The organism is Pontibacter sp. FD36 (genome assembly GCF_015686655.1).
Classification (GTDB): Bacteria; Bacteroidota; Bacteroidia; order Cytophagales; family Hymenobacteraceae; genus Pontibacter.
Genome location: NZ_JADPMP010000017.1, coordinates 1 through 57,671 on the forward strand (window position 1 = coordinate 1; position 57,671 = coordinate 57,671).

A 57,671-nucleotide genomic window follows, 5' to 3' on the forward strand; every position below is an offset into this window, starting at 1 on the left:
CTTATTGCGCTCGAAGAAGTTGGGTTCGTGTTTACTGGTACCACGCTGATGGTAGAACCGTGTACGTTTGACCAGAAGTCACGTGTGATCTTGCCAGTACCACCAGTACCAGTTGTAGTTCCAGTTGATGGTGAAGTTGATGCAGATGGAGTCTGCTCAGCAGGTGCAGTTGCTACCGGCGCATCTTGTGTTGGCTGCGACGGAGAAGTAGCCGGAGCTGATCCGTTAGGGCCAAGTGCGATACCATTGCGGCTCAGCTTTGACAACCAGGCGCTGTATTCATTCTGCTCGTGCTGCTTTGTGATGTTACCACCAACGTATGGGTTGTTCTCGTTTTTAACCAGACCATCAGGGAAGTAGTTCTTATCGAAAAGGTTGCCCTGGCTCATAACGCCGGTAACATTGTTACGCATTACGGCATTGAAGGTAGCACCCTTCTTGTAGTAGTCGTAGCCATATAGGCCTACGTTGTGTGTGTTCATGCGGGTGCCATCGTCAAACAAACCAGAGTTTACTCCACGGTTGTTGTATACCTCGATGTTGTTACCACCAGCAATGGCGTAGTTATAGTTACCAACGTTTACCGTCTGGTTATCAAATACCTTCACGTGAGCTGTGGCTACTGAAGCCGGATCGCCCATGCCATCCTGGTACCAGGAGTCAGCAATGATACCACCACCTGAGAATTTAGTTTCTGAAGCAGGGATTGGGTAAGCACCCTTGATGAAGTTGTTGTGGATGCGGATAGGTGAAGCAGAAGTACCACGAGCGTTAGACAAGTTGATGTTGTCTTCTACAAGCGACTTGTTTGGCTCGTTGATTATCTCGTTCCAGGCAATCTCAGCGTGTGGCAGGTTACCGCGGTAGTTAAACTGCGCAAACTGCGAGTGCTCAGCACCTCCGTGAACGCGACCGTCGATGTTCTTGGCTTTGTTGTAGCGGATTTTTACAGTTTCGTTTGTAGAACCATTGCCCTCGTAACGTGTACCCACATAGATACCAGCTGTACCTTCCAGGTAGCAGTTCTCTACTACAATGTTCTTAAAGTTGTTAACTGTTAAGAAGCGGCGTGGCTTCTTGTAATCACGCCAAGGGGTAGGAGTTAAGCCGTAACCTTTGGTGTGTCTGACAGTAATATTAGCGGCATGGCCCCAGCTTTTGATCAGGTAACCAGCACCTCTGATGTTAGAATTGACAATGACAACAGGTTCAGAAGTACGCACGTCTACAGCAGCTACCTCAGAGTCTTTTGACTCCCAGTTACCTGTGTAAGTACCTCCTTTTGTGATTACTAATGGCCCGCTGTAAGTCTGGGCGTTTACGAAGCCTGTCGAGAGTAGAAAGGCTACGAGTGTGAGCATGAAAGCAGACAGAGTTGTCCCCGTCCACTTAGTCACCTTAGTGGAAATTGTATTCATCTTTTTGGCTAAAAGTTGAAAAATTAAAAAATGTACTCCTTATAAGGCCCCAAGTAAACTACCGTTTTCTATAAATGTAGCAGGTAATCTGCCTGGTGCTTTTTATGAAAATATTGAGCTAGGCTAATCCTTGTCCTTATCTTCATATATAAGTTGTTGCAAATATAAGTATGAATTTTTTAGAAAAACCAGTCTTTTATGATAAATTCTTACTTAAATCATAGACACTTTGTATATTTCAATTTATAAAAGATGTAAAATGTGCGTTTTAAGCCTGTTTTGAAGGTTCTGTTGCTGAGAGCATGATTGAAAAAAGTTACAAAAATTTTAAAAGTCCAAACTTTTTAATATGATTTTATATGTAAATCATATAATTATAATTATAATTATTAATCTAAAATATAAGATACAAGATCGGTTTTGGACCACAAATTCAGTGAAAATGTGTAATATATAAAATATAATATATTTAATAATGCTGGTTTTGCTGTTATGTTTTTTATAGATGTTATAACTTTGGATTGGTAGCCTGAGGATAAAAATCGGAGTCGTAAATCAGAGGAGGCAGTGCAAACGTCAGGTGGGGGACTTATCGCTAAGCCAGGTTAGTAAGTCGGTTACTGAAAACTAACGGACTTATCCGATTCTGAGGTAGGCGTTGTTATACGAGGACCAAGGAAGATATCATTCCTCTCTAGCTTAGATTTCCAGAGCTGATACTCTGCGCGCTCGCTTTCTTTTGTTATTTCACCTTCAATGAAGGTATTGTTACGCTCTTGGACTGTCCCATCCGGAAAATAATGGTTGTCGTTTTTACCGTCCTGCCCCATGATTCCGATCACATTGTCGCGGAAGGTGTTGTTGAAGGTCGAGTTCTTTTTATAAAAGTCGTACCCATAGAGCCCTTGGGTCCACATCCTGAATTTTTCGCCATTCTCGAAGCGGGCGGCGTTAACGGCACGGTTGCCATAGATCTCTATGTTATTGCCGCCGGCGATAGCGTAGTTATAGTTGCCGAGGTTTACCGTCTGGTTGTCGTGTATTTTTACATAGGCGGTAGCTACCTCCTTGGGATCGCCCATGCTATCTTCGTACCAGGAGTCAGCAATGATGCCACCACCTGAGTAGTCTTTGCTGTCAGCTGGGTAGGGATAAGCTCCCTGGATGTAGTTGTTATGGATGCGGATAGGTGAAGCCGGCGTGCCTCGTGAATTCGAAAGATTGATGTTGTCTTCCACAAGCGACTTGTTTGGCTCGTTGATTACTTCGTTCCAGGCGATCTCGGCATACTGTATTGAGTTGCGGAAATTGAATTGTACAAATTGTGACCGGTACCAGCCGTCATAAATACGTCCATCAATGTTCCTGGCTTTGTTATAGCGGATCTTGATGGTATTGTTTGGACTGCTGTCACCCTTGTAGGTGTCACCTATGTAGATGCCGGCTGTATTCTCCATGTAGCAGTTCTCTACCACCACATGTTTGAAGTCATTGACGATCAGAAAACGCCGTGGCTTCTCATATATAATCCATGGGGTAGGGGTGAGCCCATAGCCTTTGGTATGTCTAACAGTAATATTGGCCGCGTGCCCCCAGCTTTTAATCAGGTAGCCGGCCCCTCTTATACTTGAATTCTCAATGATGACTGGCTCGGATGTCCTGATTTCTACAGCAGCCACCTCAGAATTTCTTGATTCCCAATTGCCGGAGTAGGTGCCTCCTTTACTAATCACGATCGGGTTTTCATAGCCAACCGTTGTGGCTTTAGCGCTCCTTTTGGCTCCGGGAAGGTGCCCCTGGGTGTAATAATAAGTAAAAAGCATTGCCACTACCAACAGGGGAATAGCAATGCTCAGTATTTTAATGTATGGCGAATCTAGCTTCAAATCAATTGTTTAGTAAACCATGTGGTGCTACTTTAAAAAATAACCAAAGAGTCTGCGCGTGTAGCCGTTCGCCAGGTGAAATGGGATGTAAGGCGTAGGGCAGTTCTTGAGTGTGAACCTGGTAAAGTCACGCAGGTTGCCGCCACCCTTCAAGTCAAACAAGTGCTTGTAGTAATTTTTAAAGCTCTTTTCGCTTCTGATCTGTCGCTCCCCGCTTTCTTCCGGATACGTGAGCAGCCTTGCATCATAATTCACATACAGCTCAAATCCGGCTCTTCTGGCAGTATGGGTATAGTCGTAATCGGCTATATAATGCGGGAAGCGGTCTTGGTCGAAGAGCCCTATCTTCTCAAATACTGCCCGAGGTATAAGCAGGCCTCTACCTGGCAGGTGCGTTACAGGGTGCAGGCCTTTCTGCTCTTCCGCTGATAGCGTTGGGAGTACTTCGTCGATGGTGTTCAGCAGCCAGTTAAGCCGTTCCCCTCCAAAAATGGGCTGTTTTGTATTGGCGTCCAGTTCGAGTGCCCCCAGCAGCGCAGTAGGTTTCTGCTCGTGCCAGTAATACATCTTTTCCAGCAGACGATCATCCGTAATCACATCATTGTTCATGGTCATGATGAGTTGAGCATCTTGCTTCAGCGCATGCCGGATGCCCATGTTCACGCCAGCCGTCCAGAACAGGTTGCCACTGCCTTTGAGTACTTCCACTTCCGGAAACTCTTCCCGAAGCATATCTTCAGTACCGTCTGTTGAGCCATCGTCTACAATTATGACTTTAAAACGCTGGTCGGTTTGTTTTTTTAAAGACTGAAGACAGTCCCTGGTGTATTCTTTTCTGTTAAAAACAGGTATAACAATGCTTATCATATTATTCAGGTATAAAGCTTAGGTATGGGTACGGCTGCTGTTGCCAAATTTGCAACGAAACCATGCAGACAGTACCGTCTACGAAAATATCAGCTTATGGAATAGTATTTTTTTTACAAATTAAAGCTCAGCAGGCTCTTTAGCTTGGAGCTTACCTTGCCCTTGATCAAGTGGTTAAAGTTCTTGGTGTCTGACTCGATATCACGCACAACAAAACGAGGGTGGCGCAGCGGGAATGAGATTTCATTCTCTTTGATCTGTGCCTTGTTATCATGCGTGTTAAACGTGTGCGTGGCATCTTCACCGAATCCGATGTTGCGGACCAGGTTGACTTCTGGCACAATACAGAGTCCTGAGTTACTGTACACGGTAAACTCCCACTGATAATCCCAGATGTCTCCGTTCGGAATGCTGGCAAATGCCTCCTCGAGTTTGCTCAGGCGGTATGTCTCTTCAAACTTATTCAGGAAAAGCCCTTTCAGATAGCCTTTTTCTTTGAGCTCCGGGTAGGCTTTCAGGTTAAAATCGAATAGCTGCCAGGCTCTGCGCCAGGTAGCCCAGCCCCAGGCATTCACCTTGTTCGAGAAGTAATAGGAGTAGTCATTGTCCTTGCGCCAGCCATTCAGGTAGTTGTTGCCGCTGATATGCATGATGCGCGTATCATGCTTGTACTTTTCGAGAAGCTCCTGGCAGAACCAGAAAAAACTTTTAGAAGGCACACAATCATCTTCGAGAATTATGCCCGATTCTTCATGCTCGAAGAACCAGCTTATTGCCGTAGCCGGAGCTACACCACACTTCAGGTTTTTCTCCTGAAACAGCGTTTTTACTTCGCAGTCCCAGTCTACCTGTTCTACAATGCGTCGGGTTTCGGCGCACTTCTCTATATCTGTTTCCACATCAGGTCTCGGGCCGTCAGCGGCTACATACAGTCGCGAGGGCTTTACCTGTCGGATACGGTCGAATACTTGTTGTGTGGTATGAGCTCTATTGAATATGATTAGCAACACAGGGGTGTGCAAAGGGGTATTGGGAATAGAATTACTCATAATATTAAGGTATAACAATATGTTTGGAATTGTATACTGAAATCGCTGTCAGAAGTTGTTACGCTCAGGCAGCGGTTAACTTGCGGTACTGTCCAATTGCTTTTGCCTTCCAGCGGGAGCCGAAGTCGCGCAGGTAGGTCGTTCGCTCAACGCCATCTTCTTCCATGTACACAATCGTCCAGCCAAGTATGGCATAGTAGAATACGGGCAGCACGTAAGAGAAACCATACACGAAACCTGTACTGATAAAAGCTACCAGGATGATCTGGTGCACGGTCATCGCTTTGGAACGCAAGCCTTTTGCAATGGCGTAGATGGGCATGATCGAGTAGATTGCCAATCCTACAAAACCTGTGTAGAAAAGCACATCGACATAAAAGCTATGGAAGTGATGTCCCTGGCCATCGTCAAACACGGGTTCGTTGGTGTCGTCACGCCAGAACTGGATGGGCAGCTCAAAACCCTCGAAGCGCATACCTATCAGCCAGTTATCCTGGATAAAGGGCAGGTATGACATCCATTGTATATAACGCCAGCCACCTGTGCCCTGCGAGTCGAAATTTTCGATGTCAGAGAAGCTCTCCTCTATTTTGGTAATGATCTCGGGGTTGGTGGAGAATAAAAAGGCGCTGCTCGCTATACCTGCTATGAGCATCACAATGCCGATGGGCATGAACTTGGCGACGAAGTTGATGGAAAGACCTGACTTGAATCGGATAAGCAGGTAGTAAACAATCAGAATGATAGCTGTCGAGATCCAGACGGTACGGTGCTGGAAGAACACGATAGACACCAGGATAAAGAAAGCCATGAATAAGCTGAAAAGCTTGCCCTCGAAAATGTACTTGCTTAGGAAATACATAAAGGGAATCACTAGCATGTAAACCGAGGAGGCGTATACCCCGCGCTCATGCGAGGTAAAGGCGCCGAGGCTCAGTTTATCGGGGTGCACTACAATCACACTGAGCCAGAAACCACCCAGGATGAACCAAACCAGGTGTGAGAACTTGAGGTAAAAATTGCCTTTGTAGAAGGTATAGACAAAGAAAATAAAGTAAAACAGGAATAGCTTCTGGAACACGTGCGGGTATACCATGGGCGTGCCATAGAAGTAATACGACTCAAACACCATCGCGAACACATACAGCGTGGTAAGTCCAAAGGCTACCCGCATTACAGGCGACATGCGCATGAAGTACACGGCGCTGTAGCCAAACGATAAGGCCGCCATACCTTTCATCAGCATGTTCAGCATGTTTCCCTGCGCCTCCAGGTTGTTCGGAAAGGCCAGCTCCGTGAACATGTTGTCCATGAGCAGGATCAGGGCGATGGGTATAATAAAGAGAAAGCTGTAGTTAATTTTCATTGTAGCGGGCAATCCAACATCTACTGCAGCTATTTGGCAGTGTGTATGGTGTTACGGTGTAAAGCGTCTTCAGGTTCGTACTGTGAGTTGTCAGGCTGAATGGGTCTGCCCACTATGTCGCTGTAGTAAGCCAGGTGCTTGTCTATGATCACGTCCTCAGAAAAACTGGCACGGGCAAAGTCACGGCCTTTCTCGGTCATTTCCGCAGCCAGTTGCTCATCTTCCAGCAGCCGCAGTAGCGCAGCAGCTATGTCGTCGGGCGACTCCACATTGCAGAGCAAGCCAGCCTTGCCGTGGTCAAGCAGATCAGGTATAAAACCACTTTTACTGCCGCCTACTACAGGCGTGCCCCCCACCATGGCCTCCAGAGGCACCATGCCAAACGACTCCTCACGGGCGGGGTGAAGCAGCACACGCGCATGCACTATTTGCTGATATACCTTGTCGAAAGGCAGCGGGCCTAAAAAGCGCACGCCTTCCGTCAGACCATTGGCTTGGGCATACTGCTGCGCAAGGCCACCTTCCTCCATGTCTACTCCTATTAAATGATAGGCCAGTTCGGGATGTCTGGCCCGTACCTGAGCAAAGGCATGGAGGGCATTCTGCACATTTTTGCGGTGTGTAAAACCCTGCACAGCCGTGGTGATGTAGTTACCCTTGATCAACGGCTTAGGTATACTCTCCTCCAGTTCGCTTGTGTAGAAATTGTCGATGATACGCGTCTTTTTCTGTGTGCGCCTTGCCAATTGGTTATAGGTATAGGATGAGTTGGCAATAAGATGCTTCGCCTTTGAGACTACAATGGAGTTGATTAACCAGCGCACCACCCGGAACATATCCGGTATGTTAAGCAGAATCTGGAAAGCAACGTCGTGAAAACTGACGGCAGTTGGCTTCCCTGTTTTTAAGGCTGCCCAGGCATATTCATAGCTCCAGAATGCACTGATAAAATCTGCCGGATGAGCTACCATCATCTTACGAAGATCCTCAACCTCAAAAAGAAAGAGGCGACGGCCAGGCTGTGGTTTCTGGCGGCTAATGCAAACCTTGAGGTTGCCGCTCTCCAGCACCATTGGCTCCGCAATCTCGGTTGAGTTGGTATAGGCAATTACTTTGAAGCCTCTTTTCAGCAATGCATTGATGAAATGCGAGGTTAGAGGAAACGCATTGGTCTGAGGTAAGTTTTTATCTTTAAGATCCCAGTTAAGTATTTGTAAATTAACGGGTCCGGCTACTCCTATAGTCATTTGGTTTTATCCTAAGGTTATTTAGTATGCATTAGGTCAGACAAGGCTGGCTAACCGTCGACACATCTTTCATTTATACCTTGTTTATACATGCTCAGTTTCTTTTACCAAACTCTTTCTATATCGCATCAGCATTCTTCCATAGTAGGAGGTTGGATTGTCCTGTACGCCCAGCTTGGAAAAGATCATATGCAGCTGCTCCTTGAGTGCACTGTGCGGGAAGAGCAGTATCATTGCAAGAAATACAAAGGCACCCGTGATCATCTGTGCTAGCAGGATCACCAGGTGCGGCAGTTCCATGCCACGCAGCAAGGTGCTCACCAGGTATACAACTACAGCCACGACAGCACCATTCAGTAAGCCTGGCAGGTATACCCGCAGCTGCTTCCAGTATGAGAGGTACAGTATTTTCTTCATCAGGGTCTGGTACATACCGATCCGGATGAGCTCACTGATCAGCAGCGCAAAGCCGAAGCCTACCAGGCCATAGTCTTTCAGTAGAAAGAATAAGCCACTGATCACAATGATCAGGGTTATCGTGATCACAATCTTCCAGTTAAGCACAGCCTTGGCATCGCACACGATGCCGGCAAACATGGTGATGAAGCTAAGCGGAATAGCCAGACTCAGCACCTGCAGCACAGGGATAGCTTCGATCCACTGGTCGCCCAGCACCACGTACACGATCTCGGGTGCCGCAATCATTATACCCAGGCAAACTGGTATGATCAGGGTCGCCAGCAGGGTGGTGCTGGAGAGGTAAACCTTGGCCAGTTTGTCGGTTTCGGATTGCAGCTTGCTGAACGAAGGAAAGACAACACGCGATACGGTGCGTGTCAGGTTGTACATGGGCAGGTTGACGAGCATAAAGGCCCGGTTGTAGATACCCAGTCGGTAGGCACCAAATACACGGCCTATCAGAAGTGTGGCCAGTTCAGTGTAGATAAACTCAAAAAAACTGATGACAGACATTTTGCTGCCGTAGGCGAGCAGGGCTCTGTAAGCTTCCCACCGCACGACCGGCAGTACATTGTGACGTGCCATGGCGTACGCTCCCAGTGCCACCAGTGCCTGCTGTACCAGCGAGGCATACACAAGGCTCCATACCCCAAAATCCAGCCAGGCCAGCAGGATACCCACTCCCAGGTATGACACCACATAAGAACCCGTTTCTACAATGCTTAGTGCTTTGAACCGCATGTTGCGCTGCAGCAAGCTGGTCGCTGTGGCCGACACACCCCCGACAACAAATGCCAGCGCCATGACACGCACAATAGGCACCACTTCCGGCATGTCGAAGATCAGGGTGGCATAAGGCGCCAGCGCCCAGGCCAGCACTGTAAATACAGCACCTAGCAGGGCGGAGGAGGTGAACGCTGCCCGGATATTCTCAGAGGTTAGTTTTTCTTTCTGGATGATGGCCTGGTTTAGGCCCAGATTGGCAAAATAGTAGCCGAAGCGCAGAATAACAGCTGAAAGGGCGACCAGACCAAAGGCTTCAGGAGCGAGTAAGCGAGCCATAGCCGAGGTATAGCCAATCTGCATCACGGCATTGGCAATGGTGCCAGCCGAGCTCCACTTCAAACCACTAACCGCCTTCGAAGCTAAATTTTTACTCATGTATAGATTCAGGTAATCGTGTCCTTCTCAAAAAAGGTGCTGCAGGAATCTGCATCCCACAGCACCTTTAAGATCAAGCGCACATGTATGTATTGCTTAGGCGCTATACGTAATAGTAGCTGCCTTTTTTCTTGTATCCGTACTCGTAGGTGTTGTTGTAGTCCAGGTCATTGATCACCATGTAGATGTTCTTCAGCTTTCGGGCTGCGTACAGCTCGTTCACCTGTGTGAGCATGTCCTTGCTGGTGTACTTGTGCTTCACTACATACAGGTTTACGTCCATGTGCTTCATCAGGATAAAGTACTCGGCCACAAATCCGATTGGCGGTGTATCGATCACCACATATTCGTACTGTTCCTTCAGCTTGGCGATCAGCTCGGCCATACGCTTGTGCTCCAGCAGCTTGATGGCATTGTCAGGTATAGGACCGCAGGAAATAATATCCAGGTTCTCGATATCGGTTTTCTGAATCACTTCCTCCAGTGGCAGTCCCTGGCTCAGGTATGAGGACAGACCAGCTGCGTTATGCGTGTTGAAGTACTTGCCAAAAGTAGGCTTGCGCATATCCGACTCGATCAGGATGGTGCGTTTGCCTGCCATGGCCATCTCACTGCTCAGGTTGACAGAGGTAAAAGTCTTGCCCTCGCCTGACACCGATGAAGTCACGCCTACAATTTTGAAGTCGGTTTCGGACATCAGGTACTGCAGGTTGATACGGATGGACCTGAATGACTCGGCAATGGCAGAGCGCGGATTGTTTTTCACGGCTAGCTTGTCAGCTTTGGTGCCATGCGCGATCACGCCCAGGAACGGAATGTTGGTCACATTGTTCAGGTCATTCTTACCCTGTATAGTATTGTCTACATTGTCGAGCAGCACGATAAGGGCGGCAGGGATAATCAGGCCCAGTATGAAAGCCAGCATAAAGATCATCTTCGGCTTCACGTTCACCGGCCCGGCTCCCCACATTGCAGCCTTGTCGACTACTTTTTTGTCAGTGGTATTCGTAGCCAATGCAATAGCCGCTTCGGCGCGTTTTTCGAGCAGGAAGTCGTACTTCTTGTTCACAAAGTCAGCCTGGCTCTGCAGTTCCATCAGGCGTCGCTCGTTTTCCGGCACCTTTGCAATGCTGGACTCCAACTGATTGATGCGCTTGTCTACGTTCGCAATGGAGATGTCTGTTGAGCGCACCAGGTTGCGGATGTTCGCAATGATGGCATTGCGTGTGCTTTTGATCTCACTTTCGATCACCCGGATGCGTGGGTTTTCGGCAGTGGCACTCACACTGTAGGAGGCCTTCTGCTGGTTCAGTCGCGATAGCTCGTTGAACAGGTTGGCCAGGTTAGGGTTCTGTATACCTGCCACAGCCGGCGACACAGCCTGCGTAAAGCTTTCGTCGTCTTCTATCTGGTCAAGCACAGTCACGTAGTACTGCTTCTCGGTCGTCAGCTTGGACCTTTCCATCTCCAGCTGCGCCATTTTTTCATAGCTGATGTTCGACTGCATGTCGATGTTGGCAATGCGGTTGGTAGAGCGGAAAGTAGAAAGAGCCTGCTTGCTCTGACGCAGCGAGTCTGTCAGGGTCGCAATCTGGCTATCAATGAATTCCAGTGTTTTCTGGCCATTCATGTTTTTCTCGTCCAGGTCACGCTTCACGTAAGTTTCCATCAGCGTGTTGAGGAAAAGCAACTCCTTCTGTGGAATAGCACCCTTGGTGCTCAGTTCCAGTACACGTGCCTCACGCTCAATTGGCTTGACATGCAATGTGCTGGCATACTGGGCCACCTGGCTTTCCATGCTATTGAGCACGAAATAGTGCTTCTTGGCGTCAATCTTGTCCTCAGGATTGGCTCGCTCAATTGTAAAGCTCAGGTACTTGTCTTTATAGGGCTTGCCAAACTCCAGCACTTTGGTATAATCCACCTCAGTAATGATCTGCTCAACGGTATGCTTTCTGAAATCATACAGAGGAGGAGTTTCAGCCTTTACAGTCAGTTCGTACTCTTTGTCGTTCAGCACACGCACCTCCAGCGGAATATCCACTAATTGGAGTGAACTGGTGTCAAGGCGTACCACAAATGGAGCGTTTTCGTACTGCTCCTCTTTGATAAGGTCTATCCCCGTGTTGAGCCAGTGGTCAGGCACTTTATAGTACGACACCGAGAAATCAAGCTGCTTAAGGGTACTGCGAATCATGTCGGCTGAGGTCAGAATGCCGACTTCATCTTCCACTTTGATCCCTTTATTCTGTACATCCAGTAGATTCAGCAGCTCCTGCGCTTTTTTAGAACCGGTATGCTGATCTCCCAGCAGGAGTGTTGATTTAAAAGCATAAATGCGGGTAGAGCTTTTAACATAGACATAAGCCCCTGCCAGCGCTACCAGTACAAAAGCCAGAAACAGATACCATCTGGTTCGGAACTTGAAAAGCCAGCTTCGCAGATCTATTTCGTGCTCTTTATTTTTTCGTTTCATGGAGGATTCTTACTTAAAATAATTCAGGATAACTGCCGCCGTAGAAATAACCCCCAATGCAATGGTGACCACGTTAAGCGACACCAGGTTGTCGCGTTTAACCTGCGCCACGGACGGCTCTACATACAGCACATCATTGGGCTGCATAAAGTAGTATCTAGATTGTACGATATTCGGGTCTTTAAGGTCGATAAGTACTACTTCAGATCCACCAGGGGTCTGGCGCACCAGCTTCACGTTCTCGCGGGCAGCACCGCGTGTCAGGTCACCCGCCATGCCGAGCGCGTCGAAGAGGGTCGCCCGCTCGTTGTACACAAAGTACTGGCCCGGACGGTTTACCTCACCCAGCACACTTACTCTGAAGTTGATCAGCTTCACTACTACAGTCGCATTGGTGATGTAGCGGTCTACGTTGCGCTGAATCAGTTCCTGGGTTTGCTGCAGGGTAAGTCCTGACACCTTCACTTTGCCCACATTAGGAAGATTCACGTTGCCCTCGTCGTCCACGGAGTAGCCACTCAGGAACATGGTACCCGGATCAGCAAAACCGAAGGCGCTTGAGGGGGGCACGATGTTGTATATATTGGATATTTCAGGTTCTAAACTCTGCACCTTAATAGAAAGCACATCGGCAGGCTGCAGCTGGTAAGGCTTATAGCTGGTTTGCATAGAGGTTGCCGCTGTTTCTTTCAGGTTCTCATTTTGCATGTATACGAGCTCCTTTTTGCTCAGGCACGAAGAGGCGCTTATCAGTAGGAGTAGAAAGTATACGACTCGTCTCATTTGTTTTGGTTAGGGTGTTGTATATGGTGAAGATTGTATAGAGGCTGTTCATTTACAGCACTCTAGGGCTACATACTGTTTAAGGATGGCAGCATGCATACCCAAAAAATTGTATCAGCCATATATACTATAGGAGCCGCAAAAAGATTCTGATTTTAGAAAATATTATGTGGTTTTAATGTATTGATTACTTGTTTTTTATTTTAAGTAGCTGATATTTAATATTTTGTGTAATGTAAAAAGTTTGTAAATTAAAATTTGAGAAAAGCGGTAGTGAAATTAGGGCGTTAAATTAATATAACTATATTATAAGTAAAGTGCAATTAATGTATGGAAAGGGGTGAATTAGAGAGATTAAATGAACAGGGAGGTGAGGTAGTAGGTAACCGGTGTTACTTGTAGATAGGGGGAGTGCAAAACAAAACCACCTTTCCTATACACAAGGTACAGAAAAGGTGGTTTCGATACATATATAAAGGGTATACAGTATACTTAGCTATTCAATCCATTTAGTACGGCGATGTCTGGCGCGGGGCTCAGGTATCTGGCGATGTTTCAGTTTGTCAGACGTTTTGCGTATCAGCTGCTGCGAAAATCCTTCAGCATGCTCAATTATTCCACCTTTCAGCTTCCAGCCTTGCGGAAATAATACGGCAACCTCTGTTGCCAGTGTTTCGAGGTTAGGGGCTACTACTATATTGTATTCCATCTTGTGAGTAAATAAACAAACTATAGAACTAATATAGCGGATTATAACATAGGTTGTATGCGGGTGGCTACGGAAATTTAGTGAATGGGGTTACATTCAAAATAAAATTTAGCTGATTATTAAAATGATTCAAAATAAACATAGTGTTTCGACTCTTTTTGCTGGATTAGTTCTATTTAGCTCCTCCTGTGACGAAGCGTATCCTGAAAGCGGTGAGTTCATCCTCACTTGATTCGAGCGAAAACTGAAAGCCGTGGCTTAATAAAATCTCCCGGATCATGGTCAGGCCGATGCCCTGCCCGGTTTCTTTTGTGCTGAAGAAAGGCGTGAACAACATGGGGCGGACATGCTCCGGTATACCTTCGCCATCGTCTGTGATGGTCAGGCAAAGCGGTTCCTGCTGCAGCTCTACCCAAATTTTTCCTTCTGACTTCACGGCTTCCATGGCGTTTTTGAGGATGTTGAGTAGAGCCTGTTCTATTTGCTGCTCGTCCATTGGTATGCAGAGGGGGGCAGCGGGAAGCTGTAGAAACAGAGTAATCTGGCGTTGTTCCAGCTGTGGGAGCATCAGTCGTTCAAGCCGCTTCAGCAGTGCCTGTACCTGCACCGGCTTTTTGGAAGGGGCGGGCAGGCGAACCACATCGGCAAAATTAGCCATAAACCTGCTCAGGTTGGCATTACGGTCGATCGCTACCTGCAGGGCATAGGTAAAATCTTCGCGATGCTCCTCATCGATCTGTGGGGTATAATACTGCACAGAATCCAGGATCGAGTTGATGGCCCCAGTCGAGTTGTTCACCTCGTGCGACATCATCCGAATCACTTTTTCATACGCCTGCCGCTCATTTTTGATGATGGCCTCTGTGAGTTCCTCCATCATGATAAAGGCGCGCTGAAAACCTCGGTCGATGAAGTGGGCCCGGTGTGCTCTGAACGTCCGAATGCCATTGAGGCGGAAGGTATAGGGTTGTCCGGCTTGTACCTGCTTCAGCTCACGTGACCAGGTATTGGGCAGTTCTTCCAGTGGGCTGCCCTGCAATGTGTGGCCAGAGAGACTCAGGTAACGCTCGGCGGCGGGGTTGATGCTTTCGATGCGGTCATCAAAGTCGAGGAGGATGATGCCGGCAGGAGAGGCTCGGATAATCTTTTCGAGCAGAAAGCTTTTTTCAGCCTGCGCCACCCGTTCCTGCCGTAGCTGCTCGATCATGCGGTTGTACACGTCTACCAATTCATCCAACTCCGGCTGTCCTACCCGCACAAACTTTGTAGAGAAGTCCTTGTCGCGGATGGACTCTATACCTGCCCGGATCAGGTTGAGCGGTTTAAAGAAGGCAAAGTACAGGTTCACCGTTATTACAACAGAGATCAACACCAGCACCTCCATGCCTATAAACAGCAGCTTATTCTCCTGCAGTAGGAAGTAAGCCATAGAAGCTAGCAGGCCATGTACTGCAACTGCAAAAAGGATGAACTTAGTCCTGAGATTCATAGGGGATGCCAAACTTTTCGAGGCGACGGTATAGTGCGGCCCTGCTAAGACCCAGCGCACGGGCTACTTTGCTAACGTTATTGCGGTAGTAGGCCATGGACTTACGGATCATGGAGGCTTCCATCTCGTCCAGCGTCATGGTACCCACGGCGGGCAGGGTTTTATCGCCAGCCTTTACAGGCCCCTGTTGCGACTGCGCCTGGAAGTCCTCGGCACGCAATGTATCGTCTTCGGCCACCAGCACGGTGCGCTCCACCAGGTTCTTCAGCTCGCGTATGTTGCCAGGGAAGGTGAGCTCCTTCAGCCACTGCAGGGCTCGGGGGCTAACCTCCAGCTCAGGCCGATGGTAAGTCTGCTTCATGTTCTCCACAAAGAACTGCACAAGTAGCGGAATGTCATCCGGTCGCTCACGCAAGGCAGGTATACGCACCTTGATCAGGTTGATGCGGTAGAAGAGGTCTTCGCGGAATTTGCCTTCCTCCACCATCTGCTCCAGATTGCGGTTGGTGGCGCACACCACCCGGATGTCGAGTTTGCGGGAGCGACTGTCACCAAGCACTTCGTAGGTGCGGTCCTGGAGCACGCGCAGCAGTTTTACCTGGCTGTTCATGTCCAGTTCCCCGATCTCGTCAAGGAAGATGGTGCCCTTGTTGGCCATCTCGAAACGGCCTACCCGGTCGGCTTTGGCGTCGGTGAAGGCGCCTCGTTTGTGGCCGAACATCTCACTCTCAAAAAGGCTCGCTGAGATGCCGCCCAGGTTCACCTTCACGAATGGCTGGGACTTGCGGAGGCTGTTGCGATGCACCGCCTCCGCTATCAGTTCCTTGCCCGTACCACTCTCGCCTTCGATTAATACCGAGGCATCGGTTGGGGCGATTTGCCCAATCCGCTTCAGTATCCGTAGCAACTGCGGGTCCTGACCTACGATGTTCTTAAAATTATACTGCTGGTCGAGCTTTTTGCGACTCAGGCCTTCATCTTTGGTTGGAGCCTGCTGCGACAGGCTCAAAGCCGTGCGCACTGCCTGCACCAGGTAGTCATTGCTCCAGGGCTTGGTAATGAAATCTGCCGCACCCAGGCGCATACCTTCCACTGCCAGGCTTATGGAGCCCCAGCCTGTGATGAGAATGACCGGTACCTGTGGCAGTTGCTGCTTGAAAGTCTCCAACAGCCGAAGCCCGTCATGACCTGTCGTCTCAATGGAAAAGTTCATGTCCATGATCACGAGTTGTAGAGGATGGGCCTGCGCCACTTCAAGCGCCTCCCTCGGAGAGGCTGCTTCTTTAGTCTTGAAGCCGTGCTGCTTTAGCAAAATGCTCAAAGAGGCGCGAACGGCTATATCATCATCTATTATCAGGATCATGGAACGGGAGCTGCTAAATCAGGTATAAAGATAATTTTTTAAGGTATAAATTGCTATTATTCTTCGTGCAGGGCGATGGCCGGATGAATGGCTGCGGCTTGTCGGCTAGGGTAGAGGGCGCAACCAACCACTAGTATATAAATAACAACCACGCTTATACCCAAGGCTAAGAAATAGACTACCGATTCAACCTCAAATACCTGCAGCAGCGGAAACTGTACGGCAAAGGCCACACCCAGCAGCAAGCCAAAGGTAGCCAGCACCAGCACCTCTCCGATAAACTGCCGGTATACCTGGTTGGCCGAGGCGCCCAGCGCCCTGCGAAGCCCAATCTCACCATTGCGGCGGCTGATGTTATACCAGAGTACACCAAAGAGGCCCAGTGCCACATTTAAGATGAGAAAGCCGCAGACAAGACCCAGAGCGATCATGGGTACCATGGTGAGTTTCGATTTGTTCTGGCGCATTTTCTCCAGGGTAGCCACCTCCAGTGTCCAGTCTTTGCCTATACCTGAAACCTCACGCACCATTTTCTCCTCGAATGCAATCCCGGTACCAGGCTTTACCCGAATAAGGAGTTCACCCCAAAAAGACTTGTCACTTTGCTGGAGGTTGATCCGAGTGAAAAAGGCTGGTCGCTCGGCGGAATACTCACTGTAGCCTCGGAAGTGATCCACGACCCCAACCACTTGGTAGTTCACCGAGTCGTTTTGGGGTATTAATTTGCCTAGCGGCTCTTCTTCGCCGAACAGCTGCCTTTGCATTTCGCGGTTAATTACGATGGGCTGGTGGTGGGCGGCATTGTCCTCCGGGCCAAACCAGCGACCCTGGCTAGGCTGTACCTGCAGCACATCGGCATAGTCGTCGTCTACTTGGTAGTGGTCTGCCTGCGTGCTTCGCTTGTTGTCATACGACAGATTATCCGTCATCTGGCTGAAGGCAAAGGGGGCATTGCTGTTTGTGAGAGCGGCATACTCGACCTCAGGGTAGGCGCGAACCTGCTGTACTGCCTGCTCCAGGTTCTGGTGGTTGAGGGCAGCGGAGTCGGCACTGGGGCGCATGGTGAGCAACCATACATTGTCATACTCAAATCCCAAGGGCTTGGTATAGTTGCGTACATTGTACACGATCAGGCTCACCACGCCGAAGAGCACCAGGAAGCAAAAGAAGATTTCCGTCATGAGCAGGAAATTGCTCTTTTTGCGGTTCCAGATCAGTTTAAATAAATGGCGTATCATTTTGTACCTCCTTTCAGCGCCTCTACGGCATTTAAGCGTGACATTTTATAGGCCGGATACACTCCGGAAATTAGCCCGAAAACCAGGCAGAGCAACAGACCGAAGGCAAACACACGGATGTTGAGCCCGAGGTTGGCATACACGATGACGCCGCTGTCGTTGATCAGCCAGAGCACTCCCGCCGACAGCGCAAAGCCCAGCAAGCCTCCAAGCAGTGTCAGGAAAACGTTTTCGATGATAAACTGCCCGATAATAGTGGAAGAGGTGGCACCGAAGGCCTTACGCACACCAATCTCCGAAGAGCGCTCCATGATGCGGCTGATGTTGATGTTAACCAGGTTGATGGTGGGCAGCAGCATGAACAGCAGTGCAAGACCTGCCATGATAACGTACAGTATACCTAAACCGGAGTCCTTGCCGTTGCTCAGAAACGTGCGGGCAATACTTTCCAGAAACGTATCGGGGTGGGAGGAGAGCGTAGTGCCTTTTTCTGCTTGCTGGCGTTCCACCTCCTGCATGATGCCCGCATACTCCTCTTTTATTTGGGGTACGTCATCAGCTGACTTCGCCTTAATGGTGGCAAAGTAGGTACCCCGAAGACCAGGCCTGTTAAACTCCTGACTCTTCATTGTAATCGGCACCCACACATCGGCGTAGGAGTGCAGGCGCAGCGCCGGCACGTCTTCTACCACGCCTACCACCTGGTACCGCACCTGGTCCACCACGATGTACTGTCCCACTGCCTTATCTGTGCCGAAGTACTGCTTGCGGGTGTTTTCGTTGATCACGGCCACACGGTTGGCGCCGCGCACATCCTGCTCGCTAAAGCCGTTCCCTTCCAGGAAATTGAAGTCTAGGATATCCCAAAACGCACGGTCTGTGTACTTGATGTCCAGGGCAAGCTTACGGTTGTTGATGTAGCTGTTCACCTGAAAGAACATGGAGTTAATGGACACCATTTCAGGCGTTTTCATGGTGCGCACATGCTGGTCGAGAAAGCGGTAGCTGGGAGGGCCACTGCTCGAGAAACCACCTTCACGTTGCTCACGCAGGATATTCACAAAGAGAAGCTTGTCTGTTTCGCGCTCCGGCATCTGCGGACCAAAGGTATGGTCGAAGAGAGAAGAGGCCACCATGAGCACCAGCAACGTAAAGCTGATACCGAAGAGGCTGATGAAGGTAAAAAACTTGCGTCGCAAGAGCACCTTCCAGGCTATTTTGATGTAATTCTTCAGCATGGCTATACCTTTTGATAGTCGTAGGCAGTGGTTTTAGCGTCTGATACCTGCTGGCCGTCGAAGAAGCGGATGAGGCGCTCTGTTTTATGGGCCATGTTCTCGTCGTGCGTCACCATCACGATGGTGGTGCCGTCTTCGCGGTTGAGCGTGAGCAGGATGTTCATGATTTCCTCGCCCATTACCGAGTCGAGGTTACCAGTGGGTTCGTCAGCTAAAATGATTTCCGGCTGACCAATGAGCGCACGGGCAATGGCCACTCGCTGGCGCTGTCCACCGGAGAGCTGTGTAGGGTAGTGCTTGGTGCGGGCACTGAGGCCTACTTTTTCCAAAGCCGTGAGGGCGAGCCTTCTTGTTTCAGCTGCTGATGTGCCGCTGCGGTAGAGCAGCGGGAGTTCTACATTATCGATCACGCTCAGGTCGTTGATCAGGTGGTAACTCTGGAATACAAACCCGATCTTCTGATTGCGGATGTGTGCCAGCTCTTTGTCTCTATACCTGCTGATGGGGTTGCCATCTATCTCCACAATGCCGTTGGTCGGCTCGTCGAGCAGCCCCATGATGTTGAGTAGTGTGGATTTGCCGCAACCCGATGGACCCATCACTGACACAAATTCCCCTTTGGGTATGTGCAGGTTGACATTGTGCAGCGCTACCGTCTCAATCGTCTTGGTCTGGTAGACTTTTTCGATGTTCTTTAACGTGATCATAGTTTTATACCTTGGTTCTAATATCTGTAAATTTTTTGATGCATATATGCTTGGTTTCTCTTGTCATTTTGACCCCTGGGAGAAATCTGGAATATTTTTGAAAGCATGCAGTAACCGAGATTTCTCGTTGCACTCGAAATGACAGGTAGTGTTTTGGTTTGTAATAAGTCTATCATCTCAATGTTGTGTCTCTATTAAAATCACCTGTTGTTGCTCAAAGTCAAAGAGCGTGAGCTGCCGCAGGGTATAATGGGCTGTCCAGAAGGCACTGAGCGAGGCGATGTGGGCGCGTCGGGCCTGGTCTTTTTCGGCCAGGGCGATGTTGAGGTCGGTGATGCTGATGCGGCCGATCAGGAAAGTGTTGCGGGCGATCTCGTAACGTTCCTGTGCGATGGCATCGGCTTCGGCAGTGGTGGCAATGCGGGCTTTCAGGGTGTTGTACTGGTTCACCTGCGTGAGTACGGCCTGCTCGAAATAGGCGTCTTCCTGATCCACGGTGTACTGCACCAGCTGCTTGTTCAGCTCGGCCACTTTATAAATAGAGCGCTGACGCCCCCAGTCCATGATCGGCATGCTGAAGCCGATGCGGGCCCGTTGCTGGTTCTCGGGTCGGGTATAGATGTCAGTGAAAGAGGCGCCGCGGTTGGTGAGGCCAAAGGTGGCAAACAGGCTGGCGTTAAAACCATTGTCGCCATGAGCTTTGGCCATCAGTGCCTCGGCCTCCAATAGCCTTCTGCTGAAATTGATGCTTTCTTTGCGGTTTTTGCGGGCCTCGGCCAGAGCTATCTCCGCAAGCACGGTAGTGGCAGGTATACCTTCGGGCGTATGCAGTTCGAGTTGGTCTGTCTCTTTCATGCCGATGTAGGTTTTGAGGGCAAGTGCCGCAGTCTGCTGATCAAGGGCAGCCTGCGCCATGGCGAGCTCGGCGTTCAGCACGGCCAGGCGCAGCTGTAGCAAGTCGTTCTTGGAAAAGCGGCCGAGCTTATACTTCTCCTGCGCGATCTGGTACAGCGTGTCGTTGCTCGACTGGTTCTGACTGGCGATGCGCTGGTTCGTTTGGGCCAGCAGCAGATCGAAGTACAGTCGGGTGGCATTCACGGCTATCTTTTCGCGCTCCTCCAGAAATTCTCTTTGTGACTCCTGGTAGCGGAGCGGCTCTATCTTTTTGGCCCAGGCTAGCTGGTTGTAGGCAAACAGCGGCTGCTCCAGACCGATAATGGCCGGGTTGCCGTTGTAGCGGGTCTGCTGGCGGTCAAAGTCGTCAAAGCGCTGCATCAGCGACGTAACAAACACACGACCTCCGGTTGGACTCACCACCTGGCTCAGGCTTAGACCAAGCTCAGAGTTGTTGATCGACACCGGTTTGAAGTCGGTAGTACCGTCGGGTTGTGTTACGGGCATGATCGTGCGGCTGAAGTCGGGGAGGGTACCTGTCAGGCTAAGCTGCGGCTTGTAGTCAGACTTGAAGCTGCGCCATTGCCAGTAGCTGTTTTCGCGGCTGGTTTCGGCTTGCCGTGCCGCTGCCGACTGCTCCTGCGCCAGGGCAATCACCTCCTGCAGACGCAAGGTGCGCGTCGCAGGCTGTGCTATACCTGGCAGGCAGGGCAGCAGCGTCACAAACAGCAAACAAATTTTGTATAGGTCTTTCATCGTTTTATTTGCGTATCACAGGTTCGTATCACGACTTCTTCTTGGGAAGAGACAGAGGACTTTTCTTTTTCACATTTGTTGTCCTTTGTCACAAAGTCTTTTGTGCAATTATCAATCTTACTTCACTTTCACCTTGTCGAGGTGTTGGTAATCTAACAGGTCGGATATCACGACTTCATCACCGGCTTGCACGCCGCTTTCCAGCTCTACATAATCCATGTTGCTCACACCGATCCTTGCTTCTCTTCGGATCAGTTCGCCGTCGCGCAGCAGGTATACCTGGGGCTTATTGGCTGTTTTGAAGTAAGGGCCGTTCTTCACACGCAGCGTGTTTGGTTTGGCGACTGTGTGTACATACACATCCACGCGTAGGCTAGGGCGCAGCAGCTGGTGTGCTTTCTCTTCTAGGACCACAAAAAAGGTGACGATGCCGTTCTCGACTGTAGGTTTGATGGAAGCAACGCTGCCCTTGAGGTTGGTGTCGTTGATGCGCACTAATACGCTGCTGCCGACACTAATCTGACTGGCGAAGGCGTCTGAGATGGTGGCCTGCACCCTGTAGCTGCTCAGGTCAGCTAAACGGGCAATGATATCACCGGCATTTACATTACTGCCGATCTCGTTTTTCACCCAGGTGATAACTCCCGGCTGTTTGGCTCTTACCTCGGCCTGTTCCATTTTGCGTTGCAACTCTTCGATCGAGCGGCTTTGCATGGCCAGGGTATAGCGCAGTTCCTGCTGGTCAGCTTTGAGGAGTTGACGTTCTGTTACGATGTCGCGCTCAATCTGCTCGAGTTCCTGCTGCGCAATTCTCAGGTTGAGTTCGGCTTGTTTTACGCTTTCCTGTGTGCCACCCCCGATCTTGAGGAGGTACTGCTCATCTTCGAGCTGCGCCTGCAGGCTCTTCACCCGCATCCGTTTTATTTCAAGCTGCGAAGCCAGCGCGTTCAGCTTCTTTTCGAGGTTCAGGTTGAGCTGCACGCTTTTATGTCGACTCTGTTCCTGCTCGTCTTTCAGTTTGTCGTAGGCTAGCTGGGTATAGGCCCTGTCGAGGAGCAGGATCTGGTCGCCGGGCTGTACCTGCTCGCCTGTTGAGTGCACCACCTGCTCAATGCGTGCCTGTATGGGACTGGTGATCACCTGCTCGTGCTCCGGCACCACTGTGCCAGAAGCAGTGATCGTAGCCACCACCGGCCCCTCTTCAACTTGCGCTGTATTGAGTTCTGTTCTAGCGATGCTCGGAGTGATTAGGCTTCTAAAGCCAAAGATGGCTACTGCCAGCAGGGCAGCAGCTATACCTATTTGCCATATGCGCTTCCGCTTTTGGGCTTGTCTGGTGCTGGCTGATAATTCACGATCCATAGTCTTATTTTGTGCTTTGCTCGTGAGGGTATAGCCAATTTAGATGCCAGGTTTGTATATTATTGATAATCAGCTGTTTATGCTGTAAAGAATTGATTTATAGTAGTTTGTGCCTGTTCAATAATGAACAGTTTGTGCGGTTTTGTGAGGGAGCTTTGAGTGAGTATATTGTATATAGCACATAGTTTATTTTTATTAGCTTTAGGTATAGATTAGTTTTAGTATGCCTATTGGTTAACCGGTAATCCTAAGGAATTATGAAAATAAACTATGTGCTATACCTGTTGGCTCTGGTGTTGACAGCTTGCAGTGATAAACCAGTACAGGAACTGCCTGCTACTGCAACTGCCGATACTACGCAGTCAGCCGAAGTAGTTGTAGACCTCACGGATGAAGAAATGGAAGATTGGAGGCAAAAATGTGATGACTACTACGCTTCCCTGTATGTACACGATTCGGTGCGGGTAGCCTACCTCGATAAGTTATTAGCGGATAAGAAGAGCAGGCTCACTGCTAACAACCGCCAGTTTCTGATGCAGCTTAGACAGCAGTTCAATACTAGTAATCCTAAGCAACCCCGCCTGACTATTGAGCAGGTGCTATTCCCAGTTTTCAGAATTCCCGACCAGAAACTAGGCATCATCGGTCAGCCAATACCGGACATGGAGCGACCAATGGAATATCATGATCTTTCAGCTGAAAAAGTATTGTTGAGCAGTCGGCCCGGTTACCAAAAAGGTTACTTTGACTCAACCAGGCTAGTGCATTTCCCGGAATTGCTCGATTCTTTATACCCGACTGGCAAACCACAGATTTACCTTTACACAACTAAGACAACCCGCCAATCACGTGTACAGGACCTTGGCCATTATCAAAATGAGTGTTCTGAATATTATCACTATACCTTTGATGAACAGGCATTAGAAAGCGGGGATGAAGTGCTTTTTGCCAGCCGTTTTCCGCTCGACCTGACTTATGAAAACAATCCTGCCTTTGATAGCTGGTACAGGTCTAAGCTGATGCCAGACTGTGCCGATTGCCCCAGCAGCCATGACAAAGCCGTCTCTTTCGCCAAACTGACCGGCACTGAGAATCTCTATTTTATATATGTGGATGCTTTTCCAAATAACAGGGAGTTGCATACGCCCTTCCGCGCATTAGTAGCTAAAGGAGAGAATGGAGCGTGGCTAAAACTGTGGTACAGCGATATCGATAATTTCGGCTGTAGCTGTTTGTAGGCATGGTTTGTTAAAGAGTATTAACAAGACATTTTGCTATACCTAAATCTTGAACAGTAGTATCATTAAAGCACTTAGTTAAAATCATGAAGATACTTCTGACACTAGCACTATTATTCACAGCCATTGTAGCGAAAGCACAGAATGATAACTATCTGTCTGACTTAAGCGCTCTAAGGTCACTCTTGCAAAAAACACCTTCCTATAAAGCGCAGATTCAGGGTAGTGAACTTATATCTTACAACGAACTATATAAGTCCTTGGCGACTGACACAGCAGGTGACTTGAGTAATTACGAGCAATTTTTCAAGCTGTCACATCTTCTGTTTCTGATTCGGGACAACCATCTGGGCTTTTATCAGACTCCAGTGTTTAGCCATTTCAAGGACTCTGTCAGTATAAATAACTATATCGCCTCCGAGGAATTCCAGCTTTACCCAAAAGTTGAGCTTAATATAGATTCTCTAAAGAACGAGTTGATGCAGAAACACGCTGACTCCACTGAGGGAATCTATCACTATGGCAACTCATACATTGTGGGGCTTTTCCGGAGCAGCGAAAAGGAATATTTGGGAGTGGTAGTGGATTCTAATGTTAAGTTTTGGCAAAAGGGGCAAATCGCTGTTCGGCTCTACCAATCAGGACCGAGTACATACAAAGCTGTTTATGGTCATCCAGTTCAAAAATACTTTACTTTTCAGAATAACGAAAAGCTCCGGAACCAAACATTGCTAAACTCCCAGTTTTACGCTTATGGAGCTTACAATCAGTATAGCAAGCAGCAGTACCAAAAAGACTATGTAAACATCCCGATCAAGGAATCTAAATTTGAGCTGAAACGCGTAGCGGCTGATATGCAATACCTGATGATTAGAAGTTTTCAGATAAACGAGACTACCAGGCAGCAGTCACAGGCTTTTTATGAATCCATAAAGGATTCCCTAACGGCAGCCAATGTAATACTGGACTTAAGAAACAACGAGGGTGGAGCTCCTAAAGAGATGCTGAAGTACTTTAAACTACTTAAAAGTTATTCAAAAAAAGGTAACATCTATGTGCTTTTAAACAACGAGACGCTCAGCCAGGCAGAGATTTTTACGTTGAAGCTGATGAGACTGAAGAATACCACAACTGCAGGGCAAACTACGAAGGGTATGCTAAGCTATGGCAGTAATTACGGTAAAAGAGTAACATTGCCAAGTGGCCGATATACACTTTACATCACTGACACACAAAACAAAAGGCAGTTTCTGGCATACGAGGATTATGGGATCGAACCAGCTATCGAACTGGAACACAAGTCAGATTGGGTTGGCCAAATTATAGAACGGATAAGGGAAAAAAATCAGATAGTACCTGAAGCCAGCCTCATGAAAAGAGACTAAGTAGTCGAACGATTCGATTAGTTCCTTGCCTGAGCTTACAATACACCTTCTGGCATTTCTCCCCGTAATAACTGAAATGAAAGCATTTCTGCTATACTTTCTCTTCAGTTTATACCTGAGTCAGGCCCTGGCGCAGAATCTGGTCAAGAACCCAGGTCTTGAGCAACTGAAAGGCGGTATCGTCGGTTTCAGGGGCGTGAGCGGCACACCTGATATCGCGTCTGTAGAAAGCAAGGTGATCATGTACCCGCCCTACTTCAACGCGTATCGTTCCGAAACACCTGGTAGACAGTTGACAAACATCGCGTTCGGAGATGTTTGCCTATGTCAGTGGTTCAGCTACGGAGCCAGCGAACTGACGCAGGCAGAACTGACTCGCCCACTTCAGAAGAACAAAGAGTACCTGGTATCGCTCTATACGATCAAAGCCTCCACCATTGAGCCGCCCATCAGTGAGATTACCGTGCACTTCACCAATAGACCACAACGGTCTACCCGGCAGGTATACGGACTCAAAGAGCATCCGCTAACCGGGGCCAGCATACCTTACCTGTCTTTAAAAGCTACACCGCCGGGACCACTGGCATCGCGGCAGGTATGGACAAAAGTAAGTGCCATTTATAAAGCCAAAGGAGGGGAGCGCTTTCTGATTATCGGTAACTTTATAGGTGCTAACGCAGCGGCTCTTGAGTCCATGAACCCTGATGAGGAGCAGGAAGAGAAAGGCAGCAAGACCAAAGGCACCTACTACTGCTACGACAACATCAGTGTGGTGCTGAGGTCGGAGGCAGCGCAGGAGGCAGCACAGCCAAGCTCTGCTGCAACCGCCAGCAGAAAAAGCCAGCCTTTACCTTTTGCTATTGGTGAGACGATCACGCTCGAAGATATCAACTTCACTTCAGGAGATCATCACATACTGTCCGTGGCTTACCCCATGCTCGATTCACTGGCAGCTTTTATGAGGAAGGAACAGGAGGCGGTGGTGCACATTACAGGACATACCGATGACGTAGGTTCAAAAGAGGACAACCTGGAGCTTTCGGTGCGCAGAACAGAAGCTGTTAGGGAATACCTGACAAACAGTGGTATAGCGGAGGACAGGATCTCGACAGAAGGTTTTGGTGAAAGTAAGCCAAAGGTAGCTAACAATACCGAAGAGAATAGGGCGCTGAACAGGAGGGTGGAAATTAAGATATCTCAAAAGTAAGGTGAGAGAAGCAGGAGGGCCTATGTTGTGCAACTACGTTCAACTCTTGCAGTTTTATAGCCTCTGGCATAATTGTCTTTCTCCTGCAAACCAGCCAAACCCTGTGCGAAACTGCGCATTTCTCCGCATCTTTCCTTAATTTGCCTCTTTCACTAAGCCACATAAACTATGAGTCATAAAGAAAGACTGGCTGCCATACGCCAGCAAATGAAAGAGCAGGGGCTGAGCGCCTACATCATTCCTTCGGCTGATCCGCACATCAGCGAGTACCTGCCCGATCGTTACAAATGCATTTACTTTGCCTCGGGCTTTACCGGTTCAGCAGGCACACTAGTGATCACACAGGACTTTGCTGGCCTCTGGACCGACGCCCGCTACTTTGTGCAGGCCAAAGACCAACTGGCAGGCAGTGGCTTTGAGCTCGTGAAACTGCAGGCGCAGCATGCACCCGAGTACATCGGCTGGCTGGCTGACCGTCTGGAGCAGGGTGAAGTGGTGGCGTACGATGCCAAACTGATCTCGGTGGGACTGGCTGAGCTGCTGGAGCAGGAGTTGACACCGCTAGGTATAGAACTGGCCACGGACCGCGATTTGCTTGACGCCATTTGGGACGACCGTCCGGAATTGCCAACTGCCCCGGCCTACCTGATAGGTGAAGAGACAACCGGTCAGTCAACTACCGCAAAACTGGAAGCGCTGCGCAAAGCACTTAAAAAGCAAAGAGCCGACTACCACCTGATCTCTTCCTTGGACGATATGGCCTGGCTTTTTAACATGCGCGGTTCCGACGTGAAATGCAACCCAGTTGTACTGAGCTTTGCGCTGATCAGTCAGGATAATGCAATTCTTTTTATAGACCAGGCAAAACTGAGCGAAACAGATAAGAAACAACTGATGGCCGACGGTGTGGAGCTGCAGCCATACGAGATGGTGGAGCGCCTACTCGCCGAACTGCCTGCCAGTTCCTCCATCCTGATCGACCCGAAACGCAATTGCTATGCCCTGTACAAGCAACTGCCGGCTGAGGTGCGCGTGATCCAAACTACTAACCCTACTACCTTCTTAAAGGCCATCAAAAATGAAGTGGAGATAGAGAACACCCGCAAAACGATGGTGAAAGACGGCGTGGCCTTGACGCGCTTCTTTAAATGGCTGGAGGAAAATCTGGGCAAAGAAACCATCACGGAGCTATCTGTTGCTGACAAGGTGCTTGAATTCAGAGCAGAACAAGAGGGTTTTGTTGGAGAAAGCTTCGATACCATTGCCGGTTACAAAGCCCACGGTGCTTTGCCGCATTATAAAGCCACACCGGAGAGCGATGTAGAGCTGAAGGCCGACGGCCTGTTCCTGCTCGACTCCGGCGGACAGTATACGACGGGTACTACCGATATTACCCGCGTAGTTTCATTGGGCAACCTGACCGAAGAAGAAAAGATAGACTATACCCTGGTGTTGAAAGGGATGATTGACGGCGCCACCGCCTGCTTCCCAAGAGGCACTCGCGGTTATCAGATCGACGCCATCACGCGAAAGCCGCTCTGGGACCATGCCCGCAACTACGGACACGGAACCGGCCACGGCGTCGGCTTCTTCCTGAATGTACACGAAGGTCCGCATGTGTTCAATCCTTCCCCCACACCAGTGGATATTGAACTGGGCATGATCACTTCGGTGGAGCCGGGGCTTTACCGTCCGAACCAGTACGGCATCCGCATCGAGAACCTTGTGCTGACCATACCTGACGAGGCCAATGACTTCGGTGAATTCTATACCTTCGAGCATCTGACCTTAGCACTGATCGACACAGCTCCGGTGAAAAAAGAGCTGCTCGACGAGCGCCAGATCCAGTGGCTGAACGACTACAACCAACTGGTGGTAGACAAGCTCGGACCGCAGCTGACAGAGGAAGAACTGAACTGGCTGAAGGAAAAGGCGAAATCTATTTAACTGCTGATCATTAATAAAAGCCGGCTATACCTTCAACAAGTATAGCCGGTTTTTTCTTTTAGAGCAGAGGGTAATCCCAACTTGTCTGGCTTACAAGTTACTCTTTCCTGGAAAACGAAGTATATTTGAAAAAAACCTGTTATGAAACAAACCACCAGCACCATTTTGATGATCGAGCCGACAGGCTTTGCCTTTAACCCGGAGGCAGCCGAAACCAACAGCTTTCAACAGGAGCTGCAGGACTTCACGCCTGATCAGGTGCAGGATATCGCGCTGCTTGAGTTCAAAAATGCGGTGACGGAACTGCGTCAACTCGGTGTGGAGGTGATCACAATGCGGGACCCTGACAACGCGGGCACACCTGACTCTGTGTTTCCGAACAACTGGTTTTCTACTCACGCTGAGGGACAACTGGTAACCTACCCGATGGCATCACCCAGCAGGCGAAATGAACGGCGCCAGGAGGTCATTGAACGGATCAAGCATGCTTGCCAATGTGGGGGGCATGTGACGCTGGAGTTTTTTGAAGAACAGGAAACACCTGTATACTTGGAAGGTACGGGCAGCTTGGTACTGGACCGCGTGAACAAGATCGCTTATGCGGCGGTGTCGCCTCGTACGAGTTTAGAGGCGCTAGCACATTTCTGTGATAAACTCGGCTACGAAGCGGTTACATTTGAAGCTTATGGACCGGCAGGTGAACTGATCTACCACACCAATGTGATGATGTGTGTAGGCGATACCTATGCAGTGGTGGCCTTGGACGTGGTGAGTGCGCAGGATCGTGAAAAGCTGTACGCTAGTCTGAGCGGAAGCGGCAAAGAGATTATCGAGATTAGCAAAGAGCAAACCTACCAGCATTTTGCTGGCAACATGCTCCAAATAGAAAACCAGCAGGGCGAGCGCATTCTCGTGATGTCGAAGGCCGCTTACCTAAGCCTGACACCTGAGCAGTTGGAGCGTATACAAGCGCATAATGAGCACATCCTGTATCTGCCCATCCACATGATCGAGAAAGCAGGGGGTGGCAGCATCCGTTGCATGATCGCGGAGCTGTTTAAGAAGCGATGATTTAGAACATCAGGTATTCTTTGTTCGCTCACCTTTTATTAGTAAAAGTGGGTGATTGACCAACTATACCTGGGGATGTTGCTGTTGCAGCTTTTCAGGAAGACATGGCTCCATAATTTTTCTTTTACATCATGCCCCATCCCATTCCCCGTATACCTAGCTTTGCGGTTTCATTTATATCGGAGCCTGCATGAGCAGTATCATCTTACTTTTTCTTTGCCTGATCGTGGGGGTGCTGCTGCGCCGGGTGCCGGCTTTTCCGAGCACGTCGCCGGTGGTGCTCAACCAGTTCATCATTCATATTTCGCTTCCGGCACTGGCCCTGTATGCTATACCTGAGGTGGAACTGGATAGTACGGTTTTGCTGCCTGTGGGCGTGGCCTGGATCTGTTTTGGGGCGGCTGCGGCCTTTTTCTATACCTTGGGCCGGATCTATGGCTGGTCTAAGAAGCTGATCGGCTGCCTGATTCTTACTGCCGGACTCGGCAACACTTCTTTTGTAGGCTTCCCGATCATCGAGGCGCTGTATGGCAAACAAGGTTTGCAGACAGCTATCCTTGTCGACCTGCCCGGTACCTTTGTGGTAGTCTCGACGCTAGGGATAGCTTTGGCCGCTTATTTCTCCAAGGGGCAACCTGACTTCAAAGCTATTGGTTTGAAAATTCTCACATTTCCGCCTTTCCTGGTGTTTGTGATCGCCTTTGCCATGAATGTAGCCAACCTGCATTTCTCGGATGACCTGAAGGATGTCTTCAACCGCCTAGGCAGCACCGTGACACCGCTGGCGCTGGTAAGTGTGGGCATGCAACTGCGGATTGAGCGCAAGAGCAAGCACTGGCGCTTTCTGGCTTTGGGCCTTGCTTTTCAACTTATACTGGCACCACTGCTTATTTATGTTCTTTACGCATTGGTGCTGGGCATGCGCGGCCCGGTGGTGCAGGTGAGCATCTTGGAAGCAGGTATGGCACCCATGATCACAGCTTCTATCGTGGCCATTTCCTACGGACTCAAACCCCGGCTGGCCTCTATGATGGTAGGCTTCGGGATTCCGCTTTCCTTTATCACGCTGGCCGTCTGGTACCTGCTGGTGCAGGGGCTGTAGGTATAAGCGGTTAGCTATTCCTGAAGTTTTCTCGTTATTTTACAAGTATAAACACACGGCCGGCAGGTATAGACTACGGCCATTTCAGATTATGACACAACACACATCCGACGGCATCCGCTTAAACAAGTTCATAAGCGACGCAGGCATCTGCTCCCGTCGCGAAGCAGATAAACTGATAGAGCAGGGGAGGGTACTGGTGAATGGCAAGCCGCCCGAAGTCGGAGCCAGGATCAAAGGCAAAGACAAAATTCAGGTAGACGGCAAAACGCTGCAATGGAACCAGGTGGCACCTGTATACCTGGCGCTCAATAAACCGGCAGGTATAGAGACGACCACTGACCTCTCTCAACGCGACAACATCATTCGCTTTGTCAATTATCCCGAGCGCATCTTCCCGATCGGCCGTCTCGACAAAGACTCGGAAGGTCTGATCTTTCTGACCAATGATGGGGACATCGTGAACAAGATTCTTCGGGCCGGTAACAAGCACGAGAAAGAATATATTGTGACGGTGGACAAGCCGATCAACGAGGATTTTGTTCAGAAGATGAGCAATGGCGTTTCGATTCTCGGTGTGAACACCAAGAAATGCTTTGTTGAGCAGTTGGGACCGAATAAATTTCGCATCATCCTAACGCAAGGCATGAACCGCCAGATCCGCCGTATGACTGAGGCACTGGGCTACGAAGTGCAGACCCTACAGCGTATTCGCATCATGAACATAACCTTGGCAAAGCTCCCGCTAGGCCAGTGGCGAGAGCTCACCGAAGGCGAGATTGACATGTTGCAAAGCATGGTGGCTGATTCCGTGATGACAGAAGAAGGCTCAGTAGGCAAGAAAAAAGCGGCTGCTAATCAAACGCAAACTTCACAGCCAGCTCGCAAAAAATCTTCTTCGGGTAGTAGACCGCCACGAAAAGAAGGCGGCGCGGGCAAGAAAAGTAGTTTCGGAGCAAGCGACTCAAAAGGTGGCAGAGGCCAGCGCGGCGCTTCCAAAGGGCCGGGGGCCAAGAAGTCAGGGGGCAAGAGCAGTAAGGGCTACAGAGGGGCCAGCAGAAATGCACCTGCTGCCAAAGGTGGCGGAAAAAAAAGACGTTAGACCTCTGGCAATATTAAAAAGCCGGTGCATCAGGTATAGGTATAAGACCTGCCTGATGCACCGGCTTTTTAATTGAGTTGATTAATCTGATAGGAATGTTGCTGTGAACTAGCTTCAACAGGTATAAGCTAGTAAAACCGCTATATCTGTGAATTCAGTAAAGTTGGTTTATAGCCCACACAGCACGTTCAAAACTTAAAAGATCAGAGGCAAGCTGTTTTTGAAATGTTCTGGCTCTTTTCTAAGATAATTTAACAAAAAAATTACTGTGCGTCGTCTTCCTCTTCTTCAGCGTCTTCCTCTTCCGAATAGGCGTTTAATTTGATCTTTTCGATCTGCAGGTAGGTTTTGAACTGGTGAATCAGCTTGTCCATCTCCTTTTCTTTTTGCTGCAGGGCGTCAATCTCTTCGTCTGATGTTTGCAGCACCGGACGCAGGCGGCTCAAGCTATCCTTCATCTGGGCCACAGCATCTTCCGTATGGTTGATCACGTCCTGGTTTTGCTCAGCAGCCATAGCCAGTTGCAGCTGACCGATGTACATTTCCAGAAACTCCACCATGTCCCAAGGGTTATTGGGACGGTTCCAGGTAAAGGCCGTATTGCAGCGGCGGCACTTATAGGTATTGCATTTCCAGCCGTGCTCGTTGGTGGTGGCACCGGTGCGCTTCAGCATATCGGCTTTGTTGCACTTCGGGCACTGGGCATTGTCCTCGATGATGTTGAGCAGGCGCTCCCGCTTATCCATGATGGCGGCGCGATTGGCGGCATGTGTGATCAACTGTGTCTCAAGATTCTCGCACGCGGCTGTCATTTGGGTATGCTCCGCGCTGAGTTCGCCCTCTTCCATCAGTCGCGCGGCACGCTTGCTGAAAAAGCGTATCAGTTTGATCAGTTCTCTCTCGTTGGGCTTCAGTGCGGGTTGTTTCATGTATCAGGTGTTTGTTCAAAGTTACAAAATCCGTGGCAAAGCACGAATTGTTCAGTAGTTTAACGCGCCTGCTTCGCTTCCCGGGTGCGCTTGTAGATGCGAATGGCCAGCATCAGCAATGCCGAAAACAGCAGCAGACCTACAATCCCCCAAGCCATGCTTAGCGCACTTTTGAGCACCACCAAAAACACAATGGCGATCAGGAAAACGGTGGCTACCTCGTTCCAGATGCGCAGTTGCGTGGAGCTATACTTGATGATTCCGCTCTGCTGTTGCTTGAAAATACTGTGACAAAGGAAGTGGTATGCGTACAGTCCGACCACAAAAGCCAGTTTCCAGATAAGCCAGCCCGGGAAAGGATCGTAAAGGCCAAGCGTGATAACAATGCTGGTACCAAATATAAGCGTAAGCACAGCCGATGGCCAGGTAATGCCATACCAAAGTCGCTTCTGCATGATGCTGAACTGGTTCTGCAGAATACTTCGTTCCGGCTCCGGTTTCTCCTGCGCCTCAGCATAATAGATGAACAGGCGCACGATGTAGAACAGGCCGGCAAACCAGGTAACCACAAATATAATGTGCAGGGCTTTGAGGTATAAAAAGGACATAGACCGTCAGGATGCTGTTTCGGCAAAGGTACATAAAAACAAAAGCCCGGCATACCTAAGGGTATCCGGACTTTGTTCTTCGGTCTGAATAATCAAAAAATCAATCCTATCAAATCACCTTAAACAGACTTACTAAAAACCGGCACCGTCATTTTTCCGGCCCATAGGCGGGCATCCAGACACATGGCAATGTTGCGCACAAAAGGCTTGCCGGCAGGCAGTACCTGTATGTCTTGGTTGCTGTACTCTACCAGACCATCGTCGGCTAATGGTTGCAGGCGCATTAAGGCATCTACAAAATAAGGCAATTCCTCGGGTTCCCAGCTCGTGTAGTCGCGACACATCAGGTTCTGGATGTGGGTGCGCAGCAGTATGTCCTCGCCGGTCAGCTCGTGACCTTTGAAGATTGGGAGATGACCAGTCAGCACAACTTCTTCGTAGGCTTCCACTTCCTTGATGTTCTGCATAAAGGCCGTGCCCGTGTCGGAAATGCTGGAGCAGCCTAAGCCGATCAGCAACTGGGTATGACGCGGGGTATAGCCCATAAAATTGCGGTGAAGCGTGCCGTTGGCGGCTGCGATGCAAAGCTCGTCTTCTGGTAGGGCGAAGTGGTCCATACCTGTTTCGATGTAACCAGCCTCTTCCAGCATGGCTCTGCCCAGTTCGTAAAGACCGCGCTTCACTTCCGGCGCAGGCAGGTCAGCCTCTGAGTAGCGACGTTGGCCTTTGCTCTTCCAGGGCACGTGGGCGTAACTGTAAAAGGCGATGCGCTCAGGGCGCAGCTCTTTCACTTTCTCAATGGTATGGCGCACGCTCTTTTCGGTCTGATGCGGCAGTCCGTAGATAATGTCGCCGTTGATGGAGGTATAGCCGATTTCACGGGCTATGTCAAATATCTCTTTCGTCTTTTCGAACGTCTGGATGCGGTTGATGATCAGTTGCACGTAGGGGTCGAAGTCCTGTATACCCACACTCAATCTGCGGAAGCCTAGGTCGTAAAGTACCTGCAGCTGTTCGCGGTTTGTGGCATTCGGGTGCACTTCGATGCTGAAAGCTGCATTTGGCGTAGTCTCAGTTTTTTCAAGCAATCGCTCCAGCAGGTTCTGCAGGTTGGCTGCACTGAAGAAAGTCGGAGTACCACCACCCAGGTGCAGTTCCGTAATGCGTGGCTTCTCATCGAACAGTTCCAGATACTGCTCCCATTCCTGAAGCAGGGCCTCCAGGTAAGGCGACTCTACTGCGTGGTTTTTGGTGATGCGCTTGTTACAGCCGCAATACGTACACAAAGCCTCGCAAAAAGGCAGGTGCAGGTATAAACTGATACCTTCTTTCTTGTTTGTAGCTCGGAAAGCCTGCTGCACATGGCTCTTCCAACGGGCTTCGGTCAGGGGCTTCTCGTCCCAGAACGGCACAGTAGGATAGCTGGTATAGCGTGGCGAAGGCACATCGTACTTGGCCAGTAGTTCAGCAGGAGTGACAGCAGTTTTCATAATCGATTCTTCTAAAATGGTACATCGAAGCAATTGCTGCTTCATTACGGTTACAAAGGTCGGGCACCCCCGTCACCTAAGAAATGACATTTGTCAGTCAAGCTGCTTTTTATGAACTTTAGGGCAGGGCTAAGGGATGATATTTGTCATGAAAAGAAATTTTGTGACTGAATTGTTAGACGCTATACCTGTCACGAGCCTGCCTAAAGCATGTTTGTGGCATTAAGTTCTAGCAAATTTTCACTCGTCCTCAAGGGGATAGTTTCAGATAGAGTTTGAGGCCCTCCCTTAGTATCCGCTATACCTGTAAAACTAGATAGACATGCTTGACCATATCACAGAAACCACCCTTTTACTGGACGAAAAGAAATGCCGCCAGAACATCGCCATGATGACCGAGAAGGCTGCCCGTAACAACGTCCGGCTGCGTCCGCATTTTAAAACGCACCAGTCGGCACAGGTGGGGGAGTGGTTCCGGGAGGCTGGAACAGAAGCCATTACTGTCTCTTCACTCAAAATGGCCCGTTACTTTGTGATGCACGGCTGGAAAGACATCATGGTGGCTATACCTGTGAATATCCGCGATATGGCATTAGTAAACGAACTGGCATCCAAGATAAAGCTGCATTTGGTGGCCGTAAATATCGAAACAGTGCAGGCGCTGGCAGAGCAGCTGAAGCACCCGGTGAATCTCTGGCTGAAGATCGATACAGGCTACCGCCGCACGGGCATTCTGCCACACAGCCACGAAGAACTCGATGCGATAGTGGCCTTGCTGGAGCAGAGTGACAATCTAAAATTCACAGGCGTACTCGCCCATGATGGCCATACCTACAAACAAACCGATGCGGAAGCCATCCGCACCATCCATCATACCACGGTCTTTCTCCTGAATCTAGTGCGCGACAGGTATAAGGTGCGCTTCCCGGAGTTGCAGGTATCGATCGGGGACACGCCTTCGTGCAGCATCTTGCAGACCATCACTGGCGTTGATGAGATCCGCCCGGGCAACTATGTGTTCTATGACCTCACGCAACAGCACATCGGCTCCTGTAGTTTTGAGCAGATAGCGGTGTGCATGGCCTGCCCGGTGATCGCGAAGCATCCGGAGCGTAATGAGATCATTGTGCACGGCGGCAGTGTGCATTTCTCAAAAGACAGTTTGGTGGGGGCAGATGGCTCGCTGATCTTCGGACGCGTGGTGGAACTGACGGAAAACGGCTGGTCGGAGCCGCTGGAAGGTATAGAAGTAGTGTCCCTCTCGCAGGAGCACGGCACCATACGGGCCAGCAAGGGACTCTTCGAGAGGTATAAAATAGGCGACCTGATGGGGATTCTGCCGATCCATTCCTGCCTCACTGCTGACGTGATGGGAAGTTACACGACCCTTGAGGGCAAGCGGCTGGAGCATTTGTCAGGCATAGGGCAGCAGGGGCAACCTGTATAATCATTAACTACCGTCAGGTATAAGCAGTCGGTACTTTAGCGGGGTACATTCTGTGAAGTGCCGGCTTTTTTATAGCTTGGTCAAGGCTCCGTACACTCCCTCTACTACAGCCGCCATTTTGTCGAAGTCAAGCGTATCGATGGTATCGCTGGTCTGGTGATAGTGGGGGTTGCGCAGAAAGGAGGAGTCGTTGATCATGATGGCGTTGATGTCGTACTTCCAGTAGTTGCGGTGGTCGGAGAGACCCACCAGCCCAAAACCGGCTGGAAGGTTAACCGATTGCACATCGATGGAGGTATGCTGGCGCATCAGGTCTCGCACCTGCTGGGTATAGCCTTCCTGCCCTGTCTTTCCGACTACGACTATAAAATTGCCCTTATTAGGATAGTGCTTGGCCAGCTCCGGGTCGGGAAACTTCTGTGAATTAGGCTCATCCGAAAAGTAGCCGATCATTTCGTAGCAGATCATGGCCCGCACCATTACTTGTTGTTCGTGCAGTTTTCGGGCATGCACGGCGCTGCCCATGTCTTCGCTGGCAAAGAAAGGAGGCTCTTCCAGACAGTAAGCGACCAGTTCAATGTTGTGTTTTAGATCAGGCTTGTGCTCGTGCAGGAGTCGGGCCGTTTCGAGCAGACCGACTACACCACTCGCATTGTCGTCGGCACCGGGCTGGTCACCGCACACGTCGTAGTGGGCGCCTACCACAATGCGTTCAGCACTGCTTTGCCCTTTAAAGAGGGCCACCACATTCTTGTAGGTCCTGTTATCGACTTTAAATGGCTGCTCCACCACTTCACAATCCAGCTTCTCAAATTCACTTTTGATATACCTGACCGCTGTCTCCAGAGCCTCCATGTTCTGGTAGTTTCGGGCAGGCTGTATACCTGTCAGTTGCTCTACATCGCGGTGAAGTCTGTGCTTGCTGTTTGTCATGCCTTTCATTGTCTGTGAACTTCCTTTTACGTTACGGTTTTAGCAAAATCTGTTTAATTGACAATAGCAGGTATAGCGCCGCTTTTTAGGGCAACTGCAAGGTATAGCCGCATGAGCTGCTAATCTTTTTTTAAACAGGGCTATACCTTCCATTTGTCTGAAAGGTATATCTTTGCTTTCCCCCAGGCAGCTATGAGTACAGTCAAAACCCCTCACCCGATCAAGGCCATCCGGACGCCCAAGGCTACACCAGCCCCGAAGGCTACCCGTGCTGCGCCCAAACGCAAGAAGTCCAAAAAGAAGCAGTCCAAGCTGCCTTTCTGGATCGGGCTGGGCGTGGTCGCGGCTATCGGTTTACTGGTGCTCTATGTGGAGTTCTTCACAGAGAAAAAGCAACCCATTTGGCCGGAAGGGCATAGTCCGCTTGGCAATACGATTCTGGGTATAGACGTGTCCAAGTACCAGCGCAAGATCAACTGGGAGAAGGTGCGTGACAACGATGTGTCTTTCGCTTTTATCAAGGCAACCGAAGGTGTGAAGCTGAAGGACAGTCATTATGAGCGAAACTGGGAGGGTACACAGGAGGTGGGCATCATCCGGGGAGCTTACCATTTTTACCGTCCCAGCGTCTCGCCTGAGGAACAGGCCCGCAATTTTATTCAAACCGTAGTGCTGGAGCCCGGTGACCTGCCGCCTGTGCTGGATGTAGAAGTGCGCGGTAAGCAGCCACTCAACCATTTCCGGGGCGACATCAAAGAGTGGCTGGTACACGTGGAGCGGGCCTATGGCGTGAAGCCGATCATCTATACTGGCTACAGTTTCTACAAAGACTATCTCGAAGGCTATTTTGACGAATACACACTCTGGATCGCGCACTACAACGTGAAAGAGCTACAGATGCAACGTACGGACCGGGCATTGCTATCGTTCTGGCAGCACACTGACCGCGGCGTGATAGAAGGTATACGGGGGCCGGTAGACTGCAACATCTTCTATGGGACCAAGAAGGATATCCTCAAATTATGCATCCAGCCTAAAGAAACTATAGATCCGAAAGACTCCCCAAAAACAGCAAAGGCGCAACGATAAGCTGCGCCTTTGCTGTTATTTATGGTTTCTATGCTGTTCTACCAGTCGTTGCTCCAGCGGTTTTGAGCTGTATTAAACTCACGTGGGCGACGGTCATCGCGGCCACGGTCGCGGTCACGGTCACGATCTCTGCGGCCTTGGCTGCCAGACCGGTTTCCTGACTGCATGAAGCCACTCGAGCCGTAGTCGCCTTCGCCATATCGGCTGCGGGTTTCGCGGTTGTAGCCGCTGCCCATGTAGTTGCCCTGATCATCGCCATAGTTGGAGCTGTAGTAGTCGTCGCGTTCAAAGTCGTAGCGGCCCTGGCCACTGCTGCCTTCAAATCGGCGCGATACTTCGTTGCCGTACAGGTCTTCGCGGTCAGAGCCATACCTGTTGTGGCGGCTGTAGTCACGGCCTTCCTCGCGGTAGCCGCGGTTACCCATCGATCCCCTACCTTCACTGCCATACCTGCGCTGAGATCCCATGCCGCTGTCAAACGGGTGGTCAGAATCGTGGCGGCCGCCACGGATGTCCCCAAAGCCCTGGGCACCGCCATAGCTGCCCATGTTGCCGTAGTTGCGGGATGAGCTGTAGGTATCGTTGTCGGTGATGTTTCTTCTGGAATAGTTGCGCGATCCGCCCCGCTCATTGCCCTGGTTACCCCAAGTGTCCTGATAGGTTTCATTGCCATAGCCGCCATGCGCTGCAGAGCCGTAGTCGTCGAAACGGTAGCCGCTGTCCTGCTCAGGATGACGGTAGCGCTCTGAGCGACGGGTATGGAAATCTCTTTCATGACGGTCGTGATCCCGGTCTGATGAATGTCTGTTCATAGTTCTAAGTTTTAGCGTTCTACATCAATACATTATACTTATTAACGAGAGCAAACGTCAACTGTTGGGGAATTTGTGCCTGTACTTATTGGGGGGTGGGCAGCAAACTGGCGGGAAGTATGGTATGAGGGCGGGCACCAGTGTTAACAGGTTTTTGAACCAGCGGCTTGTCCTGTTCCTGAGAGGTATTGTAAGGCTTGTAGCCGAAGAGCAAAAAACTGGTAGAAACAGCCACAGAGACCATTGTGATCAAAATGGCTACATAGCGGATGCCGTCGTAAAAGCTGTGACGCGTACGCCAGATCGCCAGTCGGAGCGGTTGCAGGACAGGCTGCAGCAAGTGGGCGTGCAGGATGTTGTGTCGCACCCATTGTATGAATTTCTCCTGTCCGATCACCACCACAGTACCCAATATCGCCACATTTACGAGTGAGAACATGGCCATCATCTGTACATACGGATTGGTGTACAGGTGCCCGTACAGGTGCTGGCTGTAGGCAATGGCTCCGAGCATCAGTCCGACCATCAGTATGTTGGGCAGACTCAGCAACCAGTTGTTTTTCGGCTTGTCATCTTTAGGGGTGGGTATATAAGGTACCTTTACCCGGAAAATAGAGTAAACGAGCCCCAGCAGGAAGATCCACCAGGTGCCGGTACGCAGAATGCCCCCGAACATGTGAAAGCCCTTTTCATTTTTCTCGTGGTACCAGCGCTGTGCATATTGCCGGATAGCAATGGAGATCAGGAAGAAAGGCGTGAACATGATCAGGAACTCACCCAAAGACACATACCAGGGAAATTCTGCCATAATCAGCGCCAGGGAAGGAATCAGGAAATCAATCAGGTTGAAAACCCCAAACAGGTAGTAGAGTGGCAGTGTGCCGTAGTGGATGCGCTGCCGCCAGGTGAAGTGTTTGAATAGTTTCGGGTATGTGGTGAAGAGCAATTCAAAGGTGCCACGGCTCCACTTTACCTGCTGCTTGTAGTAGGCGGCCAGCGTTCCGGGTACCAGGCCTCGGTTCAGGATTTTGGGTACGTATACTGATTTCCATCCTTTGGCGTGCAGCTGCATGGCCGTGTGCATGTCTTCGGCCAGACCGGCTGCGTGTCCACCAATGCTATCGAGGGCGCTGCGGCGGAAAACGCAGTTGGCCCCGATGGCCTGCGCCGTGCCGTGTTCGTTCATGCCCATCATCATTGGGCCATAAAAGTTGTAGGTCTGCTCTGCGGCCCCATAAGCCACCAGACTTTCCTTCTGGTTGTAATACGCCTGCACGCACTGCACGTAGCCGATCTCCGGGTCTTCAAAATAGGGTAGCACCTCGTCCAGAAACTCCGGCACCGGCACATGGTCCGGGTCGAGAATCAGGCAGATGTCGCCGGTGGCCTGTTTCAGGGCATTGTTAATGTTGCCCGCCTTGGCATTGATCTTTTTGGTACGGGTCACATGGATCACACCCAATCGCTCGCACTGTTCCTTCAGGTATGGATCATCGGCTTCGTCGCACAGGTAAGTGGTATGCGGATAGCGGATACGCTGAATGGCCTCCAGTGTATTGATGATCATGTCATAAGGCTCGCCGGCACAAAAGGTAGTGAGCACATCCACTTTAAACTTAGTTCGCAGCTTAGGCTTGACCGGTACGCTCACATCAAAATAGTGGTACCATTCGTGTAGGGTACGCAGCAGTTTAAAGCCGAGGGCAGTAGTCAGAAGTATATAGAGCGGCAGGTAGCCGATATGGTCTGCGTCGATAAACCAGTATAGGAACAGCACCATGGTGATCAAGCCCATCACGATCATGAGGCGGATGGTCAGGACATCCTTCGGCTTAGGGACAACGCCGGGAATGGATGTATGCTGTACTTTAGGGTTACTGGCAGGAATGTTATACATCAGCGAACGGGAACGTGTATTTTTTTAGGATAGCTTAATTTTTATGCACTAGCTGTTTTGCCTGTTTTGTGATTATCTGGTACAATAACATCTGTGGTTTATACTCGTATCATCCTCAAAAGTTCCATTGCTTTACCCTGTACTTAATCGCTTACACCTTACTTTCTTGACTTTATGCTGACCAGCTCTATGGTTTATTTTATCCGTGTTAGTACAATTATTGTGTTTTGCTTATTTGTTTTAAATTCTTGTGCTTTTAGAACATCTGATGATCAGCAGTATAACAAACTGGGACGCACAGTAGAAGTAGTGAAGGAGGGGGAGAAGTATACTTTATACAGGAATGGCGAACCCTACTTTATAAAGGGAGCCGCCGGATACGAGCATTTTGACAAGGTAGCTGCTTATGGTGGCAACTCTATCCGAGTGTGGCATACGGATGATGCGCAGCGCATTCTGGACGAAGCACATGAACAAGGGCTGACCGTTATGCTGGGACTTTGGATGGAACGGGAGCGGGAAGGCTTCAACTACTACGACAAAGAGGACGTGGCAGCTCAGAAGGAGCGTTTACGTGCAGAAGTCCTCAAATACAAGGACCATCCGGCCTTACTGATGTGGGTAGTAGGCAATGAACTTTACGCGGAAGGCTCCAACGTGAAGGTATGGGATGCCGTGAACGGCATTGCCGAAATGATCCATGAAATAGATCCGAACCACCCGACGACCACTACTGTCATGAACGTGCCAAAGCAGGTTGTCAACCTGATCAAGCGACGCTGCCCGGCCATCGACATTCTCTCTATCAACTCATTTGGAGCCCTGAACGACCTGCCGGCTGAAATCCGTGAAACCAACTGGAGCGGACCTTATGTAATAGCTGAGTTTGGAGGCCGGGGCTACTGGGAGACTTACACGACCTGGTGGTATGCCCCGATCGAGCAGACCAGCTCCGAGAAAGCCGCCTTTGCCCGCGAAAGATATGAGAAGACGGTGCTGGCTGATCTTGACCGTTGCCTGGGTGCCTATGCTTTTATATGGGGCTACAAGTACGAAACCACCCCGACCTGGTTCAGCATTATGACCGAGACCGGTGAAGAAACGGAGCTGGCACAGGTGATGCGGGAGATCTGGAGCGGGAAGCGGGACTTCAACCGGGCGCCGCACATCGCCTATCTCTCGCTCAAAGACATCTTTCCAACGGACCAGGTATACCTGCAGCCCGGTGAATTGTCCTCAGCAGCAGTGTTCGCTACCGACCCTGACGGCGATAGCTTGCAAGTGCAGTGGGAGCTGCTGCCCGAAACGGTAAGTGAAGACGGCAACGCCATCAAAGAAGAAAAGCCTGACGCTATATCTGATGCGATCCAGAAAACAGCTGGCAACAACGTCACTCTCAAAGCCCCGCAGCGTGACGGGGCCTATCGACTCTATGCCTATGTCTATGACGGGCAGGGAAACGTTGCCACCGCCAACTTTCCTTTCTATGTGAAGGCTGGCAATACCTTCAGCTCAGCATTGGATTTCTATTGATGTAATCCATGTTTTATCCAAATTAAATTTTGCCTTTCAAGGGAAAATTGTGACTATACCTTACCTGATTGTTTATTTAGTCAGTGCTACAACTAATTCAGCGCTTTATGAGTAAACCACTTACCTCAGTTTTAGATTAAGGAGTAGTACAATTTAGACTGTTTCTGACAGAGGCGGTCTTCAGGCAATGCTGTCTCCTGCTGAAGATTACATCCATCACAGAGCCTGAATTTGACACATGAATAAGCAACTGAATCATACAAAAGTAAAAACTGCCCAAGACCCGGTAAAAACTAAAAAAAAGACCGTGAAAGCAGAGCAGTCTCCCCCTGGCGATGGCGAACTAACTGCAGAGAGCTTTTACAAAGAAGCGCTGAGCCTGCTGGTCAAGAGTGAGGCCAAGTTCCTGGTTGGTGGCGGTCTGGCCCTTGACATGTACACGGGGATCAACAGGGCTACAAAAGACATGGACATTTTCTGCAAGGTGGGAGAGTGCCCCCGCATTCTCAAGACCTTTGCCGAAGAGGGTTACTATACCGAAATGACGGACGCCCGCTGGCTGGCCAAAGCCAAAAAAGGGGAGCACCTCATGGACCTGATCTTCAACAACCCCGCCAGTATGTGCCCGGTGGATGACCGCTGGTTTGAGTATGCCACGGAGGGCGAGCTGTACGGTGTAAAAGTGAAATTTATGCCTGCCGAAGAGCTGATCTGGTGTAAACTATACGTGCAGAACCGGGAGCGCTACGACGGTTCTGACATCAACCACATCATCCTGAGCTGCGGCGATAAGCTGGACTGGAACCGGCTGTGGTCCTACACCGAACAGCACTGGCAGCTGTTACTGGCCCAGTTCATGAGTTTCCAGTTCGTATATCCATCCGACCGGGACATCATACCCCGTTGGCTAATGGACGAACTGCTGCTGCGGGCCAGAGAGCAGTATGATGTGGAACCACCAAAAGACAAAATCTGCCGGGGCCCGTTCATCGACCAGACACAGTACGGACATGATGTACGTGTATGGGATTACAAGGCCCTTACTATGCGAACGATATAGTCGCTATACCTGCTAAGAGGTATAGCCAACAGAAAAGCGCCACTGCTCATTGCAGTGGCGCTTTTCTGTTGGCTAAATTTTTGATGCCTGAGTGCCTTGCTCCTGTACCTGCTCTGAGGTGAGGCCAAAAATAGGGGGCGTCGGTACGCCCAATATGCCCAGATAGGTATAGATGTGCGCCCGGTGATGAATTTCATGCTCAACCAATACGCGAAGCCATTTCCAGCACGTAATCAGTCCGCCTCCCGGTGTTTGTATTTTCTGCTGCAGGTCCTGGTCAGACAGGCTGCTGAAAATAGTGAGACTCTCCTGATGCTTTTCCCGGAAAAAGGCCAGTACATATTCCGGACCATCCGCCAGCGCCTTGCCGCAACCGGTATAAGCGTCAGGTCTGCCTTGTACGGTCTCCGCATACAGGTAGCGCTCTATGGCCGCAATGTGCCGGATCTGGTCTGCAAAGGTGAATTTACCTTCCCGGTAGGTCCAGTCGAATTGGTCGGCAGGTATACAGGCGATGACACGCTCGGTGCGCTGCCTGATCTTGCTGTAGTAATCCAGAAAAGAAGGTATGCTGTTGATTTCCATGGGCTTTTTAGGCTGAGTACGAGTTTCAGGTCAAAATAAGTTGCTGCGCCGCTCAAGCAATATAGTGTTGCGCCATACGCCGTGCAACTGGGCAATGCGGTCGCGGTAGCCGATCTGCCTGAAGCCGTGCCGCTCCTGTAGGCGCAGGCTGGTGGCATTATCAGCGAAAGTCGAGGACTGCAAAGTCCAGATGCCGTTGGCTTCGCTCTCCTCAATCATGGCTTGCATGAGCCTATCTGCTATACCTCTGCCACGATGACGGGTGGCAATGTAAATGCTGAACTCAGCCACTCCCCGGTAACAGGCCCGCGAGGAGACGGGTAGGAGCGCCAACCAACCTAGCACTTCCTCATTTTCAACAGCGACGATTCGGGTATGCGGCAGATGGTTACGGTCCCATTCTTCCCAGGTGGGCACCTCCGTGTTGAAGGTCGAAAAGCCGGTTTGCAGGCCTTCACCGTAAATGCGGAGCACATCATGCGCATGCTCCTGCTGCATTGTTGCGAGCTGTATCATCGTTTATTTCCAGATCAGAATCAAAGTGCCACACAAGATCACGCCCATACCCAGCAATAGTCGCGGCGTGAGCGGCTCGTTCAGCAGAAAGTAGGAGAGTCCCACCGTGACCAGAATACCTGCCCGGTCAATCGTAGCCACTACAGATACATCGGCTGTTTTGATGGCTTTGAAATAGAGGATCCAATACACTGCTGTGCAGGCCCCTGCCAGTATAAACCAGGTAAGCGTTTTGTTATCGATCAGCCGGGCTGACTTGAGGCCACCTGCGTAGAGTGCGTGGCCCAGCACCATCATAAACAATACTCCTGTGCGTATCACCAGCGCCAAATGCTCGTTGGCGTTGTTATTCATGCCCATCTTCGCAAACACCATTGCCACGCCCCCTGTGAGCATGGCAACGAGTGCGTATCCTAACCAAGATTCCATTATCCTCTAAATTTCAGGCTGCAATAGTACGACAGGTTTTACACTCTCCAACTAATTCGGCTCGGAATTTTTGTGTGGCTTTCGGTCTTATTTTTTTGTGAGTTGATTAGCAGCTCTGACTTGGACTATTTCCGCCTTCATGGCTTCCAGGTCTGTGCGGAATTGACGGCTCTTCATCAGTTCGTCCACAAACTGTCGGGCAAACTCCTTACCGGCTTCCGAGTCGCTTGGGTAGTGCACGCCGCGGGTTTCTCTGGAGAAGGCCATGTCGCTGGCAACACCCATGAAGTGGTCTTTATACTCCGGGAAAATGTGGCTCAGAATATAGGCATGCACGTGCGAAGTAGAGGAGTGTCCGCTAGGATAAGAGGCGTGGCCCGGCGCTTCCAGGTTCTCCAATCGGCTATCCAACTGATAAGGACGAGGGCGGCTAAAGTCGGCTTTTAGCGAGAAGATGTAGTAAGTGGCATCCTGTATCACTTGCTGCAATACCTGCGATGTAACCGGCAACTGCTGCGCATTGAACCAAGGACCCAGGTCGCGGCCAATGTAAAACAGGCTATTGATGTTACGGGTATAGTCGGCGTCGGCCGGATTGGTGGTCAATGGGTCGAAGTATACGTTGGCCATGGTTTCAGTGCGGTTTACAGCTTCAGCGTTGCGTGTTTTTTGCAGGTGCAGCAGGAAGTCGAGTTCTGCTCGGGTTTCAGCAGAACTGTTGGCCGGGAAAGGCTTGATTTTGAACTTGCTCACCGGCACATCCACGTATACCGTGCGCAGTTTTAGGTAAGCGCCTCGCTTAAATTCCAATTCCGGAAAAACGATATCGTCTAATGAGCGAATGGCAACATCCGACTTGTTATCTTTAGATGGCTTGTTAGGACCGTTGTTGCTGGCGAAAGCTGTTTGAGCTGTTGCGGAGAAACTGGTGCAGAAGCCCGTCACCAGTAGCATGGCGATAGCCAACAGGGTGGTAGTGGTAGAAGATCTGTCCGTCTTCGATTCTTTGCAGTTTTGGCATGAGGCCGTTTGATCCGTGGCATCCTGAGCTTGCTTGCTCTGTGCTGCTTTCTGATTTTCGATTGACTGTGGCGTTGCGAATTGATAAATCGGTTCCATATGATGAATTGCTTTATGTTTTAGTTTCAAATTCATCAGGATGACGGGGAGGATGCCGGAAAGACGCAGGGTTCAGAAAATTTTTTTGAGAATTATTCTGCCTGTTAAATTAATCGGCTGTCACGCTGCACTCTTGCTGGGGCTTTCACCATAAACTTAGTACCTTAGCGGCACCCAATCCTATACCTCCCGACAACAGGTATAGCCTAGAATCGCAATCAAAATAAATCCCATACATGAGCACTGAAGTAAGAGCACTCGAACCGAAAGCCCTTTGGAATAATTTCGCTGACCTGAACGCCGTTCCACGTCCTTCTAAAAAGGAAGAGCGCGTGATCGCCTTTATGATGGAATTTGGTCAGAAACTTGGCCTTGAAACCATACAGGACGAGATCGGCAATGTCATCATCAAGAAACCCGCCACGGCAGGTATGGAAGACCGCAAGACGGTCCTGATCCAGAGCCACGTGGACATGGTGCATCAAAAGAATACCGACACCGATTTTGACTTTGACACGCAGGGCATCGACATGTATGTGGACGGTGACTGGGTAAAAGCACGCGGCACGACACTGGGAGCCGACAATGGCCTTGGTGTGGCCACGATCATGGCGCTGCTGGTCTCTACCGACATTGAGCATCCAGCCATCGAGGCGCTGTTCACAGTAGACGAAGAAACAGGTATGACCGGTGCCCTTGGCCTGAAAGGCGGTATGCTGGAAGCCGATATCATGCTCAACCTCGATACCGAAGATGATACCGAACTGACAATAGGTTGCGCCGGGGGAGTGGACATCAATGCCAGCGGCACTTACCAGCCTGAAGGTATAAGCGGTGACATGAAAGGCTACAAAGTAAACATCAAAGGCCTGACGGGCGGTCACTCCGGTATGGACATCTACCTCGGTCGCGGCAATGCCAACAAACTGATGAACCGACTGCTGCACCAGGCTACTGAAAAAGTTGGCCTGCGCATCGGCTCGATCGACGGCGGCGGACTGCGCAATGCGATCCCTCGTGAGTCCGTAGCTGTAGTGGCTATACCTGCAGGTGAGGCTAAAGCTTTTGAGAATTTTGTGGAGGAGTTGACCACTATCCTCAAAAATGAACACGCTACGACAGACCCGAATCTGGTCGTGACAGTAGAGGAGACAGAAACACCTGCACAAGTTTTACCAGCCGACTACCAGAGCAAACTGCTACGTGCGCTCTACGCATGCCACAACGGGGTATACCGCATGAGCCCGGATATCCAGCACCTGGTACAGACTTCCAATAACGTGGCCCGCGTGTTGGTGCAGGACGGCAAACTGACCGTACAATGCCTCACCCGCAGCTCTGTGGACAGTGAGAAAATGGATCTGGCGGCCGCTATTCAAAGCGCCCTCGAACTGGGTGGCGCATCAGTATCACTCAGTGGTATGTATCCGGGTTGGATGCCTCGTCCGGGTGCCGGCATCGTGCAGCTGATGAGCGACCTTTACAAAGAGAAGTATAACGGCGAAGCCCACGTGAATGCCTGCCATGCTGGTCTGGAATGCGGTATCATCGGCGCGAACTATCCGGAGATGGAAATGATCTCTTTCGGTCCGAACATCCGTGGTGCTCACTCCCCTGATGAAAAAGTGCAAATCAGCTCGGTGCAGAAGTACTGGGATTTCCTGCTGGATACACTGAAGCGTATACCTGCTAAAGCGTAACCGAAACCTTAAACAGAAGAGCCGCTCCTGCAAATGCAAAGAGCGGCTCTTCTGTTTCATACACTCCCTACTTTCTCACCCGCATCAATTGCTCCAAAAGAAAGCCTTTCTAGGCGAGATCGGCTTGGGAGAGGGTTTCTTTGCCGTTAAGTGTGCTGTATTGCTCGGTCGGTTTGCCAACTCTTCCACTGGCCATGATCTGAATGGCCGGGTAATCATGGATTAAAGAATCGTGAGCGCTGCAGAGAAATAATCCATGGTGTGCTATACCTTATGTATGTGACAGGACCTTGTTAACTCTTCAGATAAACTCTGAATTCAGAGCCTTTACCTTGTTGGCTGTCGCACTCAATTTTGCCGTCACAGTTCTCTACGATCCGTTTCACGATAGCGAGTCCTACGCCGGTACCTTCCACATGCGCATGCAGGCGCTTGAACATGTCAAATACCTTGTCCCGATCTTCTGGTTTCAAACCGAGTCCATTGTCTTTTACCCGGAACACAGTATAAGTGCCCTCACGGTATGTGCTGACCTCAATCAATGGTTTACGTTCCGGTGAGCTGTACTTGATAGCATTTGATACCAGGTTGTAGACGATGCTGCGAAGGTTTTTGCGGGAAAAAACCATTTCGGGGGCCTCCGAAAAGTCTGTCCTTATCTCAGCGTCATATTTGGTGATCAGCTCCTGGATATTGAGGGTCACGTCCTCTAGCAATTCCTCAAACCGGACGCTTTCGATGGCTGTTTCATCCTGATGCTGCAGCTTAGCCACTTCGGTCAGGTCCATCAGCGTGTGTTTAAACCTGCTGATGGCATCCTGAATCATAGCCATGATGATATTCAGTTCATTGTGATCAGGTTCCGGGCTTTCGAGTATCTCTTTCAGCGCCACCGCCAGCCCCTCGATGTTGTTGATAGGGGCCTTGAGATCGTGCGAGGCGGTGTATACAAAATTGTCGAGGTCTTTGTTCACGCGGGTAAGTTCCGCTGTGCGGGCCTTCACTCGTTCTTCCAGTTCGCGGTTGATTTCCTGGGTGCGTTTGTGGGCAAGCTCCACTTCTTTCTTCTGCAGGTAAAAGCGTACAAATGCCGCTACTTTGGCCTTGGTGATGGCAGGGTGCAGCGGTTTGAAAAGAAAGTCCACGGCACCGGCCTCAAAACCCTCCATCACATGCACATCCTGCTGGTGGATGGCTGTCACGAAAATAATGGGTATATCCCTTGTTTTAGAAATATCGCGCAGGTAGCGGGCCACTTCATAGCCATTCATGCCGGGCATTTGCACGTCCAGCAGGATCAGCGCTATTTCTTCCTGCAGCGCCAACTTCAGGGCTTCTTCGCCCGAGTTGGCAAACAGGTATTCCGTATTATCGCCTTCCTCAGAGAGCAGACTCGCCAGACTGACAAGGTTTTCTTCTTTGTCATCGACTAGCAATATCTTTACCGGGTGGGTAGCTGTAGGCAAGGATGTTATAGGTATGGTATCGTGGTCAGTGTTCATGTAAAGTTAGCAAATAAGCTTGTATGCGCTCAACATTCATGATACTACAGCCGGGTGTGCTATTGATGGCTGCCAGCGGCATGGTGGCAATCTCCGCTTCGCCGGGATGCTGCACGATGGCAGTGCCCCGTTTCTCAAATATATACTTTAATCCTGAACTTCCATCCTTACTGGCCCCACTAAGTAGTATTCCAACTGTATTTTTCCCGAAAACATCGGCTGCGCTGGTAAAGGTCACGTCGATGGAAGGGCGGGAGTAGTTCTCCAGTTCGGAGGCGTCGAGCGAGAAAGTATGGTCTTTTTCGAGCAGCACGTGGTAGTTGGATGGGGCAATGTATACGTGGCCTGCCTCCAGTGGCGCTTTGTCATCGATCTCGACTGCTTTCAGTACCAATTTCTTGTCAAAAAGCTCCTGCAGGCTGCCTTCCTGATTGCGCAAGCGGTGCAGCACCAGTACGATGGGAATACTATAGTCCGCGGGCAGCCCTTGCAGTATCTTCATCGAGGCCTGTATGCCACCCCAGGAGCCACCTAGTACGATCAGTTGGGTATTGTCGCGCATCAGGAGTTCTTGCGGTATATGCGGTTGTTCTTGTCTACAAAGTTATACTTGCTACTGATCTCAGACATAGCCAGTGTTTCCTTTTTGCCCAATGCCAGGTAGCCCAGGCTCACCAGACTCTCATCAAAAAGCTGGTATACACGCTCCTGTAGTGCCCGTTTAAAGTAAATGAGCACGTTGCGGCACACGATCAGGTGGAATTCATTGAACGAAGTATCAGTCGCCAGATTATGCGGGTAGAATACTACATTTTTGACAAGCGAGGAGTTGAACTTCACGCTGCCGTAGTTGCTGGTATAGTATTCTGCAAAATCGCGCTTGCCACCGGCCGCGTAATAGGCGGCAGTGTAGGCCGTCATGTGCGTAGCGGAGAAGATGCCGTCTTTCGCCTGCCGCAGCACCTTCTGGTTGATGTCTGTGGCGTAGATCTTGGTTCGACTCAGCAGCCCTTCCTCCTCCAGCAGTATCGCCAGCGAAAACAGTTCCTCGCCGGTAGAGCAGCCCGCGTCCCATACCTTGATGAAAGGGTAAGTGGACAGGATCGGCAGCACGTTCTCGCGGAGTGACTTATAGAAAGTCGGGTCGCGGAACATCTCCGTTACGTTCACGGTGACCTCCTGCAGGAAATTCTCGAAAAAGAAGCTGTCCGTGAACAGAAACTTGCGCAGTTCGTCAATGCTCTGCAAATGTTTCTGACCCAGAAAACGCTTGATGCGGCGGTACACGGAGGCTCGTGCATAGCCGCTGAAATCGTATCCGTACTGTGTGTGTATTTCTTTGATGAGCGCCTCTACCTCCAGCTCAAACAGCTCCTCGTTCTCAAGCTTCATACAACCAAACCCGCATAAGGGTAAGCAACTTATCGGTATCCACTGGTTTAGGTATATAGTCAGAAGCCCCGGCTTCTATGCATTTTTCTCTGTCTTCTTTCATAGCCTTCGCGGTGAGTGAAATGATCGGCAGTTGCTTAAAACGTAAATCCTTGCGGATTCGTTTTGTCGCTTCTATCCCATCCATTTCCGGCATCATCACGTCCATCAGCACCATGTCTATACCTGATTCTGTATCAAGTTTTTCGAGTGCTTCCTTGCCATCGTAAGCCGCTATGACCTGCATGCCGTGCATCTCCAGCAGACTGCTCAGTGAGTAGATGTTGCGCACGTCGTCGTCTACCACCAGTATCTTCTTGCCGCGTAGTACTTCCTCCGGCACGTGCAGCTTCATCTTGAACTCGTTGCCCGGTGGCAGCTTCTGGTTTACCTTGTGCAGGAAGAGCTGCACCTCGTCGAGCAGGCGCAGGTATGAGTATTCGTTTTTGATGATGATCGTGTTGGCAAACTCCTTCAGCTTCGTCTCTTCCTCTTCACTCAGGTCCTTGCCCGAGTAGATGATGATCGGAATATCGCCGAGTTTGGTCTGAGACTTGATCTTCTTCATCCAGTCGTAGCCTTTCATGCCCGGCAGGTTGAGGTCGAGGATGATGCAGTCTACTTTTTGCTTGGCCAGCACCTTTTCGGCTTCTTCAGCAGAGTAGGCGGAAGTCGACTTGAGTCCATGTGCCAGCAGCAGCTCGGCCACGGCTTTGTTCTCGATCTCGTTGTCCTCCACGATCAGGATGTTCTCAATGTTTGCTCCCGATTTGCTCACGATGGAGCCAAAGGCTTTGTTCAGCATCTCGAGCGTGACTGGCTTGGGAAGGTAATCTTCGTTCTCGGCATGCTCGCCGATCACCTCCTTGTCGTAAGCCGACATCACGTGTACATTGATGTTTCGCAGGTCTTTGTCTTCACGCACTTTTTTGAGCACATCCCAACCTGTCATATCCGGCAGCTGGATGTCGAGCAACATGGCGTCAGGCTTGTGCTCCAGAGCCATGCGCAGGCCGTCACGCCCTGTAAAGGCCTGGTGTACTTTGAAGTTTTTGGCCTTGGCAAAATCCGCCAGGATGTCGCTGAAGCCTTTGTCATCCTCCACGATCAGCACGCAGATGTCTGTCTTGTTCTGGCGCTCCATATCCAGGAACACTTGACCCATGCTCTGGCTCTTTTGCTGTGCCGGGGAGGTGCTTGGTACAGCGACAGGCTGTGCAGCAGGTGGGGTATAAGCAGGAGCCTGATGCTGCTCAGGTATGGCGGCGCCATTTGTTGCACCGAAAGGCACACGCGGCAGGTATAGCGTAAAGGTACTGCCCTTGCCTGGCTCGCTTTCCAGCATCAATTCACCGCCCAGCAGGGTAGCCAGCTCTTTGCTGATGGTCAGTCCCAGACCAGTGCCGCCATACTTGCGGGTAGTGGACGTGTCGGCTTGCTGGAAGGCCTCAAACACCATACTTTGCTTCTCGGCAGGTATACCAATGCCCGTGTCACGCACAGCGAAGGCTACCACATCCTGGGTGTCGTGCAGCTGCTCCGACTTAAACTTAGGCCGCTGCGTAACCGGGTATACCTTGAACTCCACTTCGCCGCCCTCGTCGGTAAATTTGATAGCATTGCCAATGAAGTTCTTGAGGATCTGCTCCAGCCGGAAACGGTCGGTCACGATGCTGTCGAAGGTACCCGGCACGTGGCGCTCTTTGAAGTTGATCTTCTTCTTGGCGGCCAGTTCTTTAAATATCGGCTCCAGGGATACGTCAGTCAGGCGCAGCTCTTCTGTTTCCAGCTTCACCATACCGGACTCGATTTTGGAGAGGTCCAGTATTTCGTTGATCAGCCTGAGCAGGTCGTTGCCTGATTTATGAATGATCTGGGCATGGTCAATCTGCTTCATGGAGAGTGTGTTTTCGTTGTTGTCGGCCAACAATCGCGACAGGATAAGGATACTGTTGAGCGGGGTGCGGAGTTCGTGGCTCATGTTGGCCAGGAAGTCACTCTTGTACTTGCTCACAGTCTCTACCTGCTGTATCTTCAGTTCGATGGCTTCGCGGGCATCCTCCAGGGCCTTATTCTTAGCGCCCAGTGCCTCGTACTGTTCTTCCAGCAGTTGCGCCTTCTCCTCCAGTTCAGCGTTCTTCTCCTGCAATTCCTCCTGGTTCACGCGCAGCTCTTCTTCCGAAGCCTTAAGCTCGGCATTAAGTTGGCGCAGCTCTTCCTGCTGCGTTTCCAGTTCCTCGGCCTGGTTTTGAGTTTCGTAAAGCAGCTCCTGCGTTTGCAGGTGTGCTTTCAGGGTGTGGATGAGCACCGAAATACGCTCGGCTGCGGAGTCAAGCAGACGGCGCTGCACTTCCGTGTACGGTCGGCGGGAGGCCAGCTCCAGTGCGCCTATGATGGTGTTGCCAAAGTATAATGGGATGATGATGACCGTAGCTGGCTCAATGTCTGAAAGTCCGGTGCGAATGCGCAGGTACTCCTCCTGCACTTCCTCCAGCACTTTCACCTTGCGTTCGGCCACTGCCTGGCCTACCAAACCGGTTCCAACTTCAAACACAGGCAATTGCGCTTTGTTCTGTTGCAGACCATGGCTGGCGGCAGGTTCCAGTTTGCCGTTGTTGTTGTGCAGGTACAGCACACCGGCCTCAGAGTCGGTGTAGTTGCAGAGGTAGGAGAGGGCGTGCCTGGAGACTTTGTCCAGCGTGGTTTCGCCCCCGATCAGGTTACTCAGCTCGGCTACGCCTGTCAGCACCCAGTTGCGATTTGCATTCTCGGTGGTGAAGTGCTCCAGGTTATTTTTCATGTCTCGGATGGCAAGGCTCAGCATATCCTCCTTACTTTGCACCTCTACCTCTACATCATACCGGCCCTCGCCAATAGCCTGCGCCACCTGCGACAGCGACACGGTTTTGTTCACCACCCCTCTGAATGAAGAGGCCACACTACCGATCTCGTCTTCGCTTTCAATATTAACCACCACGTCTGTGGCACCCAGCCGGATGCGGTCGGCCGCGTTTTTGAGTGTGGCCAGTGAGGTAGAGATCAGGCTGATGATGAAGTAGGAAAGGAAACCTACGAGCGTCAGAATAAACAGCAGCGCTACAAACAGCACCTGCAGATAGCGCTCTTTGCGATTGCTCTCATCCTGTACCTGCGCTTTGATGTTTTGGATGAGGTGCTTTTCGGCATCGCGAAGCGCCTCGATATTGAAGGTATACAGGCTGTAAACGGAGCCTGCATCATAGGTGTTCAGATCTGTGTCCGGATCCTGTTCAAGGCGCTGCAAAACAGCAGCGGCACGTTTATACTCGTCAGACACTATGATCTTCTGCACTTCGTTCACGGTGCCACGATCGGCGTAGCGATAAAAGCTTTCCAAGGCTGTTGTGTGGCTGTTGTATTGCGTCATCAGGAGCGCGTAATCCTGGTAAGAGAATATGCCCTCCTGCATAGACTTCATCAGCAGACTACGCATGCGACCCAGGTGGATTTTGGCTTCAGAGAGACTTTTGAAACTGATCAGCTGGCGACTGATCTCGACGTTGCTAAGTGCTGTTGCGCTGGCGTCCATGCGGTTAAGCATGCTAAAAATCAGCTCATTTGAATAGCGGCGAAAGTCGTCCACATCCAGGTTTCCCTTATCGAGGTCACTGCGGTACTTATTGATATCCTGCATCATGGAGATGGCAGGCAAGGTGCGGCTGGTATTGCTCAGGAAGTCTGTCAGGTCGAGTGTGGCGGCATCGGTCAGACTTCTTTGCGCACGTGCATCGAGCATGAAAATGGAATCGCCGGAAGCAGCCGCCAGTATACGGGCACGCTCGCGCTGAAAGGCGTGCAACAGAGAGGATATTTTTTCTGACTCGGTGAGCTGAGCAATCTCGTCCTGCAGCTTGTTATTCTCTTCGATTTCGCGCTGCACGGTAACAGCCACAAAATACACAAGCGGAAAAAGGAGCAGGGCCAGCAGGAGGAGGAGTTTATCCCTGATCTTCAGGTTTCGGATGATGTTCATCGAGCGTGCGTAGGGTTAAGCAAGGGTAAATAAGAACCTGTTAAAAATGCAAGTTAGGAAAAACAGATTTGTTTTGCCCTCAATACTTGCCTTAGCTGTTAAAAATCCGGCCTGGCAATTAGCAGTTGAAGCGGGTTTTGGGAGAGTGGAGATATTGTATATTTGCAGGACGATGGCTGCCATACCTTATCATCTTTAGGTGACAGCCTGTATCTCCCTTATTCCTGTTCACATCAGCAGCTTATGCTTAAAATTTTTACACTGTTACTGTTCACTCTGTGTGTAATCACTTCCCCCTTATCAGCACAAACGAATAACCCTCCTGAGTGGGAGTGGGCCAACAGTATTACGGGCTATGCCACAGTCAGCCATGAAATTGCGGTGGATAACGCAGGTAATACCTTTGTGACGGGCATGTTTCAGCAATCAGCCAACTTTGGGGATATCAGTCTAACAGGTTTAGGTGGCGTTGTAAATGGTTATGTCGCGAAGTATGATAATGCTGGAAAAGAGGTATGGGCCACTAAGATTGGAGGTATAGGTAGGGATATTGCATTGGATGCATCGGGCAATATTTATGTCACCGGAAATTTTAAAGGGGTTGGCGTTTTTGGCGCTTTCACGATTTCAGGCTCAGGGACAAACAACTTTTTTCTGGTTAAGCTAAACCCCGCAGGCAACGTTTTATGGGTTAAAAGTACTCCTGCTTCGCATGGCGTAGGACTTGGGGTTGATCGTGCGGGATACATATACGTTACCGGTTCCTTTGCCGACACACGTATTTTCTTTGAAAATACTGATTTCTCCAGTCAGTCAACGGATATCTTCCTGGTCAAGTATGACCCTGATGGTAAAGAAATATGGGTTAGAAAGATAGGGGGACAAGACTACGATATTGCCTCCGATATTACAGTAGACGAGGAGGGTAATAGTTACCTGACAGGCAGATTTCAGGGAGTGGCCCAGTTTGAAACGGTTTCTATCTCCAGTCCTTTTGGTCCACAAGAGGATGCGATATTTATAGCAAAATACAATGCTGCAGGCAAGTTGGAATGGGTGAAACAAACGGGCGGAGTCCGGACACAGAGCTATAAAATTGATTTGGACCCCCGAGGCAACATTCTGCTTACAGGTTATTTTTTTTCTAACGCCAGCTTCGGTTCTTACAGTTTTGATTCGCAAGAGCAGGAAGTGTTTGTCGCTAAATATACGCCAGACGGTGAAGTCATTTGGGCTCGTAGAGCAGGCGGTTCAGGACCAGATGTGGCGCAGGGACTGGCTACAGACTACAAAGGCAACACCTATATTTCAGGTTTTTTTTCGTACAAGGTTGACTTTGGGCCATTCGTCATTCAGAACAGTTTGGGAGGTAGCTTTTTTATAGCCAAATATGATACTGAAGGAAAGGTGGTTTGGGTAAAAACCTTTGACGGGAACAACACCCATGGCATGGGCTACGGCTTGGCAGTAGATGCTTTGGGAGGTGTATACCTACATGGGGTGTATGGAGGAGATACTTCTTTCGGGGAAACAAGACTCTTGCATAAGTCAGAGGGATTCAGTGCTTTCGTGGCTAAACTCGAGTCAGAGGACAACCCAGCCATTCTGACCAGCAACCTGCCTGAACTGGAATACTGTGCTGGCGCAATCGTGCCTGTTTCATTTCTCAAATCCGGTTCTTACGCAGTTGGCAATACCTTCACGGCCCAGCTCTCCGATGCCTCCGGTTCGTTTGCCAACCCTGTGACGATAGGTACTGGTCAATCGGCTCCTATTATGGCTGAGTTACCAGCAGGTATAGCGCCAGGCGCTGGCTATAAGATCCGGGTGGTGGCCGGAGTGCCAGCTGTAATAGGCAGGGAGAGTAGCATACCTGTCAGTATTATTGCAAGACCTATGGCGCCTGTTGCTATACCTACTGCAAGTTGTGGCAGCGGTAACGTAACCTTCGCAGTTTCAGGAGCCCGTGCCGGTGAAGCCTACCATTGGTATGCCACCGCCACAGGAGGCGAAGCACTGGCCACTGGCTCTGCGTTCAGGACACCACCTATCAACAGCACCACGCACTACTATGTATCGCTCGTAACCAACACGGGCTGCGAAAGTGAGCGAACGCTGGTAACGGCTACCATTGATCCTGCGCTGAATGTGCAGGCGGGCAGCGATGTTGAACTATGTATAGGCAGTGGAGAGGTGCAGCTGACAGGATTTAGTCCGGCAGGTGGCACCTGGAGTGGAGCAGGAGTAAGTGCAGCAGGAGTATTCAATCCCTCGTCGGCAGGTGCAGGAACTCACACCCTGACCTATACCTTTGACAATGGGCATTGCGCGGGTTACAGTACAACAGTGGTGCGGGTTACGCCTATACCTACTATCCAGGCAGGTTTCGAACCCGTTGAGTGCGGTACTGCCGAAAGCCCATCGGGACTCGCCCCGCTGCAGGTAAAGTTTACCAACAGCACTAGCGGCGCTACTGCCTATTTGTGGGAGTTTGGCGATGGCGCTACTTCACAGGAAGCTACGCCCGGCCATACCTACAATACAATCGGCAACTTTGATGTGTACCTGACTACCTATTATGGAAATGATTGCAGCAGCAGACAGCAGGTAACAACAGTGCAAGTCGAGCGCCGGAACGAGAACGCCAATGTATTTACTCCGAATGGCGACGGCTTGAATGATTACTTCGTCCTGAATGTATCCTGCCTTCCCCTTGATTTAAAAGTGTTTGACAGATGGGGGAAACTGGTTTTTGAGCAGGCGGACTATAAACAAAACTGGGACGGCGGAAATCAGCGAAGCGGTATTTATTTCTATCACGCCACCACCAGTAACGGGCAGAATTGGAAAGGTTGGGTTGAACTGATTCGTTAAAAAAGCAGCAGTAAGCACTGTCAAACGGTGGGCGCATGTGTTAGCCTCATCGCGGGAAATTCTCAGCGTCTTTCAGTGCATTGGTGGAGTCTGCTTTAATGTTTGAGATTACTGTGATCTCACCCGTGGATTCCAGTATCATCACTTCAATTTGAGACAGATCTCCATGCCCGCCATTGCGTGCG

The 57,671-nt window shown here is 50.3% G+C and carries 46 protein-coding genes (1 of these 46 running past the window's edge); 14 read left to right on the top strand and 32 right to left on the bottom strand.

Features of this window, described 5'->3' with window-relative positions; all coding sequences use genetic code 11:
- The 17 genes from I0P70_RS20345 to I0P70_RS20425 form a co-directional block, all read right to left on the bottom strand.
- On the bottom strand, positions 1–1,418 hold a 1,418-nt coding region (locus I0P70_RS20345), incomplete at its 3' end, for a hypothetical protein (RefSeq protein WP_196120977.1).
- 617 nt (positions 1,419–2,035) lie between these two features.
- Complete coding sequence (locus I0P70_RS20350) at positions 2,036–3,304, bottom strand: glycosyl hydrolase (RefSeq protein ID WP_230392327.1); 1,269 nt, start codon at positions 3,302–3,304, stop codon at positions 2,036–2,038.
- Positions 3,305–3,331: 27 nt separating this feature from the next.
- On the bottom strand, positions 3,332–4,171 hold the full coding sequence (locus tag I0P70_RS20355; protein ID WP_196120978.1) for a glycosyltransferase family 2 protein: 840 nt from the start codon (positions 4,169–4,171) through the stop codon (positions 3,332–3,334).
- A 113-nt stretch (positions 4,172–4,284) separates the two neighbouring features.
- Positions 4,285–5,220 (bottom strand): nucleotide-diphospho-sugar transferase, encoded by a 936-nt coding sequence (locus I0P70_RS20360; protein ID WP_196120979.1) that lies wholly within the window; start codon positions 5,218–5,220, stop codon positions 4,285–4,287.
- Positions 5,221–5,284: 64 nt separating this feature from the next.
- Positions 5,285–6,586: an O-antigen ligase gene (locus I0P70_RS20365; RefSeq protein WP_196120980.1), complete on the bottom strand. Its 1,302-nt coding sequence runs from the start codon at positions 6,584–6,586 to the stop codon at positions 5,285–5,287.
- Between the two features lie 29 nt (positions 6,587–6,615).
- Positions 6,616–7,833, bottom strand: a complete 1,218-nt coding sequence (locus tag I0P70_RS20370; RefSeq protein ID WP_196120981.1) for a glycosyltransferase family 4 protein — start codon at positions 7,831–7,833, stop codon at positions 6,616–6,618.
- An 84-nt stretch (positions 7,834–7,917) separates the two neighbouring features.
- Complete coding sequence (locus tag I0P70_RS20375; RefSeq protein WP_196120982.1) at positions 7,918–9,453, bottom strand: lipopolysaccharide biosynthesis protein; 1,536 nt, start codon at positions 9,451–9,453, stop codon at positions 7,918–7,920.
- Between the two features lie 103 nt (positions 9,454–9,556).
- Positions 9,557–11,929: a polysaccharide biosynthesis tyrosine autokinase gene (locus I0P70_RS20380; RefSeq protein ID WP_196120983.1), complete on the bottom strand. Its 2,373-nt coding sequence runs from the start codon at positions 11,927–11,929 to the stop codon at positions 9,557–9,559.
- 9 nt (positions 11,930–11,938) lie between these two features.
- The gene (locus I0P70_RS20385; RefSeq protein ID WP_196120984.1) at positions 11,939–12,712 is read right to left on the bottom strand and encodes a polysaccharide biosynthesis/export family protein; all 774 of its coding nucleotides are present in this window, start codon (positions 12,710–12,712) and stop codon (positions 11,939–11,941) included.
- Positions 12,713–13,208: 496 nt separating this feature from the next.
- Positions 13,209–13,421 carry a hypothetical protein gene (locus tag I0P70_RS20390; protein WP_196120985.1) on the bottom strand — a complete coding sequence of 71 codons (213 nt, stop codon included), beginning with the start codon at positions 13,419–13,421 and terminating at the stop codon, positions 13,209–13,211.
- Between the two features lie 172 nt (positions 13,422–13,593).
- Complete coding sequence (locus I0P70_RS20395) at positions 13,594–14,850, bottom strand: PAS domain-containing sensor histidine kinase (RefSeq protein WP_196120986.1); 1,257 nt, start codon at positions 14,848–14,850, stop codon at positions 13,594–13,596.
- Positions 14,851–14,893: 43 nt separating this feature from the next.
- Positions 14,894–16,273 carry a sigma-54 dependent transcriptional regulator gene (locus I0P70_RS20400; RefSeq protein WP_196120987.1) on the bottom strand — a complete coding sequence of 460 codons (1,380 nt, stop codon included), beginning with the start codon at positions 16,271–16,273 and terminating at the stop codon, positions 14,894–14,896.
- Positions 16,274–16,329: 56 nt separating this feature from the next.
- Positions 16,330–17,511 (bottom strand): ABC transporter permease, encoded by a 1,182-nt coding sequence (locus tag I0P70_RS20405; RefSeq protein ID WP_196120988.1) that lies wholly within the window; start codon positions 17,509–17,511, stop codon positions 16,330–16,332.
- On the bottom strand, positions 17,508–18,749 hold the full coding sequence (locus I0P70_RS20410; RefSeq protein ID WP_196120989.1) for an ABC transporter permease: 1,242 nt from the start codon (positions 18,747–18,749) through the stop codon (positions 17,508–17,510). The genes I0P70_RS20405 and I0P70_RS20410 overlap by 4 nt, the downstream gene beginning before the upstream one ends.
- Before the next feature lie 2 nt (positions 18,750–18,751).
- Positions 18,752–19,456 (bottom strand): ABC transporter ATP-binding protein, encoded by a 705-nt coding sequence (locus I0P70_RS20415; RefSeq protein WP_196120990.1) that lies wholly within the window; start codon positions 19,454–19,456, stop codon positions 18,752–18,754.
- Positions 19,457–19,633: 177 nt separating this feature from the next.
- Complete coding sequence (locus I0P70_RS20420) at positions 19,634–21,106, bottom strand: TolC family protein (RefSeq protein WP_230392328.1); 1,473 nt, start codon at positions 21,104–21,106, stop codon at positions 19,634–19,636.
- A 117-nt stretch (positions 21,107–21,223) separates the two neighbouring features.
- Positions 21,224–22,468 (bottom strand): efflux RND transporter periplasmic adaptor subunit, encoded by a 1,245-nt coding sequence (locus I0P70_RS20425; protein WP_196120991.1) that lies wholly within the window; start codon positions 22,466–22,468, stop codon positions 21,224–21,226.
- A 257-nt stretch (positions 22,469–22,725) separates the two neighbouring features.
- Between I0P70_RS20425 and I0P70_RS20430 the strand changes: the two genes are divergently transcribed.
- The 7 genes from I0P70_RS20430 to rluF all read left to right on the top strand — a co-directional run bounded on the left by I0P70_RS20430 (position 22,726) and on the right by rluF (position 31,520).
- Positions 22,726–23,706: a hypothetical protein gene (locus I0P70_RS20430; protein WP_196120992.1), complete on the top strand. Its 981-nt coding sequence runs from the start codon at positions 22,726–22,728 to the stop codon at positions 23,704–23,706.
- Positions 23,707–23,792: 86 nt separating this feature from the next.
- On the top strand, positions 23,793–25,091 hold the full coding sequence (locus I0P70_RS20435; RefSeq protein WP_196120993.1) for a S41 family peptidase: 1,299 nt from the start codon (positions 23,793–23,795) through the stop codon (positions 25,089–25,091).
- Positions 25,092–25,167: 76 nt separating this feature from the next.
- Complete coding sequence (locus I0P70_RS20440; RefSeq protein WP_196120994.1) at positions 25,168–26,298, top strand: OmpA family protein; 1,131 nt, start codon at positions 25,168–25,170, stop codon at positions 26,296–26,298.
- A gap of 168 nt (positions 26,299–26,466) precedes the next feature.
- Positions 26,467–28,245, top strand: coding sequence for an aminopeptidase P family protein (locus I0P70_RS20445; protein WP_196120995.1), 1,779 nt, complete (start codon positions 26,467–26,469; stop codon positions 28,243–28,245).
- A 141-nt stretch (positions 28,246–28,386) separates the two neighbouring features.
- Entirely contained in the window at positions 28,387–29,316 is a 930-nt protein-coding gene (gene ctlX, locus I0P70_RS20450; protein ID WP_196120996.1) for a citrulline utilization hydrolase CtlX, read from the top strand.
- Between the two features lie 190 nt (positions 29,317–29,506).
- Positions 29,507–30,418, top strand: a complete 912-nt coding sequence (locus tag I0P70_RS20455) for an AEC family transporter (RefSeq protein WP_196120997.1) — start codon at positions 29,507–29,509, stop codon at positions 30,416–30,418.
- Positions 30,419–30,509: 91 nt separating this feature from the next.
- Positions 30,510–31,520 carry a 23S rRNA pseudouridine(2604) synthase RluF gene (gene rluF, locus I0P70_RS20460; protein WP_196120998.1) on the top strand — a complete coding sequence of 337 codons (1,011 nt, stop codon included), beginning with the start codon at positions 30,510–30,512 and terminating at the stop codon, positions 31,518–31,520.
- 263 nt (positions 31,521–31,783) lie between these two features.
- Here rluF and I0P70_RS20465 read toward each other — a convergent pair whose 3' ends face one another.
- The 3 genes from I0P70_RS20465 to hemN form a co-directional block, all read right to left on the bottom strand.
- A complete protein-coding gene (locus I0P70_RS20465) occupies positions 31,784–32,449 on the bottom strand; it encodes a hypothetical protein (protein ID WP_196120999.1) in 666 nt (221 codons plus the stop codon).
- A gap of 59 nt (positions 32,450–32,508) precedes the next feature.
- Positions 32,509–33,057 carry a CopD family protein gene (locus I0P70_RS20470; RefSeq protein ID WP_196121000.1) on the bottom strand — a complete coding sequence of 183 codons (549 nt, stop codon included), beginning with the start codon at positions 33,055–33,057 and terminating at the stop codon, positions 32,509–32,511.
- 119 nt (positions 33,058–33,176) lie between these two features.
- A complete protein-coding gene (gene hemN / locus I0P70_RS20475; RefSeq protein WP_196121001.1) occupies positions 33,177–34,547 on the bottom strand; it encodes an oxygen-independent coproporphyrinogen III oxidase in 1,371 nt (456 codons plus the stop codon).
- 322 nt (positions 34,548–34,869) lie between these two features.
- On the opposite strand from hemN, the gene I0P70_RS20480 reads away from it, so the two are divergent.
- Complete coding sequence (locus tag I0P70_RS20480) at positions 34,870–35,994, top strand: alanine racemase (protein ID WP_196121002.1); 1,125 nt, start codon at positions 34,870–34,872, stop codon at positions 35,992–35,994.
- A gap of 69 nt (positions 35,995–36,063) precedes the next feature.
- On the opposite strand, the gene I0P70_RS20485 is transcribed toward I0P70_RS20480, so the two are convergent.
- Complete coding sequence (locus I0P70_RS20485; protein ID WP_196121003.1) at positions 36,064–36,927, bottom strand: M28 family peptidase; 864 nt, start codon at positions 36,925–36,927, stop codon at positions 36,064–36,066.
- A 192-nt stretch (positions 36,928–37,119) separates the two neighbouring features.
- Between I0P70_RS20485 and I0P70_RS20490 the strand changes: the two genes are divergently transcribed.
- The gene (locus I0P70_RS20490) at positions 37,120–38,016 is read left to right on the top strand and encodes a glycoside hydrolase family 25 protein (RefSeq protein ID WP_196121004.1); all 897 of its coding nucleotides are present in this window, start codon (positions 37,120–37,122) and stop codon (positions 38,014–38,016) included.
- 38 nt (positions 38,017–38,054) lie between these two features.
- Here the strand turns inward: I0P70_RS20490 and I0P70_RS20495 are convergent, their stop codons facing one another.
- Together I0P70_RS20495 and I0P70_RS20500 are read right to left on the bottom strand one after the other, a co-directional pair.
- Entirely contained in the window at positions 38,055–38,828 is a 774-nt protein-coding gene (locus tag I0P70_RS20495; protein WP_196121005.1) for a hypothetical protein, read from the bottom strand.
- Between the two features lie 85 nt (positions 38,829–38,913).
- Positions 38,914–40,725: a glycosyltransferase gene (locus I0P70_RS20500; RefSeq protein ID WP_196121006.1), complete on the bottom strand. Its 1,812-nt coding sequence runs from the start codon at positions 40,723–40,725 to the stop codon at positions 38,914–38,916.
- A gap of 222 nt (positions 40,726–40,947) precedes the next feature.
- Between I0P70_RS20500 and I0P70_RS20505 the strand changes: the two genes are divergently transcribed.
- Positions 40,948–42,258 carry a glycoside hydrolase family 2 TIM barrel-domain containing protein gene (locus I0P70_RS20505; protein WP_370583272.1) on the top strand — a complete coding sequence of 437 codons (1,311 nt, stop codon included), beginning with the start codon at positions 40,948–40,950 and terminating at the stop codon, positions 42,256–42,258.
- 238 nt (positions 42,259–42,496) lie between these two features.
- Positions 42,497–43,318: a nucleotidyltransferase gene (locus I0P70_RS20510; RefSeq protein WP_196121007.1), complete on the top strand. Its 822-nt coding sequence runs from the start codon at positions 42,497–42,499 to the stop codon at positions 43,316–43,318.
- A 72-nt stretch (positions 43,319–43,390) separates the two neighbouring features.
- Here I0P70_RS20510 and I0P70_RS20515 read toward each other — a convergent pair whose 3' ends face one another.
- The 4 genes from I0P70_RS20515 to I0P70_RS20530 all read right to left on the bottom strand — a co-directional run bounded on the left by I0P70_RS20515 (position 43,391) and on the right by I0P70_RS20530 (position 45,967).
- The gene (locus I0P70_RS20515; RefSeq protein ID WP_196121008.1) at positions 43,391–43,903 is read right to left on the bottom strand and encodes a DinB family protein; all 513 of its coding nucleotides are present in this window, start codon (positions 43,901–43,903) and stop codon (positions 43,391–43,393) included.
- Between the two features lie 30 nt (positions 43,904–43,933).
- Positions 43,934–44,419 carry a GNAT family N-acetyltransferase gene (locus I0P70_RS20520; RefSeq protein ID WP_196121009.1) on the bottom strand — a complete coding sequence of 162 codons (486 nt, stop codon included), beginning with the start codon at positions 44,417–44,419 and terminating at the stop codon, positions 43,934–43,936.
- 3 nt (positions 44,420–44,422) lie between these two features.
- Complete coding sequence (locus I0P70_RS20525) at positions 44,423–44,848, bottom strand: EamA family transporter (RefSeq protein ID WP_007659376.1); 426 nt, start codon at positions 44,846–44,848, stop codon at positions 44,423–44,425.
- An 87-nt stretch (positions 44,849–44,935) separates the two neighbouring features.
- Complete coding sequence (locus I0P70_RS20530) at positions 44,936–45,967, bottom strand: phosphatase PAP2 family protein (RefSeq protein ID WP_196121010.1); 1,032 nt, start codon at positions 45,965–45,967, stop codon at positions 44,936–44,938.
- Positions 45,968–46,203: 236 nt separating this feature from the next.
- On the opposite strand from I0P70_RS20530, the gene I0P70_RS20535 reads away from it, so the two are divergent.
- Both I0P70_RS20535 and I0P70_RS20540 read left to right on the top strand, forming a co-directional pair.
- Positions 46,204–47,667: an aminoacyl-histidine dipeptidase gene (locus I0P70_RS20535; protein WP_196121011.1), complete on the top strand. Its 1,464-nt coding sequence runs from the start codon at positions 46,204–46,206 to the stop codon at positions 47,665–47,667.
- Positions 47,668–47,755: 88 nt separating this feature from the next.
- Positions 47,756–47,893 (top strand): hypothetical protein, encoded by a 138-nt coding sequence (locus I0P70_RS20540; RefSeq protein ID WP_196121012.1) that lies wholly within the window; start codon positions 47,756–47,758, stop codon positions 47,891–47,893.
- Positions 47,894–47,960: 67 nt separating this feature from the next.
- Here the strand turns inward: I0P70_RS20540 and I0P70_RS20545 are convergent, their stop codons facing one another.
- Genes I0P70_RS20545 through I0P70_RS20560 form a run of 4 tightly spaced genes read right to left on the bottom strand, consistent with a single transcriptional unit; the run spans position 47,961 to position 54,612 of the window.
- Entirely contained in the window at positions 47,961–49,169 is a 1,209-nt protein-coding gene (locus I0P70_RS20545) for an ATP-binding protein (protein WP_196121013.1), read from the bottom strand.
- Positions 49,159–49,731, bottom strand: coding sequence for a chemotaxis protein CheB (locus tag I0P70_RS20550; RefSeq protein ID WP_196121014.1), 573 nt, complete (start codon positions 49,729–49,731; stop codon positions 49,159–49,161). Before I0P70_RS20550 ends, I0P70_RS20545 begins: the two co-directional genes overlap by 11 nt.
- Complete coding sequence (locus tag I0P70_RS20555) at positions 49,731–50,561, bottom strand: protein-glutamate O-methyltransferase CheR (RefSeq protein WP_196121015.1); 831 nt, start codon at positions 50,559–50,561, stop codon at positions 49,731–49,733. The genes I0P70_RS20550 and I0P70_RS20555 overlap by 1 nt, the downstream gene beginning before the upstream one ends.
- Entirely contained in the window at positions 50,551–54,612 is a 4,062-nt protein-coding gene (locus tag I0P70_RS20560) for a response regulator (RefSeq protein WP_196121016.1), read from the bottom strand. The genes I0P70_RS20555 and I0P70_RS20560 overlap by 11 nt, the downstream gene beginning before the upstream one ends.
- 243 nt (positions 54,613–54,855) lie before the next feature.
- Here I0P70_RS20560 and I0P70_RS20565 point away from each other — a divergent pair, with 243 nt between their 5' ends.
- Complete coding sequence (locus I0P70_RS20565; RefSeq protein ID WP_196121017.1) at positions 54,856–57,486, top strand: SBBP repeat-containing protein; 2,631 nt, start codon at positions 54,856–54,858, stop codon at positions 57,484–57,486.
- A gap of 46 nt (positions 57,487–57,532) precedes the next feature.
- Here the strand turns inward: I0P70_RS20565 and I0P70_RS20570 are convergent, their stop codons facing one another.
- Positions 57,533–57,671: the final stretch of a DUF421 domain-containing protein gene (locus tag I0P70_RS20570; protein ID WP_196121018.1), read on the bottom strand. 386 nt of this gene lie beyond the right edge of the window; 139 of the gene's 525 nt are visible here — the last part of the coding sequence; its start codon lies beyond the right edge, outside the window — the gene reads right to left on this strand; the stop codon is at positions 57,533–57,535.

Excerpts from the sequence above, each read along its gene's own strand:
- I0P70_RS20355 (WP_196120978.1), bottom strand. The coding sequence starts at position 4,171 with ATGATAAGCATTGTTATACCTGTTTTTAACAGAAAAGAATACACCAGG.
- I0P70_RS20360 (WP_196120979.1), bottom strand. The coding sequence starts at position 5,220 with ATGAGTAATTCTATTCCCAATACCCCTTTGCACACCCCTGTGTTGCTA.
- I0P70_RS20365 (WP_196120980.1), bottom strand. The coding sequence starts at position 6,586 with ATGAAAATTAACTACAGCTTTCTCTTTATTATACCCATCGCCCTGATC.
- I0P70_RS20370 (WP_196120981.1), bottom strand. The coding sequence starts at position 7,833 with ATGACTATAGGAGTAGCCGGACCCGTTAATTTACAAATACTTAACTGG.
- I0P70_RS20375 (WP_196120982.1), bottom strand. The coding sequence starts at position 9,453 with ATGAGTAAAAATTTAGCTTCGAAGGCGGTTAGTGGTTTGAAGTGGAGC.
- I0P70_RS20380 (WP_196120983.1), bottom strand. The coding sequence starts at position 11,929 with ATGAAACGAAAAAATAAAGAGCACGAAATAGATCTGCGAAGCTGGCTT.
- I0P70_RS20385 (WP_196120984.1), bottom strand. The coding sequence starts at position 12,712 with ATGAGACGAGTCGTATACTTTCTACTCCTACTGATAAGCGCCTCTTCG.
- I0P70_RS20390 (WP_196120985.1), bottom strand. The coding sequence starts at position 13,421 with ATGGAATACAATATAGTAGTAGCCCCTAACCTCGAAACACTGGCAACA.
- I0P70_RS20395 (WP_196120986.1), bottom strand. The coding sequence starts at position 14,850 with ATGGCTTACTTCCTACTGCAGGAGAATAAGCTGCTGTTTATAGGCATG.
- I0P70_RS20400 (WP_196120987.1), bottom strand. The coding sequence starts at position 16,273 with ATGATCCTGATAATAGATGATGATATAGCCGTTCGCGCCTCTTTGAGC.
- I0P70_RS20405 (WP_196120988.1), bottom strand. The coding sequence starts at position 17,511 with ATGATACGCCATTTATTTAAACTGATCTGGAACCGCAAAAAGAGCAAT.
- I0P70_RS20410 (WP_196120989.1), bottom strand. The coding sequence starts at position 18,749 with ATGCTGAAGAATTACATCAAAATAGCCTGGAAGGTGCTCTTGCGACGC.
- I0P70_RS20415 (WP_196120990.1), bottom strand. The coding sequence starts at position 19,456 with ATGATCACGTTAAAGAACATCGAAAAAGTCTACCAGACCAAGACGATT.
- I0P70_RS20420 (WP_230392328.1), bottom strand. The coding sequence starts at position 21,106 with ATGAAAGACCTATACAAAATTTGTTTGCTGTTTGTGACGCTGCTGCCC.
- I0P70_RS20425 (WP_196120991.1), bottom strand. The coding sequence starts at position 22,468 with ATGGATCGTGAATTATCAGCCAGCACCAGACAAGCCCAAAAGCGGAAG.
- I0P70_RS20430 (WP_196120992.1), top strand. The coding sequence starts at position 22,726 with ATGAAAATAAACTATGTGCTATACCTGTTGGCTCTGGTGTTGACAGCT.
- I0P70_RS20435 (WP_196120993.1), top strand. The coding sequence starts at position 23,793 with ATGAAGATACTTCTGACACTAGCACTATTATTCACAGCCATTGTAGCG.
- I0P70_RS20440 (WP_196120994.1), top strand. The coding sequence starts at position 25,168 with ATGAAAGCATTTCTGCTATACTTTCTCTTCAGTTTATACCTGAGTCAG.
- I0P70_RS20445 (WP_196120995.1), top strand. The coding sequence starts at position 26,467 with ATGAGTCATAAAGAAAGACTGGCTGCCATACGCCAGCAAATGAAAGAG.
- ctlX (WP_196120996.1), top strand. The coding sequence starts at position 28,387 with ATGAAACAAACCACCAGCACCATTTTGATGATCGAGCCGACAGGCTTT.
- I0P70_RS20455 (WP_196120997.1), top strand. The coding sequence starts at position 29,507 with ATGAGCAGTATCATCTTACTTTTTCTTTGCCTGATCGTGGGGGTGCTG.
- rluF (WP_196120998.1), top strand. The coding sequence starts at position 30,510 with ATGACACAACACACATCCGACGGCATCCGCTTAAACAAGTTCATAAGC.
- I0P70_RS20465 (WP_196120999.1), bottom strand. The coding sequence starts at position 32,449 with ATGAAACAACCCGCACTGAAGCCCAACGAGAGAGAACTGATCAAACTG.
- I0P70_RS20470 (WP_196121000.1), bottom strand. The coding sequence starts at position 33,057 with ATGTCCTTTTTATACCTCAAAGCCCTGCACATTATATTTGTGGTTACC.
- hemN (WP_196121001.1), bottom strand. The coding sequence starts at position 34,547 with ATGAAAACTGCTGTCACTCCTGCTGAACTACTGGCCAAGTACGATGTG.
- I0P70_RS20480 (WP_196121002.1), top strand. The coding sequence starts at position 34,870 with ATGCTTGACCATATCACAGAAACCACCCTTTTACTGGACGAAAAGAAA.
- I0P70_RS20485 (WP_196121003.1), bottom strand. The coding sequence starts at position 36,927 with ATGACAAACAGCAAGCACAGACTTCACCGCGATGTAGAGCAACTGACA.
- I0P70_RS20490 (WP_196121004.1), top strand. The coding sequence starts at position 37,120 with ATGAGTACAGTCAAAACCCCTCACCCGATCAAGGCCATCCGGACGCCC.
- I0P70_RS20495 (WP_196121005.1), bottom strand. The coding sequence starts at position 38,828 with ATGAACAGACATTCATCAGACCGGGATCACGACCGTCATGAAAGAGAT.
- I0P70_RS20500 (WP_196121006.1), bottom strand. The coding sequence starts at position 40,725 with ATGTATAACATTCCTGCCAGTAACCCTAAAGTACAGCATACATCCATT.
- I0P70_RS20510 (WP_196121007.1), top strand. The coding sequence starts at position 42,497 with ATGAATAAGCAACTGAATCATACAAAAGTAAAAACTGCCCAAGACCCG.
- I0P70_RS20515 (WP_196121008.1), bottom strand. The coding sequence starts at position 43,903 with ATGGAAATCAACAGCATACCTTCTTTTCTGGATTACTACAGCAAGATC.
- I0P70_RS20520 (WP_196121009.1), bottom strand. The coding sequence starts at position 44,419 with ATGATACAGCTCGCAACAATGCAGCAGGAGCATGCGCATGATGTGCTC.
- I0P70_RS20525 (WP_007659376.1), bottom strand. The coding sequence starts at position 44,848 with ATGGAATCTTGGTTAGGATACGCACTCGTTGCCATGCTCACAGGGGGC.
- I0P70_RS20530 (WP_196121010.1), bottom strand. The coding sequence starts at position 45,967 with ATGGAACCGATTTATCAATTCGCAACGCCACAGTCAATCGAAAATCAG.
- I0P70_RS20535 (WP_196121011.1), top strand. The coding sequence starts at position 46,204 with ATGAGCACTGAAGTAAGAGCACTCGAACCGAAAGCCCTTTGGAATAAT.
- I0P70_RS20545 (WP_196121013.1), bottom strand. The coding sequence starts at position 49,169 with ATGAACACTGACCACGATACCATACCTATAACATCCTTGCCTACAGCT.
- I0P70_RS20550 (WP_196121014.1), bottom strand. The coding sequence starts at position 49,731 with ATGCGCGACAATACCCAACTGATCGTACTAGGTGGCTCCTGGGGTGGC.
- I0P70_RS20555 (WP_196121015.1), bottom strand. The coding sequence starts at position 50,561 with ATGAAGCTTGAGAACGAGGAGCTGTTTGAGCTGGAGGTAGAGGCGCTC.
- I0P70_RS20560 (WP_196121016.1), bottom strand. The coding sequence starts at position 54,612 with ATGAACATCATCCGAAACCTGAAGATCAGGGATAAACTCCTCCTCCTG.
- I0P70_RS20565 (WP_196121017.1), top strand. The coding sequence starts at position 54,856 with ATGCTTAAAATTTTTACACTGTTACTGTTCACTCTGTGTGTAATCACT.